This is a genomic window from Halosolutus amylolyticus, from assembly GCF_023566055.1.
In the GTDB taxonomy this organism is placed as follows: domain Archaea; phylum Halobacteriota; class Halobacteria; order Halobacteriales; family Natrialbaceae; genus Halosolutus; species Halosolutus amylolyticus.
The window spans coordinates 57,672-114,704 of the sequence record NZ_JALIQP010000008.1 but is presented as its reverse complement, the minus strand read 5'-3'; the positions used below and the strand labels follow the sequence as shown (position 1 = coordinate 114,704).

Sequence of the window (57,033 nt, the reverse complement as noted above, 5' to 3'; positions counted from 1 at the left end):
CAATCATCGTCGCTCACCTCCCGATCGGTCGCCTCGGCGGACCCCGACGGGGTGGACGATTCGGCGGGTCCGTTGCCGCGGCGTTCGGGCGTAAAGCCCGCGGCCATCGCGAAGAAGAGGGTGATGACGACCCCCGAGACGATCAGCGCGATGCCGCCGATCTCGATGGCCTCCATCCCCCACTTGCCCTTGATGCCGAGCGTCGGGTAGATCCGATCGTACTCGAGGAAGTTCCCGCCGAGCAGGATCGTCCCCAGTCCGACCCCGGCGAAGATGGCGACGCCGCCGGTCACGAGCCCGACGAGGAAGGAGTTCCGGAGCCACCGGCGGGTCGGTTCGATACCGAAGGCGAACCCGAGCATGAGGACGGTGACGCCGACGATGGCGCCGCCCTGGAAGCTCCCGCCGGGCGTGTCGGCCCCGTGAAGGACCATGAACAGGCCGTACGTGAGCGTAAACGGGGCGAGGATCTTTACGGCGGTCATGATGACCTGACTCTCGGTGTAGGTATCGTCGACTGATTCGGACATTCAGGCGAACACCTCGCGTTTCAACACGAGCAGCGTCGAGATTCCGGCGGCGAAGACGACGACCGCCTCACCGAAGGTGTCGAACCCCCGGTAGGCCGCGAGGACGGCGGTGACGGCGTTGTGGACCCCCGTCTCGTCGTACGCGTTCTCGATGTAGTGTTGCGTGACGTCCGGGTTGGACCAGACCGGGGCCGACGGGTCGCCGACCGGGTACATCTCGGGCAACACCGTCGCCGAGAGGAGGACGACGAACGCCCCCACGACGACGACCGCCGGGACGTCGATCCGCTCGACGAGCCGATCGGTCGAGGGCCTGGTCGTCCGTGCGATCGTCAGCAACAGCAGGATGGTCGTCACGCCGGCACCGATCGCGGCCTCGGTCATCGCCACGTCGGGCGCGAGCAGGAACGTGTAGAGGATCGCCATCCCCAGGCTGTAGGCACCGAAGACGATGATCGCGGACAACACGTCCCGGAACAGCGCCGTGGCGACCGCCGCCGCGAGGAGGAAGACGGCGAGCACGTACGCGAACGCGCTCATCGCGACTCACCTCCGGCGTCGACGGTCACGTCGGCCTCGTCGTCCGGGTCGTCGGCGAGCAGGGGTTCGACCCCCGACTCCGCCGCGGAGCGGGCGATCGCGTGTGCCGCCGTCGGGTTCGTGATAAACACGAAGAACAGCAGGAGGACGGTGTAGACCGCCGCTTGCTGCCAGCCGAACGCCAGCGCGACGCCCGCGAGGGCAAAGCCCGCACCGAGCGTGTCCGTCTGGGAGGCGGTGTGGGCCCGCGCGTAGATGTCCGGGAGGCGGATGACGCCCACCGTCGAGACGAGCGTGAAGAGCACGCCGAACCCGAGGAGGACGACGATCGACCAGAACCGGACGGTCTCGATCACAGCACACCACCCCGCTCGACAGTGAACTTCGAGATGGCGATCGACATCAGGAAGTTCAGCAGGGCATAGATCAGCGCGACGTCCAAGAACCACGGCTGGTCGAGCGCCGCCGCCAGCAGGGCGAGGATCACGACCGTGTTCGTCCCGAGCACGTTCACGGCGAGCAGGCGATCCTGCGTCGTCGGTCCCGCGACGGCGCGGTAGAACATCGCGATCGCGAGCACGACGAACAGCGTCGCGGTCGCGAGAAAGACCTCGGAGAGCGGAACGGGCGTCACAGCTCGTCACCTCCGACGATCTCGGCGTCGTCGCGTTCCCGCGGGGAGGGGATTCTGGACGACTCGCGACCGTAGAAGACGAACCGGATCGCCCGTTCCAGGCCGCCGTCGAAGAGATCCTCGCGGGCCGACGGGATCAGCGTGTGGACGAGCAACTGCTGGTCGTTGGCCCGGACCGTCAGCGTCCCCGGCGTGAGCGTGATGCTGTTCGCGAGCGCGAGCAGCGGCAGGCCGCTCCTGACGCGAGCGTTGACCCGCGTCAGCGTCGGCTCGATCGGCATCGACGGCCGGAGGATCACGATCGAGACCGCGATGTTGGCCTTGACGATCTCCCAGAGCAGGTACGGGATGTAGGCGACGAACCGGACGGTCCGGATCGGGGACTGAACCCGATCGAGCGGCACCGAAAAGGTCACCTGCGCGAGCGAGACGGCGACGATGCCGGCGACCGCCGCGCCGGTGACGAGATCGAACCAGTAGGTCGGATCCCCGAGGACGAGATAGAAGCCATAAGAGATCCAGAAGAGGGCGAACAGCCGGTCGAAGCGCTTCCCGGTTCCGACGAGTCGCCCGTGACGGGCCGGCCGTTCGACCGGTGCCTCGTCGTACGCCAATCCGAGACGATCGAGTTCGCGTTCGAGGGGCTGGAGCATCTGTGCGGTAACGCCGGGCTGGTACTCCGGATCGAGGACGATGCGGTCGATCCCGTGGTCGTCGGCGTACGCCTCGAAAATCTCGGCGTAATCACGGGGTCCGAAGAGGTACTCGTCGATGCCGACTATCGTCGTTTCGATCGTCACGTCGGCGTCTTCGGCGTCCTCCTCGACCCAGTTTCGCGCCCGCGAGAGCAACTGCTCGGCGTCCTCACGTTGCCGGTCGCTCTCCGGGACGTCGGCGTCGTAGGGCAAGGCGACGACGAGGTGACACTCGAGCGAATCGGCCGACTCGAGAGCGTCCCGGACCGCGTAGCCGACCGTTTGCCGGACGGTCACCGTGTCCGACAGCGGGACGAGCACGCGTTCAACCGCCATTGGCGCCCCCTCGTGGAGACCGTCGTTGGATACTCATGACTCCAGTCGTTAATCGGACCAAGCGGTACCCGCAGGAAAACGATTTCGTTATCCGCCGGTCAGCGCCGCGATTCCGGCGACACCTTCCGGATTGCTTCGGCGGCGTCGACCGGGACCGATTTCGACGGACGCCGCCTCTCCTCGGTCGACAGACGGCAGATGAGTGGCGACGCTCGCGATTCCGGCCGGGACCGGAAGTTTTACAAATTGAATTTCAGTATTGCAAGTTGAGTTTATGGCAGCGACGACCGACACCGTTCACGACCGAATCGACACCGCACGTGCAGACCTCACGCCGATCCAGTTGGCGGCAATCGTCCTCTTCGCCGCCGCGATCGGCTTTACGCTGCTGTTCCTGCAGGAACCGATCGCCCACGACGCGATGCACAACTTCCGGCACGGGGCCGGGATCACCTGCCACTGATGCTCGTCGATTACCTCCAGCGGGGCGTTCTCGCGGGAACGATCGGCGGGGTCTGCTACGGCGGCTACCTCGCCGCGGTGGCGAACCCGCTCGTCGAGTACATGGAAGAACTGGACCACGAGGCCGGTCACGGACACGAGCACGCACACGACGCAACTGAGTCCGCACACGCCGTCAGCGAGACGACGACGGCGGTCGTAAGCGTCGGGAGCGGAGTTCTCTGGGGGATCCTCCTCGGCGGTCTGTTCGCGCTCGCGTTCTACTTCCTCGAGCCGGCACTGCCCGGACGCGGTCGCGTCAAGGCCGTCGTGCTCGCCGGGGCCGGGTTCCTGACGGTCTCGGTCACTCCCTGGCTGGTGCTCCCGCCGGCGACGCCGGGAGCCGAACAGGCGCTCGGGCCGGACGCGCGTATCGTACTCTACGCCTGCCTGATGGTCCTCGGCGCGATCGTGGCGACAGGATCGATCCTCGGGTACAGGCTGACGACTGCGCGAACCGGTGACTGGCGCGTGGGCGTCGTGGCCGGGGTGGTTCCAGTCGTCGTGACCGTCGCCGTCCTGCCGCTCGTGACGCCGACGATCACCACGACCCCGCTGCCGGCCGCCCTGGTGACGGCGTTCCAGGGCCTGACCGTCCTCAGTCAGGCCGCGCTCTGGGCGATCGTGGCGGCCAGTTTCGCGTGGCTCCACGATCGCGCGCGGATGGTCGACGACGCGGCATCGACCAAGAAAGAGCCGATCGCGGCATGAACCGTCGTACCGCCCAGCAACGCGATCGGATCGGCGCGCAGGTACTCGTCTGTACGACCGATCGCGACTCGGAGTACGCCTGCTGTGCTGACGCCGGCGCGGACGCGGTCGTGGCGGCCGTCGAATCGTGGCTCCGCGATCGGAACGCCTTCTGGTCGCCGATCGCGGTGACGGAAACGGCGTGTCTCGGCCTCTGTAGCGCGGACGGGACAGCGATCGCGATCCAGCCGCGAGACGAGTGGTACTCGGACGTGACCGTCGCGGACGTTCCCGATCTGCTCGAACGGGAGTTCGGTCCGGACGCGGCGTCGATCGATCGACGGGCCGCGGACGCGTAAGTGACCGGTGACGATCGCCGACGGATTCGAGCGCACCGTTCCGAGACAGTAACGTTCTTTCACACCTGTCACGTCAGCTAACGGTATGCCGGACCACGAACCCGAGACGAACGTCGTGCTCGTCGACGGCGCACGAACGCCACACGGGACGCTCCTCGGCTCGCTCGCTGACGTCGAGGCCGTCGAACTGGGACGGATCGCGATCGACGGCCTGCTCGATCGCGTGTCCGTCGCGGGCGAGGCCGTCGACTGGGTGGGCCTCGGGAACGCCATCCAGGCTGGGATCGGGCAGGTGCCGGGGCGACAGGCCGTCGTCGAGTCGTCGCTTCCGAACGAGACCCAGGTCACGACGGTCAACGAGGCGTCTGGATCGGGACTGCGCGCGATCGCGCTCGCGGCCGATCGAATCGACGCCGGACGGGCCGACCTCGCGATCGCGGGCGGCTTCGAGTCGATGACCAACGCGCCGTGGATCCTGCCTGACTACCGGAAGGGGCGTCGCCACGGCGACGTCGAGATCAAGGACTCGATGATCCTCGATTCGCTATGGGATGTCAATCTCGACGTCCACATGGGCGAGATCACCGAGCGCCTGGTCGATCGAAAGGGGATCTCTCGCGAGGCCCAGGACGAGTACGCCCTCGAGAGCCACCGCCTGGCGGCCGAAGCGATCGACGGCGGCGCGTTCGACGACGAGATCGTTCCGGTCGAGACCGGCGGTGGGACCGTCACCGAGGACCAGGGCCAGCGCCGGGACTCGACGCTCGCGGACCTCGCGGAACTCCCGACGGCGTTCCGCGAAGACGGTACCATCACGCCCGGAAACGCCTCGAAGCTCAGCGACGGCGCGGGGACCGTCTTGCTCGCCGACGCGGACGCCGCGGCCGATCGGGGACTCGAACCGATGGCGCGACTCGTCGATTACGACCTCGTCTACCGCGACCCCGACGAGTTCAACGAGGCCGTCGGCGACGTCGTCGAGGGACTGCTCGATCGAAACGGGCTGGAAGCCGGAGACGTCGACAGCTACTGGATTAACGAGGCCTTCGCGGCCCAGTCGGTGTACGTCATGGACCGGCTCGACATCCCCCGCGAGGCGATGAATCCCTGCGGCGGTGCGGTCGCGTTCGGCCATCCGATCGGTGCCTCGGGCGGAATGCTCGCGACCAGTCTGGCCTACCAGCTGCGGGACGACCCGGACGTCGATCGCGGACTGGTGGGCATGAGCGTCGGCGGCGGCGGGGCGATCATGGCGCTGCTCGAAGCGGCCTGAGAAGTGTTCGGACGCGTCCTGACGCGTCGTTTCGAGGGGTTTACCTGACCGCCGTTCCGAGGTACTCCCGATGACGCTGTACTCGCGGGTGCGCCCCCTCGCGTTCACACTCCCCGCCGAGACCGCCCACGAGCTCGGCAAGCGGACGCTCCGGGGCGTCCAGTCGACGTGGCCGACGCGGACCGCGCTGTCGTACGCCTACCGGTACGAGCATCCGGCACTCGAGGTCGACCTGTTCGACGAAACGTTCCCGAACCCCGTCGGCGTGGCGGCGGGCTTCGACAAGAACGCCGAGGTGACCCACGCCCTCGCGGCGCTCGGGTTCGGCTTCGTCGAGATCGGCACCGTCACGCCGTACCCGCAACCGGGGAACGACCGGCCCCGACTGTTCCGCCTCCGGGAGGACGAGGCGATGGTCAACCGGATGGGCTTCAACGGCCAGGGCATGGAGCGCGTGAAAGACCGCCTCGAGCGGGACGGCACGCCCGACGTGCCGGTGGGCGTCAATATCGGCAAGATGAACTCCTCCTCCGAATCCGAGGCGATCGAGGACTACCGCCGGGTCTTCGATCGGCTCTCGCCGTTCGCCGACTACGTCGTGGTGAACGTCTCCTGTCCGAACACGCCCGAAGAGTTCGACGAGGGATCGCCCGCACACCTCCGGTCGATCTTCGAGACGCTCGAGGCCGAGAACGACGCGAACGTGCCGGTCCTCGTCAAGATCAGCCCCGACTCGCCCGAGGAGTCGATCTTCGACCTCGTCGACATCGTCCAGGCGTTCGACCTCGACAGCATCGTCGCGACGAACACGTCGACGAGCAGGGAGGAGCTCAAGTCGCCGAACCGCGAGGAGTGGGGCGGCCTCAGCGGGAAGCCGATCGAAGACCGCTCCACCGCCGTCGTCCGATCGATCGCCGAGTACACGGACGGCGACCTGCCGATCGTCGGCGTCGGCGGCGTCGACTCGGCCGCGAGCGCCTACGCGAAGATCCGGGCCGGCGCCTCGCTCGTCCAGCTGTACACCGGGTTCGTCTACGGCGGTCCCTCGACCGCGAAGCGGATCAATCGCGGACTGGTCGAGTTGCTCGAGCGGGACGGGTTCGCCTCGATCGAGGACGCGGTCGGGGCGGATCTGGAGTAGGCTAGCCGGGTTCGGGATCGTCGATCGCGTCGTCGAGCCCGCGGTGTTCGGCCGGCCCGACGGCCTCCGCGGGCCGATCGTCGCTGAGTTCGCGCGTGTTCGCTCCGACACCTGCGATTCGACCACCGACTCCGTATCGCCGCCGGTGACGGAGAGATACACCGACCTGAGGTGTGCCGTCTTGTTCGTCTCGGGTTCGGTCTCGGTCATCGTGCCACGTGGTTCGGTGACACGGCTAACGAGAACATATGAAGTGAGCACCACTGGCAGGATCTGGGAACGGATACGAGTACCGGTTCGGACGTCCACGCCGTGGCGGCACAGGCGGCGCTTCGAACGAGAAGCGACGGTCTTCGATTGATCGATGACTGTCTCCCGAAACGCGTTACACGCTGAATACTCCCGCGAATTGTTCCGGTTCCCGATACTTCACCGCGACGTATCTATTGTGAATGGTATCTCCGGCCTTCGAGACAGTAATCGGCCGCAGAAATCAGATACTGTCGACTAAACCGAATCACGTGTCTTTCGACGACTATCTATCTTGCTCATAACTAACCACACCTGACAGGAACGTCGATGTGATGGGGGGACCGATGCCTACGATTGGGGGAATAGCAACTGAACTGTTCAATACCGGTTCGGGAGTGGCGACAGCCACGAAGACCCGAGCCGAAACGGACCGCCGGTCAGGGTCATGAAGTCGGCGAGCGTTTCACACCTCGTCGGCGATTCCGCGGACGACGCGTCCACGCTGTCACAGGAGGTCGCGTTCGAGATGTTGAGCTGTCGCCGGCGGCGATACGTCATTCACTGTCTCAAACAACGAGGCGGCGCGGTCGAACTCCGGGACCTCGTCACGCAGGTCGCCGCCTGGGAGAACGAAGTGGCGCCAGAGGTGGTGACCTACGAACAGCGGATGCGCGTGTACACCGCGCTTCGGCAGTCACACCTGCCAAAACTGGACGACGGGGGGATCGTTACCTTCGAGGAGCACCGTGGGACGATCGCGCTCACCGACGCGGCCGCCGAACTGGAGGTCTACCTCGACGTCGTTCCGCACGAGGACATCCCGTGGAGCAAGTACTATGCCGGACTTGGAATCCTCAGTCTCGGGTTCGTGGGGACGCTGTGGATCGGACTGCCGCCGTTTTCGTTCGTCGCTCCGCTCGGCGGGGCGTTGCTCGTCACGCTGCTCTTTACGATCTCCGCCGCGTTTCACGTCAGGTACGATCGGCGGATGCGACTCGGCGGCGACTCCGAGCCGCCGGTCGCGGAGGTGGAGCCATGAACCGGACGACCGTCTGGTACGCCGCCGCGGGGACCGTTCTCGCGGCCCTGTTCGTGTTCGTCGGGCTCGTTACGTTCCCGGGCCTCGTCGGCGGCGACGACGTCTACATCGTCACCTCCGACAGCATGCAGCCGACGATCGAATCGGGCGACGTCATCATCACGCAGGAGGTCGACCCCGACGCGATCGAGTCCGGCGACGTGGTCACGTTCCAGGACGGGAGCGGTACCGACGGCGGGACCCTCACGCATCGTGTCGTCGAGGTCCGCGAGGAGAACGGCGAGCGATACTTCCGAACGAAAGGTGACGCGAACGAGGACCCTGACGAGGGCTACGTCCCGGCCGAGTACGCCCAGGGGACGCTCCACGTCCACGTTCCGTACCTCGGCTACCTCCTGCTGTTCGCCCGATCGAGTCTCGGGCTCTTCGCGCTCGTGATCGCGCCCGGACTGTTCCTCGTCGCGTCCGGAAGCTGGCAACTGCTCCGGGAGTTCGGCTATGCGCCGACCGTCGATCGCGTTCTGGAGGGGATCCTCGGTCCGGACGGCAGCGACGACGACCAGCCCGCGATCGAGGGTGAGTCGATCGAGACCCCCGCACTGGAGTCGGCCGACGACGCTCCGAGCGACGTCGCTCCTGAGCCCGGAAACGCGCGGAACGATGCCGCGACGACGGAGGGCGACCGATGACTCGATCGCGCGTCGTGTGGCTCGTCGCGGCGATTGCGATCCTGGGTGCGACGGCCGCCGCCGTTCCGATCGCGCCGACGGCAGGGTTCTTCTCGGACGCGAGTACGTTCGAGGACAACGGTATCGGCGCCGCCGAGTGGGGCCCGACCGCGTTCGAGGTGGACGCGCCCGACCGGGTCAACGCGAGCGAGAACGCCACGCTCGAGGTCACCCTCGCGAACGACGGCTCCAGGCCGACGGTCACCGAGTACGAAATCGTCGTCCACAACGAACCTGTCGAAGCGGACAGCGTCACACTCGACGGGAACCAGTCGTGGAACGCGAATTACGGATTCGATACGTCCGAAGCCGACGAACTCAACTGGTCCGTCACCGTCGAAAACGAGACAGCGTCGGGTACCCTGACGATCGCAGAAAACGACACCGAGACTGAGGGGGCTCTGAACGTATCCGAAACGGGTAACGAGACCGGAACGACCAACGAAACGACCGGCAGCGATAACGTCTCCGACGGAACTGACGAGGAGATTCCCGACGAGGAAAACGCAACCGAGTCGGAGAACGAAACCAGCGGGAACTAAAGTCAACCCGAAATCGAGGCAGAGAGTGAAGACGGAGAGGAATCGGATACCGACCCCGAGGACGGAGATTCCGAGGCGGTCTTTGCCGATCCCGAAGACTGAGACCCTCGCTTTTCGACGACGGAATGCTCTGCCCGTCCGTTGCGATCACGTGTCCCGTGGACTAGATCGATTGTGTGACGAACCAGTCACAACCTGCGGATCACCGAGGTCATTTGTCCGTTAGAGGTCCGTGTTCCAGACGGCGTTATTCGGGAAGACTGGCCGTGTAAATCTTGATCGAAAAAATAGTGTTCAGGGACTGCCGTCGATGAAATCGTACCGAGTCGCCGACAGCGGCTCCTTACGTCGGTTGATCAGACTTCTCCTCACGATCCATCCCTGAACCGTCGTTGTGACGGCACTGTTCGGTGTAGAAGCCGATGTCGAACGCGACGGAATCGCCCTGAATCTCGTTGGCGTGGTCGACCGGGAGCCACCATTCGAAGCCGATATACGCCGTCGTCGAATTCTCGAAGCACCGCCGCTTACCGTTATCGTGGCCGTTATCACCGTCGTCACCGTCGAGCAAACAGCACACGTCGACGTTACTGATTCCGTGATCACCAGGAGTCGTAAACTCCGCACCATCGAGGACGACTGGTTCGTCGAACACGTAGACCTGCTCGCCGTTGGGTCCACCCTTCACACTGACGATGATAACGGGCCCGTCCGACGAGAGGGTGATATTCCCATTTTCGTCATCGGGATCAACGGAATCGACAGTAATCGTGGTACAGCCACCGTATTCCATCCCGGGTTCGATCGGTGCATTGTCCGGGTTGAGTACCTCCGATCCGACGATGTTTCCGGGCTCGAACCGCTCGAGGCGCTCCTCGTAGTCGGCGCACTGGTAGTTTCTCGCACCACCGAACCGATCGTTGGTACCAGTGACGATGGTCTCGTCTATTCCGTCGGTATCTTCGTCGATCCATCCTGAAACCTTCCGGACAGTGTCTCCATCGTTGCCACCGTTTTTGTCCTCACCGTTCGAGACGGGCTTCGGATCGAGGAGGAACATTTCGTTTTCGAGTGCCCTGAGGACGCTTCGGAGCGACCCGCTAAGCGGAAGGAGTGACTCGCCGGTAGTCGCAAAAATGTTGCTTCCCTCCCCGAGGTCCTTGTCGTCCAGGTCAGCGCCGTACTCGCCATCGATCCCGGTGTCGTACCAGAACGACGCCCTGATCTCGTCCAGGAGTTCGACGTACTCGCCGTCGACGTCGGGGTCGTCGTCGGTAATTTCGTCGGGGTCTTTGCGCTCGGGTTCGGTATGCCCGTTCTCGTTCGCATCGACGAGATTTCCGGTCAGCCAGACGTAGCCTGGGTTTCCACAGAGGTGGAAGCTCAGCGTCAGCTCGCCGAAGTCACCCGGCTTCACGTCCGAGATGTTGATGAGCGGATCCCCGGGCTTGGTGGTCTGTGGGTTCGGATCACCGCCGAAGGTCCCACGCGTTCGATAGGGATGGCTCAGCACATAATCGAGATCTGCCTTCAGGTCACAGATTTCGTCGTCCAGATCCTGGCGCTGAGCGTCGTAGTGATCTTTCTCGATCGCTGTTTCAACGTTCGTCGTCTTTGTTTGATCCGGAAATGCCTCGATGGCGGTGTTTTTCATGAACTGTTGTTCGTTCTCGACGAACACGGACTGTTCCGCAGTCGGCGCAGTCGAAGGGAAGCCAAAGAGACCATCACCTGGCTCCATACTCCAGTCTCCGACGTCCTTCAGTTCGTCTTCGCTCCAGTCACTGTAGTGTTCTTCCCAGTCGAGTTTGAGATCGAGTTCGCCGGCAACGAGTTCGTTGCCCTCGAACGTCTCTTTATCACTGAAGAACGCACTCGTACCTGCACCTGCGAGAGCGCCACCGACGCCGATCGCGCCGAGTGCCCCCAGAACGTTTCGCCTCGAAACCGGATTCGAATTTGGTTGTTCCGTCATAGGTTTCCACCCCCTGATCAGGGGACAGTCAGCGCGAGGTGATCCCCCCACGACGCGGCCACACCGCGTCACGATCCTTCGGGCCAAGCGAAGGCTGAGTCCCCTGAAGTAGGGTACCAGAACGGGCGACACGGAGGGGCGTATATATACACAGGCAGGATACCGGCTAGAGAGTCCCTCTATCCCGTCAGAGAACGGCTTCGCAGTCGAGGGAGATCACAGGTCGACGTTGATCGGTCGATTCTCGATCGAAACGGACCTGTACCCGTATTGCTCGTCTCTCTCGTGCCGCGACCGTCGAAAACAGCTATTTCCGATAGTTAGCCGGAAGGGACTGCGTTCCTCGCCCTACGCCTCGTCTACTGCGACCCGAGTCCCGTACCCCGACTCGCCGACGACCGCACCGTCCTCGAAGACGATCTCGCCGCGGACGACGGTCGCGATCGCGTCCCCGACGAACGACTCGCCCTCGAACGGCGTCACGCAGTTCTTCGAATGGAGTTCCGACGCGTCCTCGAGGGTCCACTCGCGATCGGGATCGACGATCGTGAAGTCGGCGTCGGTGCCGATCTGGAGCGACCCCTTCTGCGGGTACATCCCCCAGATCTGTGCGGGGCGGGTCGAGTGGCGTCGCACCCACTCCTCGAGCGTGAATCGGCCCTGGTCGACGAAGGTGAGCATCACCGGCACCTCGGTCTCGAGGCCGACGAAGCCCGAGATGGCGTCCCACGTGTTGCCGAACGGATCGTCCACCAGCTTTTCCTCGGGGGTGTGCGGCGCGTGGTCGGTCGCGAAACAGTCGATCGCGCCGTCGTCGATGCCCACGTCCCACAGTTTCTCCCGTTCCGCGGCGTCGCGGATGGGGGGCTGGATGCGTGCCGGGTTCCCCTTCTCGCGCATCACGTCCTCGGTGAACCAGAGGTAGTGGGGCGTCGTCTCGGCGGTCACGTCCACGCCGCGGTCCTTCCCGCGGGCCACGGCCTCGGCGGCCGATCCCGACGAGACGTGGAACATGTGAACCTTCGCGCCCGTTTCCTCGGCGAAGGTAACCATTCGCTCGACGGCCTCCCGTTCGGCGATCACCGGCCGTGAGTGGGAGTGGTCGATCGGCTCGTTCTTCCCCGCCGTTTTGAACCGTTCGGTGTAGTGATCGATGATCTCCCCGTTCTCCTCGTGGAAGCCGAGTCGCTTGCCCGTCTCGCGGATCCGTTCCATCGCCTCGAGGATCTCGCCGTCGTTCGGCGGCGGGACGTCCCCCACCGTCGACCCGAGGAAAATCTTGTAGCCGAGGACGCCGGCCCGGTCGAGGTTCGGGATCAGATCGAGGTTCTCAGAGGTGACGACGGCGTAGCTCTGGAAGTCGACGTGGGCCGACTCCTCACCGCGCTCGTACTTCAACTCGAGGTGTTCGGGTCGATCGATCACCGGATCGGTGTTTGGCATCCCGACGACGGTCGTCACGCCGCCCGCCGCCGCGGCGCGGGTCGCGGACTCCCAGTCTTCCTTGTACTCGAGGCCGGGTTCGCGGTTGTGGATGTGGCAGTCGACGATGCCGGGGACGAGGATGGCGCCGTCGGCGTCGAGGACCCGATCGGCCTCGGGAAGCCGATCGGACCGGCCGACGGCCGCAATCCGGCCGTCCTCGACAGCGACGCCCGCATCGGGGGCCCGCCCCGCGGGCGTCACGACGGTACAGTTTCGCACGACGAGGTCAACGGTCATTGCCGGGGGTTGTGGAGGGGCGCGCATATAGGTTCTGTTGCCCGCTCGCCGGTCGAGACGGCCCCGCCGTCGACGGTCCTGTAGCGACGCGGTACTCGATCGTAGGTCGGGCGTAGCTACTGGTACCGAAGCGATACTAAACACCGCGAAGCCCGTGGTCGACGACGATGGGAACACACGCGCCCGAACGGCTCTGCAACAGGACGGTACTGGTGACCGGCGGTGCAGGGTTCGTCGGGAGCCACCTCGTCGAGGCCCTGGCTCCGGACAACGAGGTTCGCGTTCTCGACGACTTCTCGACCGGATCGCGCGAGCACCTGCCCGACGACGTGACGGTGATCGAGGGCGACGTTCGCGACCCGATCGCGCTCCAGGAGGCCGCCCGCGGCGTCGACGTAATCTTCCACCAGGCTGCGGTCGTCAGCGTCTCCCGGACCGTCGACGAACCGCGCCGGTCGAACCGAACCAACCTCGACGCGGGCCTGCTGGTGCTAGAACAGGCCAGACAGGAAGACGCCAGGGTCGTCTTCGCCTCGAGCGCGGCCGTCTACGGCCATCCGTCGGAGTTACCGGTCCCGGAAACGGCCCCGACCGAGCCGACGTCGCCGTACGGCGTCCAGAAGCTGGCGATCGACCAGTACGCCCGGCTCTATGAAGATCTATACGATCTTCCGACCGTCGCGTTGCGGTACTTCAACGTCTACGGCCCCCGCCAGCGCGGTCCCTACAGCGGGGTGATCTCGACGTTTCTCGAGCAGGCGCGCGCGGACGAACCGATCACGATCGAGGGCGACGGCGAACAGACGCGCGACTTCGTCCACGTCAGCGACGTCGTCATGGCGAACCTGCGCGCGGCGACGACCGACGAGGTCGGAGCCGCGTACAACGTCGGCACCGGCGATCGGGTCTCGATCGAGGATCTGGCGAAGACGATCCGTGACGTGACCAACTCGTCGTCCCCGATCGTCCACAAGGACCCCCGGGCCGGCGACATCAGGCACAGCGGTGCCGACCTCACCAGGGCGACGCGGGAACTGGGGTTCGAACCCCGCGTGAGCCTCGAATCGGGGCTTCGATCGCTCGCCGACGGGACGTCCATCGCGCCGATCGTGGACGGGACGGCCGACCAGAACGCCGAACACACCAGTTACAGCTGACCACGCGCCCAGTTTTCGAGAATCGAGTTCGGATCGACGACGTTCGTCGATACCGGACCGTCTCGAACCACCTCGCTGAGGGAACAAAACGGTCGATAATCGTTACGAAATCACTGCTTGATTTCGCCCACGGGGCCGAGAGCCTGAAACCGCGTCAGTGCCACCGCACGGGTCGGTAACCCCGCTTCTCATTGGCGTAGGTGAGAGATAACTATCGGTATCGACTGCCTCACTGATCCGTATGACGCTACTCGAAAGCGCGATCGTCTTCACCGTGAGCCTACTCATCGGTGCACTGGGAATCTACGTCGGTGCAAGCGTGGTCGTCGACGCGGCGGACTACACGTACGCCATCGTCACTGCACTCATCGGGGCGATCGTCTGGGGCCTCGTGGGATTCTTCTTCGGATGGATCCCGTTACTCGGCCCCTTGCTCGTCTTCATCGCGTACCTCGCGGTGATCAATGCGCGCTATCCCGGCGGGTGGGTCGACGCCGCCGCGATCACCATCGTCGCCTGGCTCTCGGTCCTGGTCGTCCTGTACGTCCTCGCGATCCTCGGCGTGATGGGGTTCGAGGCCGCCGGCGTGCCGGGAGTCTAGACGGCCGAGTCCGGAAGCGGGTCGACGAGGACCACTGCTTCGCCGGTGACGACGGGTTCGGACGCAGTTTCGACGATCGTCTCGAGGCGGTACCGGTCGCCACCGAGGTCCTCGAGGACTTCTACGGTCGCCGTCAACTCGTCACCGACGGCGACGGGGCCGCGGAACTCGAGGTCCTGGGAGAGATAGACGGTGACGCCCGGAATCCGGGCGAGTGCGGCGCTGATCAGGCCCGAGACGAGCGTGCCGTGTGCGATCCGGCCGCCGAACCGCGTCTGCCCGGCGAACGAATCGTCGAGGTGGAGCCGGTTCGTGTCGCCGCTGGCGAAGGCGAAGTCCGCGACGTCCGATTCGTCGATCGTCTTGGCGAACGTCACGGTGTCGCCGACGGCGATCGCCGAGGGGTCGTCGACCGTCCGACTGGTCTCCCACTCCTCGTGACCGATCGTCGACACTGACGACCCGTCGCCGATCGACTGGTCATCACTGGTGCCGGCGATCGCCGTTCCATTGCCTCCGTCGCGGTCGTTCGTGGGAGTCGCTGGAACACCCAGTGCGGCGAACGTCGCCCGGTTCGCTTCCCGCATACTCGCGACGACGTGATCGGATGCGCGGGACCAGGCCCGGATCGTCTGTGAGAGCGAAGTCATCTGTGTAGCCCGTACCCGAACGTGGTTCTTCGCGAGGATCGTTGCCACAGTGACGGGTACATGAGTGTACTGGCAGGTCTCGAACCTAATAAGTGTGCTGGACAAATACACGTCCAGGAGTGTGTAAGGCGTACGTACAGTCATCGAAATTATAACTTACACCGTAAACCCGGATATAATTCGATCTAATAGTTACGAACGTCCGATCGTGTTTATTCGCTGGCTCGGGCAACTGCGTATCAGCCTCACGAACGACGACCGTACCGACCGGGGAACCGACAGGCGGAACCGGTAGGCACCTGCTGAATACGACCGGTACCGAACTCCCCTGAGGGCTGGCTGATCGAACGTTCCACGCGGGATGAGATACAGACCGAATCGTAACACAACATGTCTTATAAGAAATACTTTGTAGGCCGGTCACGACGGTACAGGACGGGAGAACCGTGAGCGAGGACTTCCCATGCTAGCTGCCATGACCCTCCACATATCGATAACCGCCGTCGCGTTCGCATCGTCGACCGTCCTCACGGCGGTTCCGGACGCCGTCCAGCCGCTGGCACCCGTACAACTCCAGTGGGGGCCCCACCTGGCAGCGCTGGCGGGGATCGTTGCACTGGCAGTTCTCGGCGGTGTCCTCGCGCTCCGGAACCGACTCGAGGACGCGAACGCGATGACGTCGACGGCCGATTCCGAAACGGGGACCGACGAGTTCCTGACCGATCGAGAGAAAGTCCGCCAGCTGATCACCGAGAACGGGGGCCGAATGAAACAGTCGGAAATCGTCAACGCCGTCGACTGGTCGAAAGCGAAGGTGAGCCGACTCCTCGCGGACCTGGAGGAGGACGGGCAGGTGACGAAACTCCGTCTCGGGCGGGAAAACCTGGTGTGCCTGTCCGGCCACGAGCCGACCGCCTCGAAATCGCCGGAACGTCCGCAGAACGACTAGTGCTCTCGGCACGGATCGGTCGACGTCGAAGAGCGATCGGCTGTCGACGGTGATAGACTCGACGTCGAGGAGTATCAGCAATCGTGGTTTTCCAGCGTCGAAGGTGTCACTGAAACCGCCGCTGCCCGCGTAGTATCCAGTTTCTCGCCGTAATGGTAGTGTCGGTTTATACGCCCCAGCCATCGATTCGGGAATGCCTTCACGGCACAAGACATGAACGCACGCAATCAACTACTCGTAGTACTCACCGCGCTGATGCTGTTGTCCTCGAGCGGGGCGATGGTTGCAGGGGCTGCCCCTGCGGCATCCGTTCAGGAGGACGACAGCGCCAGCGACGGTGATATCGAGACAGACAACGAGACAGTCTCGGACGACGATACCGAGACGGTCTCGGAGGGCGACGATAACGAGACCGCGGACAACGAGACACCCGACGACGGACTCGAAGAAACTCCGGAAGAGGGAACCCAGTCCGCGATGGTGACGTTCGAGGACCAGACGACCGACGGTGAGACGGTCGTCGTCCAGAACGTCACGATGGCCAGCGGCGGTTTCGTCACGATCCACGACAGCAGCCTGCTCGTGGGTAACGTGATCGGGAGCGTCATCGGCACGTCGGAGTATCTCGAACCGGGAACGCACGAGAACGTCACGGTGACGCTCGACGAACCGCTCGAGGAGGACGAGACCCTCATCGCGATGCCCCATCGCGACACGAACGACAACCAGACGTACGACTTCGTCGAGACCGATGGTCAGCAGGACGGTCCGTACCTCACGCCTGACGACGAACCGGTGACCGACGACGCTGTGGTCACCGTCGAGGACGGCGCCGTCGACGAGGAACCGGTCGACGAAGCACCTGACGACTCCGAAGAAACCGAAGTCGGGGATTTCGACGTCAGTAACCTCGAGCCGATGGACGTGACCGTCACCCAGGGAGACGTCATCGACGTCTCCGCGACGATCACGAACACCGGCGAAGCGGAAGCCACGCAGACGGTCGAATTCCGCGTTGACGGCGAGGCGCTCGCGAGCGAAGAAGTCACCCTGGCCGGTGACGAGAACGAGACCGTCACGTTCGAAGGGATCGATACGGCAGCGCTCGAACCCGGTGACTACACGCACGGCGTGTACACCGAGGACGCCAACCAGACCGCGACGCTAACGGTCGAAGCTGCTGAGGAAGAGCCGGTCGACGAAGAACCAGTTGAGGAAGAACCAGTTGAGGAAGAACCAGTTGAGGAAGAACCGGTCGACGAAGAACCGGTTGAGGAAGAGCCGGTCGACGAAGAACCGGTTGAGGAAGAGCCGGTCGATGAGGAACCCGCCGAGGACGAGCGCGTCATCGAGATCACCATCGAAGAGGCGACCGTCTACGTGTTCGTCATCGGTGACGTCGAAGAAGACGACGTCGTCGAGGAACCGGACGATGTCGACGAGGAGGACGACCTCGACGAGAACGTCACTGACGACGAAGACGCCCTCGACGACGAGGACGACGTCGATGAGAACGTCACCGACGATGAGGACGACCTCGAAGAGAACGTCACCGACGACGAGGACGAACTCGACGACAACGTCACTGACGACGAGGACGCCCTCGACGACGAGGATGACCTCGATGAGAACGTCACTGATGACGAAGACGCCCTCGACGACGAGGACGACGTCGATGACAACGTCACCGACGACGAAGACGAGGTCGACGAGGAGGTATCCGACTCCTTCACCGTCGAGAACCTCGATGCGCCGGAGAGCGCGACCGCCGGTGACGAGATCACCGTCTCCGCGGAGATCTCGAACCCCACCGACGAGGAAGACACCCAGGAGATCCAGTTCCGACTGGAGGGTGACCTCGTCGACTCACAGAACGTGACGCTGGACGCTGGGGAGAACGAAACCGTCGAGTTCGACGTCGACACGACTGACATCGAACCCGGCGAGTACGTCCACATGGTCCTCAGCGACGAGTTCGGTGAGGTCGCCGAGATCGAACTGACCGAAGCAGAGGAGGACGAACTCGATGACGACGACGGTCTCGACGACAACGAAACCGACGAAGACGACGGCCTCGACGACGAGGACGACGACTTCGACGACAACGAGACCGACGACGACTTCGACGACAACGAATCCGAAGACGACGCGGACGCAGCGCTAATCGGCTACGCGAACAGCTAACTGTTCGTAGCCACCCAGCGGACAGGGAGTCTTTTTGTCGAGGGAACTGGCGAATCGGCCCGACAGTCACGTTCGCGTCCGAGCGCAGTTCGATACGCTCTCGGGCGCGGGACGGCCGATCGCGACCCGATCCCGGATCGAAAGTACCGGTAGCGGAGCGATCGGCGTCCGTCGAGGTGGCGGCCCCGACTTCACGGACTTCGTAGCCCGCTTACGACGACCGAGTGACGTCGTTCGGAAGACCGGCGGTCGTTCTGATACCGAGACGCCAGAGCCGTCTCGAACCACGAGCGAACAGCTGGTAGTTCACGAGAACAGACTGTAGAGGCTGCTCGCGGCGACGGCGAGCAGCACGAGAACGCTCGACAGGACGGGATCGATCGCGACGAAAAGCGGCAGTTCGAGTCCCGCGAGCGCGATCACCACGAGTCCGAGGACGCAGAGTCCGAGGTGCAACTGGAGCACCGACGATCGATCGGTGTCGTCGCCGTCGACGTACGTGAGGACGTCGTCGAAGTTCGGTCCGGGCTGGATCGTCTTCGCGTCGGAGTCGTACTCGATGACGGCGTCCTCCTGGAGCTGTGGCAGGTGCGTCTGCTGGAGCGAGACGTAGACGCTCTTGTAGAGGTTGTTCGGGACGGGTGACGTGTCGGATTCGCTGGCTGCGATTTCAGTGGCGACGTCCGAGACGTCGATCGTCTCCGACTCGGCAGCGAGCAGCTGGACGATAGCCCGCCGTCTATCGTTTCCGAGGATGTGGAAGACCTCGCTTTCCGCGAGCGACTCAGTTCGGTTCCTCTGAACGGACATTGATCGGGGAGAAAACGCGATCGACGGACAGTCCACCACCTCGTACCATGTACTACCCTGTTCGCTAACCACTAACTTTAACGTGCGGTATTCGTTGCGATGCATCTTGTGGGAGAATAAAAACGACAGGATCGGTCGGGCCCGGTACGGATACGGACGGTCGGAGCGCGACGCCGGCGGATCAGTCGCCAGGGAGATGCCCACCGGACTGCATCTCTCGATAGGTCGTACAGGCAGGACAGCCGTGGACGACGTCGCCGTTATCACCGAACACGCGCGCGAACTGCTGGGTGACGTGGGTTCCGCAGTTGCGACAGCGGGCACCTGCCGTCGACGATTCCATCGGCTTCCAGTTGTGCTGTGTGGGAGTCATGTTGGGGGTTTTGGACACGAACGAGTGAGGTTGCGGGTGTGCGTTCGCCGAGAGTCGGACACGGACCGCAGTCGTCCCCGTGGCCGGGGGTCTGAACTCGGTGACCGATGGCCCGGTGGGACGCACTCGTCCGGCATCACCCGTCACAGGGAAGCAGACGTGAATAAAGGACGTTGACCGTTCACCTCCGAAGCGGTTCGGCGGAGCGCGAAACACGTAGTTTCCGACCGATATCCGGAGATACCAGCCGTGAGACCCCCACACACCGGCTGTTCGGGGAACTGGACCTCAACGTGAATTCACTCGGGTTGGCCTGCATTCGACGGCAAAACAGCCGATTGCATCCCGCGTCGATTCGTGGAAACCGATAATTTCTCTATCGTAACGTATTGTTTCGCGTTCGAACGAGGGTCCTTCGGAAAATAAAGTACATCGTTATAAAATACCACTATCCCTTACCGATTGTATCGCTGGAAGAAATGGAGGACCTCGCGCGAGTGGTGGACTGCGAGCCCGAACAGCGAGCATCGACGCCTCTCGATACCGAGAGCGAGCGAATCAACCCGGCGACAACGGGTGATCACGAAAATGTCAACGCAAGCGAGTAACACGCGATCAGAACCGTCGGACGATCCGGCAGCCCAACTCGACGTCCTCGGAGACGAGTGTGCCCGGACGATTCTCGTCGCGACGAGCGGCGGTCCGAAGACGGCGAAAGAACTGACCGAACGGACGGACAGTTCCTCGGCGACGGTGTATCGACGAATCAACAACCTCCTCGAAAGCGACCTGCTGGCCGAGTGTGTGCGGTTCGACGAGGACGGGTCACACACAACCGCCTACGAAGCGCGCGCCGAGACCCTCTCCGTTCGGATCGGGGCGGACGGGATCGAGGTGACGGTGGCGCGCAACGAGAGCTAACCATACCGATCAATCCCGGAGAACGTTCGAAACGTGTAACGGTCGCCGGAACGGACAGTTTCGTCCGTAGAGCGAATTCTGAAAGAAGGACTAATACGGCTGTATGATACGGATAACAAATATCTACTCAGTGGAACGGTCACTGTGATTGAGCAATGCACGATCTGACCGGCTTCCAGCGAGACCTCCTGTACGTGATCGCGGGTGCCGACCGACCGTCGGGCCAGACGGTCAAAGACGAAGTCGAGACGTACTACAGCTCCGAAATCAATCACGGCCGTCTGTATCCCAATCTCGACACCCTGGTCAACAAAGAACTGGTCGAGAAAGGTCAACTGGACCGACGGACGAACTACTACGCGATCACCGACGCCGGTCGGCAGCAGATCGAGGAGCGACGAGAGTGGGAAGAACAGTACGTCGACTTCTAGCGTCAGGCCGTGCCGATCGATCCCAGTGAACAGCGGTGCCACTGACTTCTCGAGCCACCGTCGTCCTGGCTCAGCCCGACTTCACCCGGTTTCTCCCGGTCGAATCACGACGGCGAACCGGTATCGACGTATCGGCGTAGCTTTCTCTGGGGCGAATCGTCATCGTCGGCACGTACGAGTGACATAACAAAGCGATCGGAAACGAACTACGAGTCGGATATGGACGACGTATCGTCTGCAGCCGACGACACCCGGTGCGGCGTGGTGACGCATCGATGAGTCATCGAACGAACACCTGGACGCGGTTCGAACGCGTCCGACAGTACCCGATCGATCTCGCGATCGTGTCCGTCGCGGCGCTCCTGGCTTTCGTCGTGATATCGAATCTCCCGGACGGGAGTACACTGCGGCTGGCAGTGGCGATCCCGGTCGTGGTGTTTCTTCCGGGATACGCTCTCGTCTCGCTGTTGTTCCCGGCCGCCGCACGTGACGGAGGGGCCGCGACGACGAGGACACGCGAGCAACGACCCCGCGGTATCGACGCGATCGAACGGGTCGGGCTGGCGATCCCGCTCTCGCTGGGTATCGTGGCGCTACTGGCGCTCGCGCTCCCGTGGACTGACTGGGGATTCGATACGGCGTCGTCGACGGCTGGCCTCGTCGTCGCGACGGTCGGACTGGCCCAGCTGGGCGTCGTTCGCCGGCTTCGGACGCCACAGTCGAAGCGCTTCACCGTGTCACCGCTGGCCGCGCTCGGCCGGCTTCGGGGGACGGGAAGCGGCAGGTTCAGGCTGTCCTCGGTGGTGCTAGTCGTGGCGATCGGCGTCGCCACCGGGGCACTGGTGCTGGCGCTGCTCTCGCCCGCCTCGGCTGGCGGCTTCACGGAGCTGGGACTGTACACGGAGAACGAGGAGGGGGACCTCGTCGCCGGCGAACTGCCCGACGAGGTCGCCCCCGGTGAGTCGATCCCGGTCACGATCTCGATCGAGAACCAGGAGGGAGACCACGAGGACTACACGGTCGTCGTCCAGCAACAGACCGTCGAAGACGGCGAGGTCGTCGAGCGAGAACAGTTACGCGAGATCGATGCCACCGTGGCGGACGGGAGCACCGGAACCGGCGAACAGGGGATCACGCCGACCGCAGCACCCGGCGAGACGGTTCGGATCAGCGTCCTCCTGTACGACGAGGCACCGCCGGCCGAACCGACCAACGAGAACGCGCTGGAAGATACCTACTTCTGGGTGACGGTCACGACGGAATAGGGTCGCCGATCGCACTCCCGAGCGGACGCAACTGACGGCAGGTCGTCGACAGGTTCGGCGGCACGTGACGCAGTATCGACGCCGGACGGCGAGGATCGACGATCGATCGCGAACGGCAGAACAGCGACTCGACGGCCGGTCGATCGAGCCGTCGACGGACCCGAACGGTGACTGGGGACGGGTTCGTTACCGGCCAGCGCTCCCGAGAGAGCGGCCGACGTCGGGCCGGCGGGCGACGTGCTGTGCGAGCGCGACGAGGAGAACCGTTGCACACACCACCAGGGCGACGGCAGGCGCGATCGCGGTCGACAGCGGGCCGATCGAGAGCCACGAGACCGCGAGTCCGACGACGCCGAGGGACGTCACCGACGCGTAGATCCGGTGCCACGATCGCTGGTCCTCGAGGCGTCGATCGAGGTAGGGTTCGAACAGGTCCTCGCTGGGCAGGAGCTCGATGATGTGGTCGTCGGGGTTCCAGTCGACGATGCCGTGGTCTTCGAGCATGGGAAGGTGTGTCTGGTAGAGCGAGATGTAGACCCGGCGCCGTTGCGTCCGGGTCACGTCCTCGGGGGACGTCTCGTTCTCCCAGGCGGCGACCTGCTCGACGAGGGGCGCGAGATCACAGGTGCCACCGTTTCGTTTCAGGTACTGGACCGTCCGTCGTCTCCGGGCGTTGCTGAACACGTCGAACAGTTCAGCTTGCGTGAGTTCACTGTCAGTCATGGGATGCGCTCGCGGTCCCGGCCTCGGGTGTGTTCGGATACCGCACACGCCAGTGTGACACGCTGAGTCCCTTTACTATCGCTCAGCTACCCTCGAGAAAGGGAATTGTACCAGTTGGGCCTCGTGACTGACGGCTAAGCCAACGTTTCCAGCATCGTGAACGACCACAGGTGCAGAATTCGGGTCCGACCGGTCCCAGGTCGTCGGTCTCTCGATTCCGGTTTCGTCCCCCGTGTAGTTCGCGACTACGAACCCCTCAAGACGGGGATAACAAAGCCTCGTTACCGGCTGTGTCAGGACGATTGCCCACGCGGGTATCGATACTGCATGTACTACACCAACGCCGAGGATTTCATCGACGAACGGACGACGAACGGGTCGGTACGGCCGACCGTAACCGGGGTGTATCGCCGTGGCTGAGTTCGTCAGCGGAACGGACTGTACCGTCGACGACGGCGCCACCGTCGGCTACGGTGCGTTCGACGACCCGACGCGGGTCGGCGACGGGGCGACGATCAGGGCCGGATCGATCGTCTACGGCGACGTGACGATCGGCGACGACTTCACGACCGGTCACGACGTGCTGGTCCGCGAGGGGACGACCGTGGGCGACGACGTGCTCGTCGGGACGAAGTCCGTCATCGACGGCCAGACGACGATCGGCTCCCACGTGAGCCTGCAGACGAACGTCTACGTCCCGACCCAGACCTCGATCGCGGACAACGTCTTCGTCGGCCCGGGTGCGGTCATGACCAACGACGAGTACCCGATCCGGACGGACGACGGCCTCGAAGGGCCGACGATCGAGGAGGGCGCGTCGATCGGCGCGAACGCGACCGTGCTCCCCGGCGTCACGGTCGGGGCGAACGCGTTCGTCGCGGCGGGTGCGGTGGTCACCGAGGACGTACCGCCCGACACGCTCGCCGTCGGAGCACCGGCCACCGAACGATCGCTTCCCGAGCCCCTGGAGGGACCGAACCAGCTCGCATGACGGACACTGACACCGATACCGACGTCGAGACGGGAATCGACGCCGGAACGGAACCCAGCGACGCCGGCAGTGACGCTGGCTCGCTCGGGGCGGCCGACGGTGAACGCAGGGTGTCGATCGCCGATCCCGCTCTCAGCGGGGACGCCGTCGATCGGGTCCAGTCGCTCCTCGAAGACGGCACGCTCGCCGACGGGCCGGAAGTGAGGGCCTTCGAAAAGGAATTCGCCGCCTTCTGTGGGGCCGACCGTGGCGTCGCGACCTCGAACGGGACGACGGCCCTGCACGCCGCACTCGAGGCCCTCGGCCTCGAGGAGGGCGACGCGGTCGTCACCTCTCCGTTCTCGTTCGTGGCGAGCGCCAACGCCATCAGGCTCGCGGGTGGAACGCCGGTCTTCGCCGACATCGACCCTGAGACCTACACGATCGATCCCGACGACGTCGATCGGATCGTCGGGGAGCGAGACGACGTCGTCGGCCTGTTACCCGTCCATCTCTACGGGCTGGCCGCCGACATGCCGGCGCTGCTCGATATCGCCGACGAGCACGACCTGTTCGTCGTCGAGGACGCCTGCCAGGCCCACGGCGCGACCATCCGGGGCAAGCGAGTCGGCCAGTTCGGCGACGCCGCCTGCTTCTCGTTCTACCCGACGAAGAACATGACGACCGGCGAGGGCGGCATGGTCACCACGACTCGGGCGGACGTCGCCGACGGGGTCGCCCGCTACGTCAACCACGGTCGCGGCGAGACCGGGACCGGCGGCTACGACCACGTTGAACTCGGGCACAACCACCGCCTGACGAGCGTCGCGGCGGCCATCGGACGCGCCCAGCTCGAACGCCTGCCGTCGTCCAACGACGCCCGCAGAGAGAACGCGGCGGTCTACGACGAGGAACTGGCCGACCTGCCGATCGAGACGCCGACGGAGCCGCAGGGGCATCGACACGTCTACCACCAGTACACGGTCCGGACGGACGACCGGGAAGCGCTGGCGGCCACGCTTGATGCCCACGGCGTCGACAGCGCCGTCTACTACGAGACGCCGATCCACCGCCAGCCGGCCTACGAGTCGGTGAGCACAGCCGCGACGCGGCTGCCCCGAGCGGAGCGGGCGGCCGACGCCGTGCTCTCCCTGCCCGTCCACCCCGGTCTCTCCGAGCGTGACCGCCGGACCGTGGTCGAAGCAGTGCGGAATCACTACACCAGTTCATGACCGACGATAATCGATTCAGGGCCGGCGTCATCGGCGTCGGCTCGATGGGCGAGAACCACGCGCGCGTGTACAGCGAACTCCCGAACGTCGACCTCGTCGGCGTCAGCGATCGGGACCGATCCGTCGCACGCCGAGTCGCGAGCGAGTTCGGAGCCACGGCCGTCACCATCGAGGCGCTGCTCGATCACTGTGACCTCGTGACCGTCGCCGTGCCGACACACGCCCACGCCGACGTTGTCTCGACCTGTCTCGAATCCGGGACCCACGTCCTCGTGGAGAAACCGATCACCGGGTCTGTCGCCGACGGACGCGCGCTCGCGGCGAAGGCCCGCGACGAGGGCCTGGTGCTGCAGGTGGGCCACATCGAGCGGTTCAACCCCGCCGTCCAGACGCTGACCGAGTTGATCGACGACCTCGACGTCATCGCTGTCGAAGCCGAACGGCTCGGACCGCCGGTCGATCGAACGGCTCGCGGGAACGTCGTCTTCGACCTGATGGTCCACGACGTCGACGTGGTCGGGTCGATCCTCGACGAACGGCCGGACGCGCTGACCGCGACGGGAACCGAGGACGGCCAGTACGCGACGGCGAACATGCAGTACGACGACGTGATCGCGTCGCTGACGGCGAGTCGCCTGACACAGAAGAAAGTCCGGAAACTGACGGTGACCGCCCGCGAGTGCCTCGTGGAGGTCGACTACCTGGAACAGTCCGTCCTGATCCACCGGGACTCGTATCCCGAGTACCTCACGGACGACGGGCAGAACCGGTATCGACACGAGAGCGTCGTCGAACGGCCGCGGGTCTCGAACGGCGAACCGCTGCGGCACGAACTCGAGGCGTTCGTCGAGGCCGTCCAAACCGGTTCGGAACCCGAAGTCACCCCCGAAGACGGCATCGCCGCGCTCGAGACGATCCAGCGGATCGACTCGCTCGTCGCGGACGACGCCGTCCCGCCGGAACGGGAGGTGGAAGCGTGACGAACCGGGAACGGACGAACGATCGCGACGCGATCGGACTCTACGATTCCGACCGGACCGAATCCCGACTGCGGGCGGCCCTGACCGAGGGCGAGATTCCGGTCGCCGTCTACGGACTCGGCAAGATGGGGCTGCCGCTCGCCGCGGTCTACGCCGAGACGACGGGGAACGTGACCGGCGTCGACGTCGACCCGGACGTCGTCGAGACCGTCACCGCGGGCGAGAGTCACGTCGTCGGCGAACCCGGCCTCGACGACCTCGTCGCGGACCAGGTCAGTGCGGATCGCCTCGACGCGACGACCGACGGGCCGGCGGCCGCCGCGGACGCACGGGTACACGTCGTCATCGTCCCGACGCTACTGGACGAGGACGATCGGCCGAACCTCACCACGGTCGAATCCGTCGCGGACGACGTCGCGGCCGGACTGGAACCGGGAGACCTGGTCGTCGCCGAATCGACCCTCCCGCCGGGAACCTGCCGGGACGTCCTCCTGCCGCATCTCGCGGCGGAGAGCGGACTCGAACCGGGCGAGTTCGGCCTCGCGTTCTGCCCGGAACGGACCTCCTCGGGGACCGCACTGCGGGACATCCGCGGCCAGTACCCCAAGGTCGTCGGCGGCGTCGACGACGAGAGCACCCGCGCGGCCGCGATCGTCTACGACGAACTCTCGAGCAACGAGGTGCACCCGGTCTCGGACGCGACCACCGCGGAGGCTGTGAAGGTGTTCGAGGGCGTCTACCGCGACGTCAACATCGCCCTCGCGAACGAACTGGGTCTGCTGGCCGACGAACTCGACGTCTCGGTCCGGGAGGCGATCGACACCGCGAACGACCTGCCGATGTGCCAGCTTCACGATCCCGGCCCCGGCGTCGGCGGTCACTGCATCCCCTACTACCCGCACTTCCTGCTTTCCGAACTGGACGAACCGATGGCGCTGACGCGAACCGCTCGCGACGTCAACGACGGCATGCCGTCCGTCGTGGTCGATCGACTCGAGCGGGAACTCGCCGCCGTCGGGACCGACCTCGCGGACGCCACGGTGGCCGTGCTCGGGCTGACCTACCGGCCCGGCGTCGAGGAGACCCGCGCCTCACCGGCACTCGACGTCGTGGACGAACTGAACGAGCGCGGCGCGGCCGTCGCCGGCGTCGATCCGCTCGTCGATCCGGCGGCCTACGGCGCACGTCCGATCGCGATCGACGACCTCGCCGACGCAGACCTCGACGCCGCCGTCGTCGTGACCCCCCACGAGGCGTTCGATCGGATTCCGTGGGCCGAACTCGACCCGATGGTGGTCGTCGACGGACGCGACGCGATCGATCTCGCCGGCACCGACCACCGGACGTACACGCTCGCCGGGTCTCGAGACGGCCACCCGCCGCGCGAGTTCGGTCGGGACGACCCCGCTTCCGGGCCGACGTCGGATAGCCCCTCCACCGCACCCGGTCGCACCGAGACTGACGGGGGCGAAGATGTATAAGAGCAGCTCGATCGGCGTCGTCGTGACCGCCTACGAGGAGGAGGCGTTCGTCGGCCGGGTGATCGAGACCGTCCCCAGGTTCGTCGATCGGATCTACGTGGTCGACGACGCGTCGCCGGACGACACCTGGGACGTGATTCAGCGCGTCGCATCCCGGATCAACGAGACGACCGAACCGGCGAAGACGGTCGCCGACGGCGGCGACGGTCGCCGCGTCGTCCCGATCCGCCACGAGGAGAACCGGGGTCCCGGCGGTGCCGTGAAGACCGGTTACGAACGCGCAGTCGCGGACGGGATCGACGTGGTCGCCGTGATGGACGGCGACGGCCAGATGGATCCCGAGATTTTAGACCGGATCGTCGACCCCGTCGCGACCGGCGACGCCGACTACGCGAAGGGGAACCGGCTGCTTTCACCCGACGATCGGGACGGGATGTCGACGTTCCGGTTCGTCGGCAACGCCATGCTGACCGGCCTCTCGAAGTTCGCCTCCGGCTACTGGTCGATCGGCGACCCCCAGAACGGCTACACCGCCATCTCCGCCGAGACCATCGAAGACCTCGACCTCGACGCGATCACCGATCGGTACGGCTTCCTCAACCACCTGCTGACGCACCTCAACGTCCACGGCTGTCGCGTCGCGGACGTGCCGATGACGGCCATCTACGGCGACGAGGAGAGCAGCATTCGATACCTGCCGTTCGTCAGGTTCGTCTCCCTGCTGTTGCTCCGCAGTTTCTGCTGGCGGCTGAAGACGCGGTACGTCGTCCAGGAGTTCCACCCCGCGGTCGTCTTCTACGGTGCCGGAACGACCGGACTGGCCGGTGGCGTGGCTGGACTCGCCGGTTCGGCCCGGCGGGCGGCCGGCGACGACGACGGGTTCACCGCCGTTCTGGCGTCGTTCGTCGCCATCCTGCTCGGCGTGGTCTCGCTCGGGATCGCGATCTGGCTCGACGCCGAGGAGAACGACCCGCTCGAGGTGACGCCGGACGACAGCCGAACTGGCAGTCACGCTCGGCGAGCGCCTCAGTCGATCGAGTAGGACACGATGTCCTCGCCGTCACAGGCCGGACAGCGAACCGTGTCGGCCGACACGTTCGTGCCGCAAGACCGACACTCGTGGACGACGTCCGTGGAGGTCGCATCCTCGGCCGTGGTTGCCGTCGCCGGCGTTTCCGGCTCCGGATCCGAGTCCGACGCGGGGAGCAGCGTGGACAGCAGGTTAGCGAGGCCCATCAGACAGTAATACCGGACAGTATTCCAGAACTGAAAATAAGTCTTTCGTAAACGTGTATTCGGAACGCAGGGCCGATCGATTCTACGGAGCGGACCGAGCCCAGTATGGCCGAGTAGTCGGCGTAAAAGCTTCGTAATGTGATTATTTACTAAATCACTACCTGTTTCATCTGACTGACGAGTTCGACCGATCATGGTTACTGCGCACCAGATCAGCAGGCGGTTCACGCCCCCACCGGATCGAGCGGTGGGGAACGTCCCGACAGGGGCGGTGATTCGATGAGCGACGAGACCCGTGGGACGGCGCACTCGGCGACGCCGGAGTGGGTCGCCGACGCACCACGGGACGACGATCCGGTCCCCGGCGACGCGTCGTTCGCCCTCTGTCTGACCCACGACGTCGACCGGCCGTACAAGGGGTTCCGATCGTTCTACCGGGCCGCCCAGGGTCGACCGGGCTATCACCTCCGAACGGCCCTCTCCTCCTCGAACCCGTACTGGCAGTTCGAGGAGCTCATGGCCCTGGAGGAGGATCTCGGCGTCCGATCGGCCTGCTACTTCCTGAACGAACAGCACCTCCTCGCCGATCGGCCGGCGCGCGACTGGTTCTCGGCGCCGAACTGGATCGAACACCTCGGTCGATACGACGTGACCGCGCCCGAGATGGCCGACGTGATCCGGGACCTCGCGAACGGCGGCTGGGAGGTCGGCCTCCACGGCTCCTACCACACCGCCGACGATCGGGACCGGTTACGCGAGGAGAAGGCGATCCTGGAGTCGGTACTCGACGGTCCAGTCGCGGGCGGCCGACAGCATCATCTCAGGCTGTCCGTCCCGGAGACGTGGCACCACTACCGATCGATCGGCCTCCGGTACGATTCGAGCCTCGGGTCGGGGACGGAATGTGGGTTCACGACGGGGTACCGGCCGATCCGACCGTTCGGCGACGAGTTCCGGGTGTTTCCGCTGACGATCATGGAACAGGCCCTCCCTGATCCGGGCACCGACTTCGACGCCGCCCGCAACAGGTGCGAGGAGTTGCTCGACGAAGCCGCGGCCAACGACGCCGTGATGACGGCGCTCTGGCATCCGCGCTATTTCGACGAACGGGAGTTCCCCGGCTACCGGACGCTCTACCGGTGGCTCGTCGAGCAGGCGCTCGATCGCGGCGCATGGGTCGGGACGCCGCGACGGCTCTGTACGATCCTCGCCAGTGAACCGGATTCCAGAACACGACAGGCGGCACTCGACAACCGGAACCAATGAACGAACGATACCATCAGCCCCCTCTATGAACGCTCGTCTCATACTCACACTGATCATCGTGTGCAGTCTGCTCAGCAGCGCAAGCACCGTCGCGTTCTCCCAGTCGGCGTCCGCCCAAGACGCCGATTCGTACGTCCTCGAACAGGGAGACCGATGCCAGCCGATCGAGCCGATCGAATCCGGGGAGACGGTGGAGTCGTTCTACGACTACCGGAATCACGAAACGCATCCGCCGGAGGTCGAGCGACTCTACAGTTCCTACGGGACCACACACCTCCAGGAAGACGATACGAGTATCCTCTTCCTCCACGAGGGCCCGGACGGTCTCAGTCTCGTAATGGTCAATGATCATCTCGGTGGGGATACGCGGGGCGGGCTCGCGAGTCTCAACGTCACCGGAGTCCCATCTGCCACGGAGTGGGTCGTCCAGGACGATCTGTATACGGGCGAATCGAACATGGCCGAGTGGCATCGTGGCGACGGCTGGATCGCCGCCGACTGGATCTGGTCGGACGGACGAACCGACGGCGGTGCGATCCGGGGTGGCCTGGACGATGAGTTCGCGATAACGGTTCATCCGGGATTCAACGAGAACGCGACGTTCGCCGATCCCGACGAGGATTTTTACGATCCGAACTTCCACGACGGCGGCGGAATCTCGGACTGGGAGTATCTCTCGGGCGACTCCGACTCACCCGACCGGACGGACCTCGATCTCGAGGAACCGGTGACGCTACGCACCGGTACGTGTGACGATCCATTCGTGACGACCAGTCCGACGGAAACCGGGAGTGAAGCGAGGATCCTGAACGCCGATCCAGACAACGCGGTTTCGATCCGTCCTCAGACCGAATCTAACGGCGTCCGGTTCGAACGATTGGACGTGACGGGTATCGACGGTGACGCGACGCTCGTCTTCGATACTCAGCGCCCCGACGGCATCGAATCGTCACCTGATGGCGGCGACGCCCTCTCCCACCTGTCCGTAACGAGTGAGTCGCGAGCTACGGACGTCTCAGGAACGGCGACGTTTACCGTCGACGCGGCGACACTCAACGATTACGGTCTCGAACCGGATGCGGTCGCGCTTTACGAGCGATCGGATGACGGCTGGACCGAAGCGCCGACGACCCTCCAAGACGAGTCAGACGAGACGTACCGATTCACCGCGGACGTGACGTCGCTGTCGGCGGTCAGCGTCGCTGAGCGATCGGAATCCGGATACTCGGCGGCCGTTTTCGGCATCGGTGCCATGGTCGCCCTCGCTAGCGTGCTCGGGATCGGGTGGCTGTGGTCGTCGGTCCGTGGGCGGGGTCACCGATAACTCGCCGACTCGGCCGCTTTCCCTGCCAGATGGTAACGGCTGGTCAAACGGTCGTCCAGCCTATCACGACGGATCAAGAACAGAAAGTGCGGGCGATCGATTCGTGTTCTCACAGCGTCGAAACGAGATTACGAGCGGAGACGCACCACCAGCACGACCGAAGCTGCGATCAGCGTTACAACGATCCCGAATCCAGATAGTGAATCGGTCTCGACGTTCGTGTCACTACTCTCGGCAGCTTCGACTCCCACTGTCGTGGTCTCGTTATTCGCTTCGACGGTGTACGTTCCCGGCTCGTCGAACACAGCAGTTGACGAAACGGTCGTCGTGTTTCCGGGTTCAAGAGTCACCTCGTGCTCGTCGACCGCCTCGCCGTCAACGGTGATCGTGACGTTCTGGGACGCTGGAAGCGCACCGTCGTTCTCCACGGTCGTCTCGATCGTGGTCGACTCACCGGCGGTCACCGTTTCTGTCGTGGAGAGGTCCGTAACTCCGATCGAGACGCAGTCGCCGGACTGAATCGTCACTGGTTCGTCGAGATCGAGCGACGTTCGCTCGTAGCCAGTCTCGGTCGCCGATAGAACGTCCCAGTCGGTGATCGAACCGGGATTCTCCCGGAAATCAGCCTCGTCGTTGAACGCGGGGTCGATCGCAATCGAGAACTCCTCGTCCAGGCCGCCCTGGAAAACAGCGCCATCTGTACGGTTGTCCGCCCAGGCCCACGTGATGCGACTCGACGTGTCGTTGTGCTCGAACACGTCGTCAGGCCCGCCCTGGATGTCGTCGCTGTAATTGTCGTCTTCGACCACCCACTCGCCCTCCTCTGGCAGTTCGTCGAACTGCATCGTCGCTGCTCCGCCAGGGGAATCCCCGTCGTACTGGTCGTGAACGAGTACGAGACTGAGGCCCTCCGTCCCCTCGTACAGGAACAGATTGCTCGTATCGTCTGCTTGCAACTGTGTGGTACCGTGAGAGCTGTAGGTGTAGTTACTTGGGGACGTCTCCGGCGTTCGGTAGTCGTAGAACGCTTCGACGGACTGCGTGCCGTTTCCGAGCGGTTCGACAGCGACACACTCTTCGCCCTGTGTCACGGCGTATCCGTTCGGTTCGTCCGGTTGGACGGCCCCTGCGGCGATTCCTGTCGCACCGATTGATGTTCCGATAACGATACTCACCGCGATCGCGATCACGATCGCGGACGCTCTAAATTCCGTCTCGTCGACTCGTTCCAGTAGATGTCTTATCATACTAGTGGTCGTTCTTCCGGACAAGACTATCAGGAGATTACACATCGTTATGCCCACAATTAGCTGGATAGGAAAACCATAGACGGACGAAATTGCATCTTGTACACCGTTCTATCGAGCGGGAGAGTGCCGTGAGAAGACGGATACGGTGCCGGAAGGCGACCGCAGTGTAAACGTCGATACGACCGGTCTACCACAGTTGGATCCGCTGGCGGGCGACGCATCTGCGCGAACCGATCCCGCTACCGATGGCGATCAATCTCCGTCGATACTCACAGTAGCTGTCGGTTTGGCAGACGACGACCGTTCGAACTGTGAGAGCGAATCGAGTTCGTCGACGTGACCGCACGAAAGCGCGACGTCCACGATCACGTCGGTGAGATTCGCCTTGTCCGAGAGATACTCGTTCCGTCGTCGCTGCCACGTTTCCTGGATCCCGTCTTCACGAAGTAACGAACTCGATCGTTCGAGAACCTCCTCGAAGTGTGAGAGATTGTGAATCAATCCCTGGTTCTCCAGTTCGACGAAGTTGCCCATGTCGGTCTCGCCCACGAACGAATTGGACCGGATCGCCGGCGTGCCGAGGAGCGCCGCCTCGGTAACCATCGTCTGGGTATCGGCGACCAGCAGTTCGGCCTCCGAAAGCGCGTCGTGTATCAGTGCAGGGTGAAGGTCGAACGGCCGAGCAGGAACCGTCTCGAGCGAAAGATCATTACCTTCGTCGGAGATGAGTACCGTCGCGTCTTCACTGAGACGGTCGATGAGACGCCGGCGTTGATCGCCAGTAATCCCCTTCTTGCCGACGTCGTGTTGAGAGCCGAACGCGTTGAACCGGAGGATTACGTACGGTTCGTCCGCGTCGATACCGAGCCGGTCACGAATGGAGCGATCAGTCGTGTAAACCGCCGGGTGGAGGTACGCACACTCTTTGAAGCCGGGGAACACGTAATGGTTCTCTCCGAGATCTTTTCGGAACGTGTTGGGCGTGAGTACGGCCCGGGCGAACGGCGTCGAGACTGTATGATCGAACGACGCCGGTTCGGAGTCGATCAGCAGAACCGTCGGCGTTCGGCTTACAGCCCCCGTGTGTGCCGCATAGCTGCCCATTCCGAAAACGAGATCCGGGTCGAACCGTCTCGCCGCCCTGATCGCTCGGACGTAGTGTATCGGCAGTCGACTCAGCAGTGAACTCTTCGAGGTATCACAGTAGCCGTAGATCTCGTACGACAGGTCGTACCACTCGAGCAGGTCGATCGTGCAGGTATAATCCCGCGCGAGTACGAGCGTGTCGTGGCCACGCGCCTCGAGTTCTCGAATCGCGTGCTTGTACAGATGGACGTGCGCCGGCGTATTGGTGAAGAACAGGTATCTCATGCTGACAGCCACCGTATCTTGAGTGAATACTGGTCGAATCAACGAATTTGTTATCTGGTTCATACCGAACCAAACGGAACACGTACCGATCCATCTAAAATCCGCGTTGACATGGGAGTCGATCCCGCTACCGTCGGTTCTGACCAGCAACACCACGAACCGTTCGACCGGACGTACCGATCGATGTGAAACGAATTAGGATCTACCGTATCCCGCTTATTCGATCAATATCTGGTTCGACGCGATCGATCGATCAGGCTGCGCATCTGTTCGCAGACAACCGCGATGGCCCTGTGCCCGTTCGATAGGTCGATTCCCCACTGAGACAGGTCTACCAGTCAGCCCAGCACTACTTCGAGATCTTCATGTCGTCGATTGTCTCAACGATGGTTTGAATGCGCCGTGCATGGGCTTCCGTTCGAGTTGTACACGTGCTCACAGAGTTGTACTGCCAATCGACAGTCAGTTGATGAAGATACGCGGACGGAAGATATAGTTCGAACGTCCGATACGGAAGTCCGACTGCTTCGCAGTAGCTACGGACGCACGCTCGAGCGCGTTCGGCATATTCGTTTCGACCGCACAGAACAGTACGAACATTTTCGGCGAAGTCGCCGTCGATCCAAGCAGCTGTATTGAATAAAAGATGACCCGCATCGACGACTGGTGACTCGCCAAACGCACCGTACTCCCAGTCGATAACTGCGGTAATCGTCCCATCCTCGTAGTAAATATTACTAGACATGAAGTCTCCGTGGACGGGCGTTGTAAACGTTTTTACCGGGCTGTCAACCGCGGGAGGGTCGACGTTCAACGGCTGAAACTGCAAACTGTTACGTACCTCTGCAGGAGTTTTGATCGTCGGTTCACTCCCGAACGTCCGCTGGAAATCGATCAACCAGTCGAACCCGATCTCAAGAACGCGTTCGAATGACTCGGGGTCACGTCCAATCTCTTCGTCGAGCGGTTGACCCGTGGCTGGGGTAACCTTTCTGGCCTGTCCAAGGCGGGAATCGATCGCTTCTCCGCCAGGAATCGTGGCAACGATCTCTTCATCGGTTTCGCATAGCGAAGATGTGATGTGATTTTCCCGAGCGGTAAACGGTTCGTGCACACTACTATTCGGAATCTTATATATTTCGTTCACTCCGCTCGAATCAAGTTCAAGAACGACCGAGCGGGTACGACCCGAAATAACGAGCGGATTCGTGAACTGGAACGATGGCTCGTCGGACTCGTTCGAACAAACAACGAGGAGAGACGGATAGCACCGCTTCAGGATCCCACTACTATTGAGAACATTCATCGCTTCCTTTATACAGTCACCGACGAATCCGTTTTCGTTGGCGTAGGATTCGAAAATTTTCGGAATAGCTTGCTCACACTCGACGTCGAAAGCGTATAGCGGTCGGGAAGCAGTTGGAAACAGCGCGTAGACGGATACGTCGTCAAATCCGGCCGTTTGTGCTATTGATCGGTAGCCCGCGGCCGTTCCCGGCAGTAAGTCAGCAGTCTCAGTTGAATCGCTCCCGTCTAAACCGAAGAGAGACGTGAGTCCAGCACTACGAGGCCAACCGTCAGCCATAAAGATCAACGAACCATCGTCAGTAAGATACCTCTTCAGACGATCCAGTGTCGGTTCGATAGCAGTATTTCCAGTGAGATCGGCAACGATCGTATCGAACCAGTCGTTCCGGAATGGCAATCGTTCGTCGGTGGTATGAATCGGGACGATTCGATCGGAACTGGCGTAATCATCGCGTTTGGCAGCCACTCGGAGTTTCGCCAGGGATGGATCGACGGCAAATATTGAATCTGCGAGTTCGGAGAGTACCACGGACCTGCGACCGTAGCCTGTGTGTAGATCCAGACAACGACCACCGATGTGGTTCGCAACGAGCGGCTGCCAGAGTTCCTGTTGTACGTCGAATAGCTCCGTGAGAATCTCCGTCCGGTGTTCGTTTTCAGCCAAAATAGCGCCGGCAGCGTTCCGGGTTGACTGATTCGCTACAGCCTCTACGAGCTCGTCTAGTTCGTGATCTGATAGACGCTGAGATGTTCGGTTCTCTTTTGGCTGGAACGAGACGATCCCATCTCGTTCGACGGCCATGACATCACAGTTCCGACAGTGCAGGCGGTCAGGTGGGAACGGTCGTGCACAGTCAGGACAGACCAGCGTGATGCTGTCGCTCAGTGCCGAAAGTTGTCGTTCGTGGTTGGCTGGATATTTCATACTGACATCCTCAATTGATTCAGGTCGATCAGTCCGGTCACGACCGAGAGGGCAGTCCAGACGATAACGCCCAACGAGACGACGGCAGCGAGTGATAGCCATCCATCGACGTGACCATTGGCCGGGACGAGGAGGATCGTCATCGTCAGTGTCACACCGACGATAGTCGCGATTCGACGCACCAACAGCCCGATTCGTAGCCCGAACTCTTGGTGAATGATGACGAGATTCGAACCGGTGTACAGCGAGTACGATACGACTGTCGCGATCGCCGCACCGACGACACCGATACGCGGAATCAACAGTACGTTGAGACAGACGTTCAACGCTGCCGTCATTCCCTTCACGATCGCCCGCGCTCTCGCACGCCCGAGGAAGTCCAGCGCGTTGCTGGTGAGTTTCGTGATCGACTGGAGAACGACGTACATGGAGAGCACCTGCAAGACGGGAGTCGCTCCCCCATAGTCGTCACCGAATACCAGTTCGATCGTCGGTTCGGCGACCAGAACGATTCCCGCTGCTGCCGGCACGTATAACAACAGCGAGTGTGTAAGTGCCGCCTCGTAAATCCGGGCCGCTTGATTCACGTTGCCGTCCGCCTTCTGAGCGCCGAACGACGGTGAGAGGGTAAACCCGAGTGCCGAAACGGGCGTCTCGAGGAACTCGACGATCTGCTTGCTAACCACGTAATACGAGACGGCGACGGGGGTGAGGAAGAATCCGACGAGGACGGTGTCTATCCGCTTGTCGATCACGTTCGCCGTGCTGGTCGCCGTCAGCGGTACCGTGTACTCACCGATTCGGCGACGGAGTCCGGCCTCGATCGCCGGTGCGACCTCGAGCACCCGATACAGTCGGCGATAAACGAACCACAGACCGAGTAGCGACGAGACGACGACGCTGAGTATGTAGCCGACGAGCGCGCCGAGTGCGCCGAACCCGATAACGACGAATCCCACGGCGAACACGAGCCGAGTGACCCGTCCGATCGCGTGAACCGCCGCTGCCAGTTCGATCTCTTCGTATCCCTGCAGGACCCCGCGAGCGAGTGCCGAAAGCGACTCAAAGGCGAGGTAGAGCACTCCCACCAGCAGAAACGGCACCAGGGCCGGTTCGTCGAGGACGCCCGCCAGTTTGTGATGTCCGAGTAGCACAGCCAAACAGACCACGACGATAGTCACCAGATTGAATGCCAGTGCGACGCGCAGAATGTGCGGAATCTGCGTCGAGTCCTGCTCCTTGTATTCGGCGACGTATCGGGCACACGAGTTGGAAATTCCGAGTTTACTGAAGACACCGAGAACGCCAAAAATCGCGACCGCGAGAAACAGCAGTCCGTACTCGTCCGGTCCGAGGAGTCTCGCGAGCACGACCATCAACAGTCCACTCGAGACGATCGCAGCGACTCGCCCGACGAACTCGAACTTGAACCGCGAAATCAACTGACCGGTACGACTCATCGTGTGGTTCGACTGTCGACTGTGGCTCTCCGTTCGATACCCGAGGTCCGCACCCACCAGTCTCCGCTCGCCTGCTCATCGGGGTCCGTTACACACGACAGCGTATCACCCTGGGTTCTCAGGGAGGCAGACGGATGCAGAGTGAACGGACCGGGACTCGGAACCGGGCATATCCTAACAGCATCTCCGTCATCAACCATCATCTGGGACTCACAATTCAGGAACGTCCCCGTACAATTAGTTATCACCAGATTTCCACACCGGTAGCAAAGTGCTATTTCGGCCTCGCTACCGAAGGGAAGTCGTCACGTCCGGTGCCCCGGTGGTGATAGATTCTCGCGTTCGGGGACCGGGATGCATCGGTCGAAGAACGGAGACCGGAAGTTCGTTCGGCGGGCGCATCGGGCCTCCCCGACTAGATTGAGCGACCATGGCAAAAATCGCGACAATATCCGTTTATGATAGTTGTAACCTGATTTTCATTATTTACTGATTTTCACACTGCCTATTATAACACGCACAGATGAACCCCCATCTCCATTACCTGTTTTTCGTACTCTAGGAGCGATGGCAGACGATAGAAGTGTCAGGGAAGACGATACCGGATTGCTAAATAGACGAACATATCTGGCAGGAGCAGGTACAGCCCTGGGTTCATTGGCACTCCTGGAGGGTGCGAGTGGATCTGTGCGGGCTGAAGAGTACGAGACGATTACCGTCGGAGCGGGAGAGAAATGGACGTATTCGCTCAGCGACGGCGAAACGTTCGAAAACTACCTCATCGATATCACGGCTGATGGTGCCAACGCCCATATCGACGCGACGGCAACGAACTGGACTATCCGGAACGTCGGGTTCAAGGGAGCTGGAACGAGGAATTCGTCGTCCAGAAACTACCACATCGGCTGCGTCGACAGCGGCAACGGAACGTCGGTCATTGAGAACGTCTATCTCGGGGACGGCGATGATGGAACCAGTCACAAGGACGGGTTCGCCAGCATCTTCGTCTACCCGTCACACTCCGGAACAATCGAGATGCGCAACGTCTACATCGAGGGCTACACCGATAACGGCCTCTATGCCTCCGAACCGGGCCACGATACGGCCGTGAACGGCCAGGGAGGCGAAATCCACGTTTACGACTCGTACTCGGGCAACAACACAGCTGCGAACTTTCGACTGGGATCCGACGGGTCGAAACTCGTCAACTGTTGTTCGTGGGGCGGTCCACACCGTGGATTCTGGATGTACTTCGAGCACGGGCAGATCATAGACTCGCACATCGGAGGGATGGACAATCCAGAGCGAGCGATCACGGTAGGCGGGTCCGGGTCAACGTACGACAAGATGCGGTACGCCGAAGTTACCGTCGAGAACACCTGCTTCGAGGGCGTCGAACTTCGTTCGAGCACGACCGAAATCCACGGCACCTCGGCAGGAAAACCGGAGCGATTCGTTCCCGAGGGCTGTCCGACGAGCGCCGAACAGGCCGCATCCGGGGCCGGGACGGACGGAACCACCGGTTCGACGGGGGACAGTTCTGAGGACTCGGACGGTTCGCACCTCCTCGCATTCGTCACCTCGTCCGACGCCTACAACGACACCTACTCGTTCGCCGTCGACGGCGACGTCGAACGGACCGCTGCACCCTACGAGAGTCCGTCCGGCTACCCGATCGAGGGCGGCGCAAACGACACGATCGACGTCGAGGACGGGACGAGCTACGTCGAAGGCCTCACTGGCAACGGGTTCGGCGACGCGTTCCGTATCGACGGTGCGGTCACCTCGATCACCATCGACAATCCCGACGTCATGTGGGTCGAACTCGACGGGGAAGCACTGTCACCGGACGAGGTGATCGAGGCGACGGGCGGGGACACCGGCCTCGAACGCACACTCCTGATCGACGGTGTCGGGACGACCGGCGAAAGTCGGTACGAGTTCGACGTTACCGGTGACGTCGAGGCGACGACCTACCGCGCCGCGTCGATCGACGACGACATCCAGGTCGACGACGACCATGTCAGCGGTGCGGTGACCGGTTGGCGCGACGCATTCGCGTTCGACGGGGAACTCGAGAACGTCACCGTCGAAGGTGATGCGCGCGTCCTCGTCGACGGTGAGGAGATCGACACCGACGACTTCGGCGACGCACTACCGCGAGTGCTGACGCTGGTCGGCAATGGCTCACCCGCGACGTACGAAGTTACCGTCGACGGAATCATCGAACCGGCCGTCTGGGACGATATCGACGACGTCGTCACGGTAGACTCCGGAACGGTCGAGGGATCGATCGAGCGCGACGTCCAGCGGTTCCGCTTCTCCGGATCGGTGACCGACCTCAGATTCGACGCGGGATCCGCGCACGTCTACGCCGACCAGGACCGCATCGTTCCCGACGATTTCAACTGATAACCCTATCACGGACGACCGGGTTCGAGACGCATAATTCCGGGGGACGATCGGCCAAGAACGAGGAGAATGGACAGGGGTGGATTCGAACCACCGGCTTCTCCCGAGCGAGGAACCCGCATCCAGGAGCGTCCTTCCGCTGGACCACCTGCCCCGTTGTCGACTGTAATTTCCCGTTCCTGTGGATCGTACTTCGTAATGCATCGCCTTCGTCGCCGAAGGCGAAAGATAGTCGATTGGTGATCGACGATCGATCGCAGAGAACGATCGGAAACTGGCGAGGAGGGGCATTCAGGACTCGATGTACGGCGATCGAGCGGGATCGGCCACGGCCCTGATCCAAGTACGACGGGCGCCGCTCTCGTGACTGTGGGGAAACGGATCGACCGACGCAAATCGGGAAAGTAACTCCTGACGCGGCCCGCCGACCGGAACATAGCCCATAACAATCACTCGACGTAACTGATCCACGGCTGTGAATGTACTATAACGTTCGCAGATTCATCGGATCCCCCAATTTCGTCGTCGCGAGCGCGACGGCCGCAGGGGTCGTCGGCGTCGTCGTCTCGCTTTTCGTTTCGAACCCGTTCACGCGCGTGATGCCGCCGCTGATGTTGCTTGGAACCGCTGTCGGGTACCTGCTGCGAAACGAGGAACTACCCCGGTACAGTCGCGTTCGCGACCCAAGACCGATTCTGATCTGTTACTGTGTCGTCATGTCGGGTGCCATCGCCGCCTTCGCCGCCAACGGCTTCGAGCGAACGCTGGGGGTTCATGGGCTGCTTTTGGCGCTGTACCTACTCGTCGCCCTGTCGATCGTCGTTCTGGACTCGACCAGGACGAACCTCGGACTCGTTGTCCTGACCGGCGTGATTCACCGGGGACTGATCTACTACGCGAGTGCCGTCCAGATCGGCATGGACGCCCTGTTTCACAACAGGGCGGCGGACGCGATCGCTACCAGCGGTTCCATGGCCCCGCTCGCAACGTCGAAATACTGGTACGCACCAGTGTACCACCTGCTGACCGCGAGCGGCGTCACCGTGCTCGGAGTGGACGTCCGCCAGGCGGCGTTCCTACTCGTGACAGTGACGACAACGTTGTTGCTCGTTGCCGTCGTGTACCTGTTTCTCGAACCCGTATGGGGAGAAACGGTCGCGCTCGTCGGAGGCTTGCTCGTCGTTATTGCTGACCGGACGATCTTCAACGCGATCCACACGACGCCGACCTCTATCGGCGTCGTCCTGTTCGGGTTTCTGCTGTTGTACGCCGAACGGTACCTCGATACTGGCCGGACGCGATTTCTCGGACTCTTCGGTCTCTTTCTCGCTGGCCTCGTCGCCACGCACCAGTTGAGCCTGTTCGTCGCACTCGTCGTCGTCGGCACATATGTCTGTGCGAACGTCTTCTGGGATGCCAACGTCACCCGTCGCGGACTCACAGTGCTGTCGGTCCTCGTCGCGTCGTTCGTCCTCCAGACGGCCGTCACGGATTACAGCGGCCCGGAGGGCGACTCCTCGAGTTTCCTCGTCGTCGTGGGCAGTGTCATGATCGAACATCTCGGAACCGTCCTCGAGGGAACGAGCGGTCGACCCGCATCGAAGCTCCCTCCCGGAGAGTACGTAGCGATTGCGGGCGCCGACGCGATGTCCGTCTTCCACGTCGCCGGATCGGCGCTATTGCTCGCACTCGCACTAGCCGGGAGTATCTACTGGATGGATCGGAACGAGGGCGAGACGAACCGGGTCGTCCTCGGACTCGGAGCCGGGACGACGGTTGCGTGTGTTTTCGTCTACCTGCTCCCTCTCCTGGGCGTAAGTACGTTCCTGCCCGATCGGTGGCAGATCTTCCTCTACGTGATTCTAGCACTGCTTGCGGCTCCCGCCCTCGTCACCATTCTAACGGCAACTCAACGCCGAACGCGATCGATAACGGTCGCGCTCGTCGTCTTCACACTCGTGATCGCTCCGTACACGGCCCTGATGATCGGCAACGGCGCAGGTGCGGTCGATGGACCGGTATTCGACGACTCGCCCGGGGCCGATCGACTGGCGACGACGCCAGAGGAGGAACGGACGTACGAATTCACCGTCGCTCATGCCGGTGACGAGGCCACGATCGTTGCAGACCACGTCGCCTACCAGATGCTCAACCGCCATTACGAGCAGCCGGCGACGTCCTACTCGACGAGCTACGCCGAACGCGGGACGACCGTTTCTGGCGAGGAACTGGTAGTGTACCGCGGCTACGCTCAAACGGAACACGGTTCGTACTACGTCACCCACGAAGACAGGCAATATCACGTCTACGGGCCGTTACCCGGTCCCAACGAGGAAGATACGATCGTCTATACTGACGGTCAGGATCGGATTGTCTGGCGAAGCGGCTCTTAATGGCACACCGGCCCCAAACCGGGCCGACAGTCGCCCGTTCTTCGGCTCACTCCAGCGACGAAAGTACGCCCATTACCGCTCCAGAATGCGAAAAGAGACGAAGCCGAGTCAGTTGATAACCCGTCTACCACCAGAGGCCAGCGTCGGTTCCGGACGTGTCAGTTCGAGAACTCGGGAGTGATCGGATCGTGCCTGAATCGATCGAAGCCGTAGTGACCGTAATCGTAATTCCCGGTTCGACATACGACGGTAATCCTTCTGCAACTCGACTGATCATCAGTCACGAAGTCGACAGAGTACACAAAAGTGACTTCGGAGACTCACGATGCGATCGAATCGATAGGACTCCACCGGATCGACGCGTCGGCGTCGTAGTCCCCAACCGGCGAGACCCACGCTGGTGAGTCGTTCGAGAACGATGAATGGCTCAGAAACTAACGGTGCCGTCGTCGCTGTCGTTTTCCCCACTGCTGACCTCGTCATCGCCGCCATCACCGTCTACACTGCCGTCCCCACCCTCAGTATCTTCGTCGTCACTGCTGTCTCCGTCTTCACCGTCACTGTCGTCGGTACTCTCGTCACCGTCGTCCTCATCGCTGTCACCTCCACCGACGCTATCGCCATCGTCGTCCTCCTCATCGTCGCCGTCACTGTCGCCGTCCTCATCACCAACACCCATGTCGTCATCACCGTCTTCGGCGATCGTCGTCCCAAACTGTGTATACCGGTAGGCGTTGTCGGTCGTGGCCGTTTCCGGAGTCCCATCGTCGTAGAGGAGGACCACGATTCGAACGGATTCACCTGGCTCCCCGGTCGGCGTCACGGATCGATCGGCGACGGCAGTAGAGCCGGCGGAGACACTCGTCTCGAACGTATCGAGTCGGGTTCGGTCGACGATCTCGCCATCCTCGAGTCGCTGTTGCTGAACGACGACGGTGTACTCCACGTTCGTCCCCTCCTCGTTTCCGATCCCGATCGCGATCGGGATCGACTCGTCGGGGTCGACCACCTCGGGATACCCCGAAGCGACGTACTCGCCCGACTCGTTTTCAGTCAATAGATACAGTTCGGTGTGGTCCGTCCCCTGTTGCCCGGCGTCGATGGCGTAGGCGCCGCTCCCGAGGACAAGAAGCACGGCCACGGCGAGGCCAACCGTCAGCGCGGCATCGGTAGTCGTGGTTATCGTGACGCCGTCGACGACACCTCGGACCCACTCGCGAGGGGACGCGTGGTAGCGCGTTTCTGGCGGCAGTCCGCTACGCCGAATGGATGCGATCGCGAGTGCTGCCCCCGAGACGAACCCGATCAGACCGCCAAGTGACGCTGTGCCGTACTCGACGGGTGCCACGATGAGAGCCGCAACGATACCCGGAACAACGAGCAGGCTGATCGCGATCGAAATCGCCCACCACTCCAGACCGGAAAGTCGCCGTCTTAGTCGACTGTTCACGCCATCCGGTCGAGCGTTCGTATCGACTCTCGGGCCAGCGGACGGAACACACGCAGCTAGAATCGCGTATCCTGGCACCAAAACGAGAAAGGGAACGCCAATCACGATACGGAGCACGGAATCGTCAGCAACGCCCGTAGTTAAGAGCAACGTCGCCAGGAGTGTTACGGCGGCGAGAAGTCGTAAATCAGCAGTCGTATCAGCCATCACTCATCACCAGATGACAGCGACCACGGGTCACGGTGTGAATCTCTGTCCGGACTCGACGAGCGATCACTGAGACGACAACGTGAAAGGTGTCGGGAATCCCCGTCTCGAGATGGCGGGCAGGCCCACCACAGAGAACGGGGACGGACCGGAGGACCGAATGTGCAGTAGTCATCGTTCACCCCTTGGTCAATGATCCAGAAACGGTCCGATACGCTGATTTCGCCAGTTGCATTTCGAGTCCCGCAGACTCGACGACGTAGTACTGGCGCAACTCACCGTTGAACTTCCCCTTGTAATCACAGAGCCGTTCGGTGTTCGCGCCGACGAGATCGTAGCCAGTTATCGTGTCGAGCGCCGGATCCGAAAGGAGATCCTCGAGAATGGCCCGGTGAAGGAGATTGTTGACGCTCACACTCTCGTACGACGCGGCGACACCGCCCTGCCAGTAGTACGCGATGTCGTCCGAGAACAGCGTGATGATGCCGCTCGCGTACTCGCCGTCCGGCGTCCGGGCGACGTAAACCCGCCACCGATCGTCGGGCAGTTCGGTCAGGAACTCGCGGAGGAACGATCGGGTCATCGGAGCAGACTCGTCGAATTCGGCGTACTGGTCGACGACGTCCTCGTACACCCGGAGAGCAGCGTCGATCCCCTCACACTCGATTGACAAGTCCAGTTCCTCCCAGCGCCGCATTTCGTTGCGGAGACTCTTGCTGAACGATCCCATCACGTCCTCGAGATCTCCCGTCGAAACGTCGACGACGTAGGTGAACTCCGGGGTCACGTTCAGCCCGTTCCACCGGTACGGTCGCGGATCGGAATCGTCGAGAGGGGTCACCATCCGGAACAGCGTCGTTCGCCGATCAACGTCGAGCGAGTCCAGCACACTGGTCGCAAACTCCCCGTTGATCCGCTCTCGCTTTCGTCGCTTCGGGCTCATCGGATCGATGACGGGACCGAGTCGAGGGATTCCGAGACCGAGCGGCGGCGAGAAGACCGTCTTGCCCACCGTTCGAGCACCGAGCGATCGCTCACTGACGAAGACCGGAAGCAACGCGACGGGTTGCTGGCCCTTGTAGCCAGCAAACAGGCGTAGGTCTCCGTCGGTGTGGTTCTCGACGACGGAAAGCGCCGCGGGTACGTGGAATACCTCGGTTCCCGACGCCGGGAGGGCACGTTCCCACTCGTCGAGCGTTATTTCTTCGGTTTCCATAACTACCGGATTGACCCGCAGTACGGGCTTTGTTATTGATCAGTTTACGAGCAAGAGTCACGGCGCGAGTCAGCCATCGAGACCGGTCAGACCAGCGACTCGGGCCGGTTCGATCAGGAGACAGGAAACTCGCCCCTTCGCAGATTCGTCGGCCATTCGGCCTATAGGCGGACCGTTCCCGATCGTAACGCGACCCTATCCCGCATCTTCCGGTCGACGAGGATCGGCGGCATCTGCGCCCACCGCACGAGACGGTGGAAACAGATCGCTTACAAAGTACGTCTGACCCGATCGAATTCGTATGGAATACCGAGTACCGACCGATCTATCCACTGCTGTGGAGGGATCGGCCGCATGAGCATCGACGTCCGCCTCGCCACGGACGAGGACCGCGATCGGTGGAACGGCTACGTCGAGCGATCGCCCCAGGGGACGCTGTGTCACGAGTACGAGGCACTCGAGGTACAGGCCGAGCACGCCGGCGCGACGTTGCACCCGTTGATCGGGTTCAAAGGGCAGGAACCGGTCGGCCTCTTTCCCGTGTTCGAAATCAAGAAGGGATTCGTCACGACGGTATTCTCGCCGCCGCCGCATCTTCGGGTGCCGTACCTCGGGCCCGCGTTCCTGAACATGGGGAAGCTGAAACAGCGCAAGCGGGACAAGCGCCAGGAACGGTTCGTCGAGGGCTGTTTCGACTGGATCGAGTCGGAACTCGCGCCGCGGTACGCGCACCTGCGGACCAGCACGGCGTTCGCGGATTCGCGGCCGTTCAAGTGGAACGGGTACGACGTGTCGCCGGAGTACACGTACGTCGTCGACCTCTCACCGGACGAGGACGACCTCCTGATGACGTTCAGCAGCGACGCCCGGAACAACGTCACGAACGCCGACGACGACGCCCACGAGATCGAGGTCGGCGGCGACGAGGAGATCCGGCTCATCGTCGACCAGGTCCGGCGGCGGTACGAATCCCAGGGGATCGACTTCGGCGTCGCCGAATCGTTCGTCCTGGACCTCGCCGATCGAACCGCGAACGGCGCGGTCCGGCCGTACACGCTCCGGGTCGACGGCGAGTTCGTCGGCGGCATCCTGGCCCTGGAGTACGGTGACACGACCGGCCGGTGGCTCGGCGGCGTCCGCACCGACGCGGACGTGGACCTTCCGACCAACGACCTGCTCGACTGGGCGGTCATGTCCGACGGACTCGATCGCGGCATCAAGGCCTACGACCTGATCGGCGCGGACACCCCCCGGATCAACCGGTACAAGGCGAAGTTTAACCCGGAACTCCGGACCTACTACAGCATCGAGTACGGCTCGTGGGGGATGCAGACGATCGCGTCGCTGTACAACTCCGTCAAGTGACGGGGCCGTGGCGTTCGTGCGGACGCGACAGCCGACGGGCAGATCGATCGCGCGCGCGTAATCCGCACCATAACGAAGGGTCGACGTGGAGGACCTGTCAGCGATGAGTGATTCCTCCCTCCGGACGTTGCTGGTCGGGATCGACGCCGCCTGCGAGCGGGTGATCGCGCCGCGCTTCGAGGCCGGCGAGCTCCCGACACTCGAATCGATCTACGAGGACGGCACTGGCGGCCCGCTCGAGTCCCAGATCCCCCCGTGGACGGCCTCGGCGTGGCCCTCGCTGTACACGGGGATGAATCCGGGGAAACACGGCGTCTTCAGCTTTCTCACGTTCGAGGGGTACGACTGGGACGTGGTCAACGCGACCGACGTGCGCGAGCGAACGCTGTGGGAACTGCTCGATCGCCACGGGCTCACGAGCGTCGTCGTCAACGTCCCGGTGACGCACCCGCCGCGATCGTTCGACGGCGCGCTGATTCCGGGATACACCGCCCCCGAGGATCCCGAGTGCCATCCCGCCGGCCTGCTCGAGGACGTCCGGGACGCGATCGGAGAGTACCGCGTCTACCCCGACGAGGACGAGGATCTCGGGACGGCGTACATCGATTGCGTGCGGACGCGCGGCGAGGCGTTTCGCTACCTCGCCGATCGGTTCGATCCCGAGTTCGGGTTCGTCGAGTTCCAGGCGACCGACTCGATCTTCCACGAGGACCCAGGCAACGACGCGGCGATCGATTCGATCTACCGCGAGGTCGACCGCCAGCTCGCCGAGACGCTCGAGACGTGTGATCCGGACACGGTGATCGTCGCCAGCGACCACGGGATGGGACCGTACGACGGCTACGAGTTCCGCGCGAACCAGTTCCTCCGGGAGCGCGGGGACGTCGAGACCGTCGACGGCGGCGAGGGAATGCCCACCTGGGCGACGATCCGCGACGGCAACCTGAAACGCGGGGAGGACGCCACCGATCGGGATCCCGGGATCGCCGAACGCGCGATGGCGACTGCCGCCCGCGTCGGGCTGACGAGCCAGCGGGTCGGGGCCGTCCTCGAACGGCTCGGAATCGACGACGTCGTCGCGAGACACGTCCCGGCGGGACTGGTCAACGCGGGCGCGACGCAGGTCGACTTTCCCGCCTCGCGGGCGTACGTGCGATCGCGGATCGAGCTCGGAGTCCGCATCAACCTCGCAGGGCGCGACCCCGAGGGCGTCGTCCCGCCCGAGGAGTACGAGGCCGTCCGCGACCGGCTGATCGATGACTTGCGGCGCGTCAGGACACCCGACGGCGATCCCGTCTTCGAGACGGTCACCCGTCGCGAGGAGTACTTCGACGGCCCGGAGAGCGATCGAGCCGTCGACGTCGTCACGGTTCCCGCCGACTTCGATCACTTCCTCTCGGCGACCCTTCGCGACGAGCAGTTCGGGCCGCCGACGGAGCCCTGGAACCACAAGCGCGACGGGACGATCGCGCTCCAGGGCGAGGCGATCGACGCCGACAGCGGCATCGGGAACGCCCACCTCTTCGACGTCGCACCGACCGTGCTGTCGACGCTCGACGTCCCGGTCGACGAGCGGATGGACGGCACGCCGCTCCCTGCCGTCGACTCGCCCGGTTCGAGAGAGTACCCCCGGTTCGACGGCCGCGAGGCGATCGAGACGGCGGACGAAGACGTGGAGAAACGGCTCGCCGATCTCGGCTACCTCGAGTAATTGGGCGACGGACAGCACGTCGAGCGATCGGGCAAGGACAGTTCGTCGAGCGATCGATCGTCGTGCCGGGCTCGGGCGATCAGTCCTCGATCGCGTTCGCCACTTTTCCTCGCGCGTTCTCGAGTTCGATCCGGACGGTATCCACCGCCCCGGGACAGGTGTACAGCGGCCCGAGGTCGTCGGGGGTCCTCGCCTCGAACGTCGGCTCCGTGAGCCGCGTACACGCGGTCGCCAGCATGTCGGTCGAGTGCTCGAACAACGTTCGTTCGACCGCCTGCCACGTTCGACAGTCCGCCACGTCGATCGTCTTCTCGACGACGATCTCGCCGCCGTCGAGCGTCGGCGTCAGGCGCTGGAGCGTGATCCCGGCCGTGGATTCGTCGTTCGCGAACTCCCAGACACCGGGCGGACGGCCCCGGTACTCCCGGACGTTCCCGTGGTGATAACTGAGCACCCCGTGAGTCGGCGCGGCCAGGACGTCGCCCTGGAGGATGCCGAAGCCGCGACGGAACAGGAGATCGATCCCCGCCGACTCGATCCGATCGATCGTCGAGGCGGGGAGCCGCTGGCCGATCCCGTCGGCGGGTTCGGTCCGGGTCCGAATTCGCTCGGCGCCGTCGAGCCACGAGAGGTCGTCGATCGGGACTTTCTCGAGGTACGGTGGCGTGTTCACGAGCCGGTGCCAGGCGAGGACTGGCGTCCACGCGCCGTACTCCAGGACGGACGTCGCGTACCGCTCCCAGCGGTTAGACGAGGCCGACTCCGACTCGACGGGCAGAATCACCTGTTCGACCGAAATATCGGCGGTCCGGACCGCCTCTTCGACGGCGGCGGCGGCCCACCGTTCCATCGCTGGCTCGGCGAGCAAGACGCCGAGCTGGAGGTCGTCAGTGCTCATCGTCCGGACTCGATCGGATCGCTGAGCGTCGCCGGATCGGGCTGGCGAGGCTGCTCTGCGTGTGGCGTCGGCCGGGAGTGCTCGTCAGTCCAGTCCCCGCGTCCCGAGGCGGACCGGCGGCGAGACATGGCATCCTCGTGCAGTTCACGCATCGTCAGGGTCCGAATCGCACCCGCGTCGCGTCGCTCGGCGAGGTGTCGAACGAACGACTCGATCTGTGGCCACTGTTGCTCGTTCGCGAAGTCGTACAGGTGACACCAGTAGTGGACGAACGAATCGTCGTCGGCCGCGGCCGCGAGACCGCGTCGGAGTTTCCGCTCGTGTAATCGCCGCCGCACCCGCACCGGTAGCGATCGGTAGACCGGATGTGGCGAATACGTCCCGGTCTGGAGGAATGGGACGGCGAGCGTGGTGTACTCCGGACTGTACGTTTCGAGCACGCCGTCGTTGCGTTCCGGTTCGATCGCAGGGTACGATTCGAGGAGAATTTCGTGCAGTTTCTGGACACGCGTCGACGGGCGATGCTGACCCTCAGCGTCGTAGTGCGGGACCCGTTTTACACGAATACCGGCGTCGGTGAGCGCGTCTGTGGGCGGCGTGCTGTGGCGAGGCGGAACGATCGACGTGCTCTCGGGAAGGCCGTGGGCGTCGTGGACGCGCTGTGCGCGATCGAGTTCCCACCGGACGGTTCGTGGCTCGACCCGGTTACACTCCACGTGCGAGTAGGTGTGGGTACAGATTTCGTGATCGACGTCCCGGGAGCGGATGTCGTCGATCAGGTCCGGGGCGTAAAATTCGGGATCGGCAGAGACCGACGTTCCAGGGTCGGCGTCCCACCAGTCGTCGTCGTGTGGGCCGCCGTGCTCGCCGTCGCAGTCCTGGTGAAACAGGTGGCCGACCACGTCGAAGGTGATCGGCACGTCGTACTCGTCACATCGATCGAGCAGGCGCGACAGGTAGCGTGTCTCCGCGGTCCGATCGTCGCTGAGTTTGTCCATCTTGTCGAACCGAACGAGTCCCCACCCGAGTTCGAGTTCGATGCTGATCGTTGCAGTTCCGACCATGGAACGTGGTCCGTGAATCGATCCGATAAGTATGGACGACATATACGATATCCCGAAATTCAGTAAATACGGTGCTATCGACGACGATGACAGTCAGTCAGAAATTACCGAGTGCGAGGACGCGACGCGACAGAAGCACCGACCAGACGGTCGCGATCGGGGAGGGCGGCGGGTTCGAGATCCGAACATCGTTCCCTGAAAAGTGACAGCAGTGACCGTAGGAACCGGTTAGCGTACGGGTCGGCGATCGACGACTGAGCGGTTCGACGGCATTCGGCGGCGATCGTCAGGTCATCGCCGATCGCGCCCGCAACGATCGCCGCGTCGAGGATTCGAGTCGATCGATCGCGCCGCGGGATTCGGCGACGTCGACGAGCACGTCGGTCAGGTTCACGAGGTCGCCGACGTAGTCCCGCCGTCGCTTTCGCCAGCGTCGTTCGGCGTCGGCGTCGGCGAGGATCGCGAGCGATCGGTCGCGGATCCGGTCGTAGGCGTCGAATTGTTCGGCGAGGCCGGCGCGTTCGAGTTCCCGGAACTCGCCGTACTCGTGGTCGTCGGTCCCGCGGTAGCGGAACGCGGGGGTGCCGAGCAGGGCGGCCTCGGTGACCATCGTCCCGGTGTCGGAGACCACGAGGGCGGCCTCGGCCATCGCGTCGTGGATCAGCGCCGGGTGGAGATCGTAGGGACGCGCCGGGAGGTCGTCGAACGCCATCTCGTCGCCCTCGTCGGAGACGAAGACGGTCGCCCGATCGGCGAGTCGATCGATCAGGTCCCGGCGCTGGTCGGGGGAGAACCCCTCCAGGTCGGTGTCGTGCAGGGCGTCGAGCGCGTTGAACCGGACGAGGGCGTACTGCTCGTCCGGACCGACGCCGAGCGCCTCGCGGACGGTGCCGTCCGGTTCGAAGACCTCGGGGTGGAGATACGCACACTCCTTGAAGCCGTCGAACGTGTAGTGGGCGTCGCCGAGGTCCCGGCGGGTGACCGCAGGGGAGAGGATACAGTCGGCGAAGGGACGGGAGACGGTGTGGTTGAAATCCGCCGGTTCGTCGTCGAGAACGAGCACAATCGGGGTGCGCGAGAGGGTTCCGGCGGCCGCCGCGTACGGGCCGCGCCCGAAGACGACGTCCGGTCCGAATCGGAGCGTCTCGGTCGCGATCGATCCCAGCTGACCCCCCAGTTCCCGCGCGAAGCCGAGCGTCGAGTAGCCGGCCGTCTCGTGGGTCCCGTACACCCGGTAGGGGAGTCCGAAGTACTCGAGTAAGTCCGTCGTACAGGCGTACTCCCGGGTCAGGACGAGCACGTCGTGGCCGGCGTCCTGGAGTCGATCGACAGCGTTGCGATACAGATGAACGTGAGCGGGCGTGTTGGCGAAAACGAGAATCCGCATCGAGCGGGAATACGCACCGTCGTTCCATTGTAATACTACACGTACAGTGATACGGAAACCCGATATTTTGAGGGTAGAGATGCACTCGACAGAAATTTCAGAAAAAGAGACGGATAACAAACCGCCCGAAGTCGGTTTGACGGTATATGAGCGGAGTCTCGAAACTCGCCTCGGCCGTGGATCTCGATGCTCTTCTATCGAACGCCAGCGGGACGCTCGGAACCAAGCTCTCGCGCGTCTTTCACCCCCAGACGTACGCGCGGTACTTCCACCCGGCGAGCTACGCGTTCGTCGACTACTGCGCTCCGCTCATCCTCGATCGGGACGACCTGGAACGTCGGTTCCGCGAGAACGGCTCGATCGAGTACTACGACCGGGACCGAATCGTCGAGATCGAACCGCCGGAGGGAGACCAGCACGGGACGGAAGTAGAAGCCCGGATCGGAACTGCGACGCTCCCGCAGCCGTTCGTCGGGACGCTCCGGGACGTCCGACTCGTCGGGGAGTATCCCGTCCCGCTCGATCGACGCTACCGGCTGGTGCTCGAGGCAGTCGTCAGCCCCGAGGTGCTGTCGTTGAACATGGCGAATTCCGCCCGAAGCGCCCTCTCCCCGTCCCGGCCACGGACGGGTGGTTCCGGGAGGGCCGACGCGGATACCGGATCGATCGATCGTGCGGTGCTCCTCTACAACCAGTGGAACCGCGGCTACTACCACTGGACGGTCGAGACGCTCACCCGACTCGAAGGGGTCGAAGCCTATCGCGAGCGCACCGGCGAGACGCCGAAACTGATCGTGGGGCCGAACCCGACGCCGTTCCAGCGCGAGTCCCTCGAGTTGCTCGGGTACGAGGACGCGGACCTGATCGAGTGGGATCGCCACCACGGACGCGTCGACGAACTGGTCGTCCCGTCGGTCAGACGCGAACTGAATCGGGCCGACATCTCCCCGGTCGCACACCAGTGGCTCCACGATCGGATGTGCGAGGCGGCCGCGGCTGAGGGATTCGAGACGGACGACGACGACCCGGAACTCGTCTACATCTCCCGGGAGGACGCCGACTATCGACGGGTCGTCAACGAAGACGAAGTCCTCGACGTCCTCGAGCCCTACGGGTTCGAAAAGTACGTGCTGAGCGATCGATCGATGGCGGAGGACGTCGCCCTGTTCTCCCGGGCGGACGTGATCGTCGCGCCACACGGGGCCGGGCTGACGAACGTCCTCTACGCCAGCGACGCGAGCGTCATCGAACTCTTCCGGTCGGACTACGTCCAGCCCGTGTACTTCGTGCTCGCGAAACAGCGCGGGCTCCGGTATCGATATCAGCTGTGCGAGTACCAGGGGACGGACATCGTCGCCGACGTTGACGCGCTCGAGGCGGCCGTCAGGGCGGAACTCGAAGCCACCGACGTGATCGCCGGCTGAGCCGGCGGAAGGACGGATGTCCGGTATCGATCGACGATCGATCGCGTCTCGCCGACGACCCGGCACCCGATACCGACGCCCTGGCGTGCGTGGCGATTACTTCTCGCGGGCGTCGTACTCGACGTCGACCGAGGCGTTCCCGGCGAGTCGGAACTCGTCGATGTCGCCGTCGAACCAGTAGGCGTCGAGGTAGTCGGCGACGACCCCGCGGACGGTCGTTCCATCGATCTCGTCCCCGTCGTCGATCGAGGCGTCCCGATAGTTCGATTTCACGACGTCGCCGTCGATCGTGAACGAGTAGCTCGTCGCCCCGTCGGTGTCGGAGCCGTCGATCACGATCGCGTGCGGCGGCAGTTCTCGATCCGCGTCGTAGTCGTCGGGGTCGATCCGCTCCTGGTCGAGGTACACCTGCGTCCCGCCTTCCGTGAACGTAACGTCGACGAGGTCACCCGAGAAGCGAAGTCGGTGGACGCCGCGCTCGATCGTACCCGTGGCGGCCGCGTCGGACGTCAGTTCGATCTCGTCGCTCGATTCCTCGTCGAGCGTATCGATGGTGCCGTCGACCGTCACCTCGTAGGCCGATTCGGTGCCGTTGCCCACGATCGTGAGGACGTGGGGCAGGTCGTCGCCGTACTCGGACGGATCGACCCGCTCGCCGTTCACGAGGACCCGCGCCGATCCGTCGACCGTCAACTCCTCGACCTCGCCGCTGAAGCGGAACGCATCGCGCCAACCGGCGACCGCGCCGGAGACCCGGCCGCTCTCGATGACGTCCTCGCCGTCGATCGACGCGCCGCTGTGCGTGGACTTCTCGACGTCGCCGGTGACGCTGAACTCGTACGTCGTCGACCCCACCGTGCCGACGCCGTCGATCAGGACGGTATTGTCGAGGTCGTCCTCGTCGGCGTCGTCGGAGTCCGGGGATGAGATACCCGCTCGGCCGCCCGACCCGCTGGTGCCGCTCGCGGCCTCCGCCGCCGATAGCGGAACGCCTTCGACCTCTTCGGGGGAATCTCGGGGGTTCGAACTGGGTCGCTCGCCGGACAACTGTCCGGGATGCTCGCCGCCGACCGTCTGCCCGACGTTCGCGCTACACCCCTCGAGTTTGACGTCGCCGTTCTCGGTGTACTGCGACCACGACGTGCTGCCGTTCCCCCAGCCGATGTGATCGCCGTACCCCTGGGCATCGCAGTCGATGTACTCGATTCCCCGCGAGAAGTAGTCGTAGAACAATCGCGGGCCGCCCGTATTGTACGAGTCAGTGATCACGGAGACGCAGTTCTTGCAGTACGACCCCTCCGTCGAGATACGGAAGTTGAACCCGCCGTTACGGGCGAAACAGTCCTCGATCCGGACGGTCCCGTACTCGGAGTAGTCGAAGTACGGGTGGCCGGGATCGGAACCGTAGAACGCGTTGTCCCGGAACTCGTTGACGTGAACGTTCTTGATCAGGAGATCACCCGCGTGGTCCGCGTGAACGTAGATCCCGGTGACCTGGTGAGTGTTCCACTGGAACGAATCGTTGGCCCCGTCGCCGAGGTAAACGTTCTCGATCACCGACTCGCCGTTCGGATCCGTGTCACGGACGTGAAACGGCGTGTCATCGCCGTTGTCGAACTCGCCTTTGACGCCGACGTTACGGATCGTCCAGTCGGTTCCGTAGGCCCGGATCTGGTAGCCGGAGTTGGGAGCCGTGATGTCGATCAGGACGTTCTCGAGGACGTCGCCGTCGCCCACCTGGATCGTGTGGACCTGTCCGGATGGGACGGTGATCGTCTCGTACTCTGCGGCCGTTCCTGTCCCGGCAAAGCCAGCAAACGCTCCGATCGATCCGAGTGCCGCCCCCGTTCCCGTCAGATATGTTCGGCGGTCGATCGAACGTTCCCGAAGCCTATCGGATAACCGGTCAGTATCTTCCATCGGCTATTCCAGAGAAACGGAGTACCGTTATGGATTGACCTTCACGGGTTCCTTTTTTAATACCCAGTCGGGATACTCGACCGCTATATCGGCAGTAGAAGCCTTCATACATCCCTAAACGATCGTTCTCGAATCGAATACGATCGAGAAATCGAGACTGTCTCGAAGGCCGTCAGTTACTCGATGCGATCGACACCGCTAGCCGCCGCCTCGGCCGACAGCGGAACACCGTCGACGTCTTCAGGCGAGTCGCGCGGGTCCGAACCGGGTTTCTCACCGGTCCACTGCTCGGGGTGTTCGCCGCCGACAAGTTGCCCGACGTTGGCGTTACACCCCTCGAGGGCGACCTCACTGTCTTCGGTGTACTCGGGCCAGGACGTACTCCCGTTACCCCAGCCGATGTAGTCGCTGGAGCCGGCGGCGTCGCAATCTCGGAACTCGACGCCGCGCGAGAAGTAGTCGTAGAACAGTCGCGGCTCACCGGTGTTGTACGGCTCCGTAATTACGGAGACGCAGTTGTCACAGTAGGACCCCTCCGTCGAGATGCGGAAGTTGAACCCGCCGTTGCGGGCGAACGAGTTCTCGATCCGGACGGTCCCGTACTCGGAATAGTCGAAGTGCGGGTGACCGGGATCGGAGCCGTAAATCGCGTTATCCCGGAATTCGTTGACGTGGACGTTGTCGATCAGGAGGTCGCCAGCGTGGTCCGCGTGGGCGTAGATACCCGTCACCTGATGGACGTTTCGCTGGTGGTCGTCGGTAGCGCCGTCGCCGAGGTAGACGTTCTCGATCACCGACTCGCCGTCCGGGCTGGTGTCCCGGACGTGGAACGGCGTGTGTTCACCGTTGTCGAACTCGCCACGGATACCGAGGTTGCGGATCGCCCAGCCGGTTCCGTTGGCGCTGATATTGTAGCCCGTATTCGGGGCCGACAGGTCGATGAGAACGTTTTCGAGGACGTCGCCGTCACCGAGACTGATCTGATGAACCTCTCCCGAGGGGACGGTAATCGTCTCGTACTCGTCGGCCGATCCGGTTCCGCTAAAGACGTTGAGCAGACCCAGTGAACCGACTGCTGCTGCCGATCCGGAAACGAACGTCCGCCGCGTGAGTCGGTTATCGTCTCGCGTCTCGGACTGCGACTGAGTATCTTTCATCGACCGACCAGAGAAACGGGCTACCGTTAGCGACTGGCCTTCACGAGTTCTTTTTTCAAAACCACTCAGGAAACGTACAGTATGTCTGCAGTTACTGGCCGAACGGTCGGTGATTCTCGGCTATAAGTTGTTTCGTGGAGACTGTATTTCGAAACGCACAGAACGGATTCAGCGGGACCGGCCGGGAGAACTGGCCCGAACTGACGCCCCAGGGTCGTCGTCCGCCCCTCGATCGGTCCACTCACCGGCCGGAATCACCTGCTTAACAAAGACGCGTTCGATAGCAGGCGGGAGTAGACTGTGACGCTCCATCGCCAGCCGACCTGCCGTCGATTCGTTCTTCCGGTGCGGGTGGGTACTTCGTTCACGAACCGATCGAGTCTACATGTAGCCCACGGATGACGGATTCCGACCAACTGGTCCGGGGGATCAAAGCCACGTTCGTGTCTCGGACGGTCAATCTGGTCGCGAACGGACTCCTGATCGTTCTGCTCAGTCGATTCCTTCTCGGGCCGAGTGGGTACGGTATCCTGTTTCTCACGCTCTCGATCCTCGCCGTCTCACAGCTCCTCGCCGATCTGGGCATCGCTCGCTCGGCTGCACGG

The 57,033-nt window shown here is 63.3% G+C and carries 52 protein-coding genes, 1 tRNA gene and 1 pseudogene (3 of these 54 only partly in view); 28 read left to right on the top strand and 26 right to left on the bottom strand.

What is annotated here, in order from left to right; all coding sequences use genetic code 11:
• A protein-coding gene (locus MUN73_RS21970; protein ID WP_250142655.1) for a cation:proton antiporter subunit C crosses the window boundary here: on the bottom strand, nt 1–7 show its start. It extends 353 nt beyond the left edge of the window; 7 of the gene's 360 nt are visible here — the first part of the coding sequence; its start codon is at nt 5–7; its stop codon lies off the left edge, out of view.
• A protein-coding gene (locus MUN73_RS21965) for an MnhB domain-containing protein (protein ID WP_250142654.1) crosses the window boundary here: on the bottom strand, nt 1–530 show its 5' portion. It extends 1 nt beyond the left edge of the window; the window shows 530 of its 531 coding nt (coding positions 1–530); its start codon is at nt 528–530; only part of the stop codon is in view: it crosses the left edge, with 2 bases visible at nt 1–2. Before MUN73_RS21965 ends, MUN73_RS21970 begins: the two co-directional genes overlap by 8 nt.
• Complete coding sequence (locus MUN73_RS21960; RefSeq protein WP_250142653.1) at nt 531–1,070, bottom strand: DUF4040 domain-containing protein; 540 nt, start codon at nt 1,068–1,070, stop codon at nt 531–533. It lies immediately after the preceding gene.
• Entirely contained in the window at nt 1,067–1,426 is a 360-nt protein-coding gene (gene mnhG / locus MUN73_RS21955) for a monovalent cation/H(+) antiporter subunit G (RefSeq protein ID WP_250142652.1), read from the bottom strand. Before mnhG ends, MUN73_RS21960 begins: the two co-directional genes overlap by 4 nt.
• Entirely contained in the window at nt 1,423–1,704 is a 282-nt protein-coding gene (locus MUN73_RS21950) for a cation:proton antiporter (RefSeq protein WP_250142651.1), read from the bottom strand. The genes mnhG and MUN73_RS21950 overlap by 4 nt, the downstream gene beginning before the upstream one ends.
• Nucleotides 1,701–2,735: a monovalent cation/H+ antiporter subunit E gene (locus MUN73_RS21945; protein ID WP_250142650.1), complete on the bottom strand. Its 1,035-nt coding sequence runs from the start codon at nt 2,733–2,735 to the stop codon at nt 1,701–1,703. The genes MUN73_RS21950 and MUN73_RS21945 overlap by 4 nt, the downstream gene beginning before the upstream one ends.
• Before the next feature lie 274 nt (nt 2,736–3,009).
• Here MUN73_RS21945 and MUN73_RS21940 point away from each other — a divergent pair, with 274 nt between their 5' ends.
• From MUN73_RS21940 to MUN73_RS21920, 5 genes are all read left to right on the top strand, one after another.
• Nucleotides 3,010–3,198, top strand: coding sequence for a CbtB domain-containing protein (locus MUN73_RS21940; protein ID WP_250142649.1), 189 nt, complete (start codon nt 3,010–3,012; stop codon nt 3,196–3,198).
• A complete protein-coding gene (locus MUN73_RS21935; RefSeq protein WP_250142648.1) occupies nt 3,198–3,947 on the top strand; it encodes a CbtA family protein in 750 nt (249 codons plus the stop codon). The genes MUN73_RS21940 and MUN73_RS21935 overlap by 1 nt, the downstream gene beginning before the upstream one ends.
• Complete coding sequence (locus tag MUN73_RS21930; protein ID WP_250142647.1) at nt 3,944–4,285, top strand: (2Fe-2S) ferredoxin domain-containing protein; 342 nt, start codon at nt 3,944–3,946, stop codon at nt 4,283–4,285. Before MUN73_RS21935 ends, MUN73_RS21930 begins: the two co-directional genes overlap by 4 nt.
• An 85-nt stretch (nt 4,286–4,370) precedes the next feature.
• Nucleotides 4,371–5,558, top strand: coding sequence for a thiolase family protein (locus MUN73_RS21925; RefSeq protein WP_250142646.1), 1,188 nt, complete (start codon nt 4,371–4,373; stop codon nt 5,556–5,558).
• Nucleotides 5,559–5,628: 70 nt separating this feature from the next.
• Complete coding sequence (locus tag MUN73_RS21920) at nt 5,629–6,699, top strand: quinone-dependent dihydroorotate dehydrogenase (RefSeq protein ID WP_250142645.1); 1,071 nt, start codon at nt 5,629–5,631, stop codon at nt 6,697–6,699.
• 1 nt (nt 6,700) lies between these two features.
• On the opposite strand, the pseudogene MUN73_RS21915 reads toward MUN73_RS21920, so the two are convergent.
• Nucleotides 6,701–6,909: pseudogene (locus tag MUN73_RS21915) on the bottom strand (hypothetical protein).
• Between the two features lie 487 nt (nt 6,910–7,396).
• Between MUN73_RS21915 and MUN73_RS21910 the strand changes: the two are divergent.
• The 3 genes from MUN73_RS21910 to MUN73_RS21900 are packed head-to-tail and all read left to right on the top strand — an operon-like array spanning nt 7,397 to nt 9,260.
• Complete coding sequence (locus MUN73_RS21910; protein ID WP_250142644.1) at nt 7,397–7,990, top strand: DUF7344 domain-containing protein; 594 nt, start codon at nt 7,397–7,399, stop codon at nt 7,988–7,990.
• Nucleotides 7,987–8,679 (top strand): signal peptidase I, encoded by a 693-nt coding sequence (locus MUN73_RS21905; RefSeq protein WP_250142643.1) that lies wholly within the window; start codon nt 7,987–7,989, stop codon nt 8,677–8,679. The genes MUN73_RS21910 and MUN73_RS21905 overlap by 4 nt, the downstream gene beginning before the upstream one ends.
• Nucleotides 8,676–9,260, top strand: coding sequence for a hypothetical protein (locus tag MUN73_RS21900; protein WP_250142642.1), 585 nt, complete (start codon nt 8,676–8,678; stop codon nt 9,258–9,260). Before MUN73_RS21905 ends, MUN73_RS21900 begins: the two co-directional genes overlap by 4 nt.
• A 343-nt stretch (nt 9,261–9,603) precedes the next feature.
• On the opposite strand, the gene MUN73_RS21895 is transcribed toward MUN73_RS21900, so the two are convergent.
• Together MUN73_RS21895 and allB are read right to left on the bottom strand one after the other, a co-directional pair.
• On the bottom strand, nt 9,604–11,367 hold the full coding sequence (locus MUN73_RS21895) for a SipW-dependent-type signal peptide-containing protein (protein WP_250142641.1): 1,764 nt from the start codon (nt 11,365–11,367) through the stop codon (nt 9,604–9,606).
• Between the two features lie 216 nt (nt 11,368–11,583).
• Nucleotides 11,584–12,957 carry an allantoinase AllB gene (allB, locus tag MUN73_RS21890; protein WP_250142640.1) on the bottom strand — a complete coding sequence of 458 codons (1,374 nt, stop codon included), beginning with the start codon at nt 12,955–12,957 and terminating at the stop codon, nt 11,584–11,586.
• A gap of 167 nt (nt 12,958–13,124) precedes the next feature.
• Here allB and MUN73_RS21885 point away from each other — a divergent pair, with 167 nt between their 5' ends.
• Nucleotides 13,125–14,114, top strand: a complete 990-nt coding sequence (locus MUN73_RS21885) for an NAD-dependent epimerase/dehydratase family protein (protein WP_250142639.1) — start codon at nt 13,125–13,127, stop codon at nt 14,112–14,114.
• A gap of 241 nt (nt 14,115–14,355) precedes the next feature.
• Nucleotides 14,356–14,715, top strand: coding sequence for a hypothetical protein (locus tag MUN73_RS21880; protein ID WP_250142638.1), 360 nt, complete (start codon nt 14,356–14,358; stop codon nt 14,713–14,715).
• Here MUN73_RS21880 and MUN73_RS21875 read toward each other — a convergent pair.
• Nucleotides 14,712–15,365 carry a MaoC family dehydratase gene (locus tag MUN73_RS21875; protein WP_250142637.1) on the bottom strand — a complete coding sequence of 218 codons (654 nt, stop codon included), beginning with the start codon at nt 15,363–15,365 and terminating at the stop codon, nt 14,712–14,714. The two genes, MUN73_RS21880 and MUN73_RS21875, sit on opposite strands and share 4 nt — an antisense overlap.
• A 475-nt stretch (nt 15,366–15,840) precedes the next feature.
• Here MUN73_RS21875 and MUN73_RS21870 point away from each other — a divergent pair, with 475 nt between their 5' ends.
• Together MUN73_RS21870 and MUN73_RS21865 are read left to right on the top strand one after the other, a co-directional pair.
• On the top strand, nt 15,841–16,314 hold the full coding sequence (locus MUN73_RS21870) for a DUF7343 domain-containing protein (protein ID WP_250142636.1): 474 nt from the start codon (nt 15,841–15,843) through the stop codon (nt 16,312–16,314).
• A 213-nt stretch (nt 16,315–16,527) separates the two neighbouring features.
• On the top strand, nt 16,528–18,498 hold the full coding sequence (locus MUN73_RS21865; RefSeq protein WP_250142635.1) for a DUF7282 domain-containing protein: 1,971 nt from the start codon (nt 16,528–16,530) through the stop codon (nt 18,496–18,498).
• 306 nt (nt 18,499–18,804) lie between these two features.
• Here MUN73_RS21865 and MUN73_RS21860 read toward each other — a convergent pair whose 3' ends face one another.
• Together MUN73_RS21860 and MUN73_RS21855 are read right to left on the bottom strand one after the other, a co-directional pair.
• Complete coding sequence (locus tag MUN73_RS21860) at nt 18,805–19,308, bottom strand: DUF7344 domain-containing protein (protein ID WP_250142634.1); 504 nt, start codon at nt 19,306–19,308, stop codon at nt 18,805–18,807.
• 181 nt (nt 19,309–19,489) lie between these two features.
• The gene (locus MUN73_RS21855; protein ID WP_246969724.1) at nt 19,490–19,651 is read right to left on the bottom strand and encodes a DUF7563 family protein; all 162 of its coding nucleotides are present in this window, start codon (nt 19,649–19,651) and stop codon (nt 19,490–19,492) included.
• Between the two features lie 618 nt (nt 19,652–20,269).
• Between MUN73_RS21855 and MUN73_RS21850 the strand changes: the two genes are divergently transcribed.
• From MUN73_RS21850 to MUN73_RS21840, 3 genes are all read left to right on the top strand, one after another.
• Nucleotides 20,270–20,602, top strand: coding sequence for a winged helix-turn-helix domain-containing protein (locus MUN73_RS21850; RefSeq protein ID WP_250142632.1), 333 nt, complete (start codon nt 20,270–20,272; stop codon nt 20,600–20,602).
• 155 nt (nt 20,603–20,757) lie between these two features.
• Nucleotides 20,758–21,033, top strand: coding sequence for a PadR family transcriptional regulator (locus MUN73_RS21845; protein WP_250142631.1), 276 nt, complete (start codon nt 20,758–20,760; stop codon nt 21,031–21,033).
• A gap of 275 nt (nt 21,034–21,308) precedes the next feature.
• Nucleotides 21,309–22,298: a DUF1616 domain-containing protein gene (locus tag MUN73_RS21840; RefSeq protein WP_250142630.1), complete on the top strand. Its 990-nt coding sequence runs from the start codon at nt 21,309–21,311 to the stop codon at nt 22,296–22,298.
• A 186-nt stretch (nt 22,299–22,484) separates the two neighbouring features.
• Here the strand turns inward: MUN73_RS21840 and MUN73_RS21835 are convergent, their stop codons facing one another.
• Nucleotides 22,485–23,021, bottom strand: a complete 537-nt coding sequence (locus MUN73_RS21835; RefSeq protein WP_250142629.1) for a DUF7344 domain-containing protein — start codon at nt 23,019–23,021, stop codon at nt 22,485–22,487.
• A 412-nt stretch (nt 23,022–23,433) separates the two neighbouring features.
• Between MUN73_RS21835 and MUN73_RS21830 the strand changes: the two genes are divergently transcribed.
• The 5 genes from MUN73_RS21830 to MUN73_RS21810 are packed head-to-tail and all read left to right on the top strand — an operon-like array spanning nt 23,434 to nt 28,726.
• Entirely contained in the window at nt 23,434–24,012 is a 579-nt protein-coding gene (locus MUN73_RS21830) for an acyltransferase (protein ID WP_250142628.1), read from the top strand.
• On the top strand, nt 24,009–25,223 hold the full coding sequence (locus MUN73_RS21825; RefSeq protein WP_250142627.1) for a DegT/DnrJ/EryC1/StrS family aminotransferase: 1,215 nt from the start codon (nt 24,009–24,011) through the stop codon (nt 25,221–25,223). The genes MUN73_RS21830 and MUN73_RS21825 overlap by 4 nt, the downstream gene beginning before the upstream one ends.
• A complete protein-coding gene (locus MUN73_RS21820; RefSeq protein ID WP_250142626.1) occupies nt 25,220–26,203 on the top strand; it encodes a Gfo/Idh/MocA family protein in 984 nt (327 codons plus the stop codon). The genes MUN73_RS21825 and MUN73_RS21820 overlap by 4 nt, the downstream gene beginning before the upstream one ends.
• A gap of 32 nt (nt 26,204–26,235) precedes the next feature.
• Nucleotides 26,236–27,684: a nucleotide sugar dehydrogenase gene (locus MUN73_RS21815; protein ID WP_250142761.1), complete on the top strand. Its 1,449-nt coding sequence runs from the start codon at nt 26,236–26,238 to the stop codon at nt 27,682–27,684.
• Nucleotides 27,677–28,726 (top strand): glycosyltransferase family 2 protein, encoded by a 1,050-nt coding sequence (locus MUN73_RS21810; protein ID WP_250142625.1) that lies wholly within the window; start codon nt 27,677–27,679, stop codon nt 28,724–28,726. The genes MUN73_RS21815 and MUN73_RS21810 overlap by 8 nt, the downstream gene beginning before the upstream one ends.
• Here the strand turns inward: MUN73_RS21810 and MUN73_RS21805 are convergent.
• Entirely contained in the window at nt 28,711–28,920 is a 210-nt protein-coding gene (locus tag MUN73_RS21805) for a hypothetical protein (protein WP_250142624.1), read from the bottom strand. The two genes, MUN73_RS21810 and MUN73_RS21805, sit on opposite strands and share 16 nt — an antisense overlap.
• 279 nt (nt 28,921–29,199) lie before the next feature.
• Here MUN73_RS21805 and MUN73_RS21800 point away from each other — a divergent pair, with 279 nt between their 5' ends.
• On the top strand, nt 29,200–30,186 hold the full coding sequence (locus MUN73_RS21800; RefSeq protein ID WP_250142623.1) for a polysaccharide deacetylase family protein: 987 nt from the start codon (nt 29,200–29,202) through the stop codon (nt 30,184–30,186).
• A gap of 25 nt (nt 30,187–30,211) precedes the next feature.
• Nucleotides 30,212–31,510, top strand: a complete 1,299-nt coding sequence (locus tag MUN73_RS21795; RefSeq protein WP_250142622.1) for a hypothetical protein — start codon at nt 30,212–30,214, stop codon at nt 31,508–31,510.
• Between the two features lie 128 nt (nt 31,511–31,638).
• Here the strand turns inward: MUN73_RS21795 and MUN73_RS21790 are convergent, their stop codons facing one another.
• The 4 genes from MUN73_RS21790 to MUN73_RS21775 all read right to left on the bottom strand — a co-directional run bounded on the left by MUN73_RS21790 (nt 31,639) and on the right by MUN73_RS21775 (nt 37,824).
• Nucleotides 31,639–32,601: a CARDB domain-containing protein gene (locus MUN73_RS21790; protein ID WP_250142621.1), complete on the bottom strand. Its 963-nt coding sequence runs from the start codon at nt 32,599–32,601 to the stop codon at nt 31,639–31,641.
• Nucleotides 32,602–33,012: 411 nt separating this feature from the next.
• A complete protein-coding gene (locus tag MUN73_RS21785) occupies nt 33,013–34,131 on the bottom strand; it encodes a DUF354 domain-containing protein (RefSeq protein WP_250142620.1) in 1,119 nt (372 codons plus the stop codon).
• Between the two features lie 349 nt (nt 34,132–34,480).
• Nucleotides 34,481–36,241, bottom strand: coding sequence for a class I SAM-dependent methyltransferase (locus MUN73_RS21780; protein ID WP_250142619.1), 1,761 nt, complete (start codon nt 36,239–36,241; stop codon nt 34,481–34,483).
• 119 nt (nt 36,242–36,360) lie between these two features.
• Nucleotides 36,361–37,824: a flippase gene (locus tag MUN73_RS21775; RefSeq protein WP_250142618.1), complete on the bottom strand. Its 1,464-nt coding sequence runs from the start codon at nt 37,822–37,824 to the stop codon at nt 36,361–36,363.
• Nucleotides 37,825–38,511: 687 nt separating this feature from the next.
• Here MUN73_RS21775 and MUN73_RS21770 point away from each other — a divergent pair.
• Nucleotides 38,512–40,236 carry a hypothetical protein gene (locus MUN73_RS21770; protein ID WP_250142617.1) on the top strand — a complete coding sequence of 575 codons (1,725 nt, stop codon included), beginning with the start codon at nt 38,512–38,514 and terminating at the stop codon, nt 40,234–40,236.
• 70 nt (nt 40,237–40,306) lie between these two features.
• Here the strand turns inward: MUN73_RS21770 and MUN73_RS21765 are convergent.
• Nucleotides 40,307–40,390: transfer RNA gene (locus tag MUN73_RS21765), tRNA-OTHER, on the bottom strand.
• 325 nt (nt 40,391–40,715) lie between these two features.
• Between MUN73_RS21765 and MUN73_RS21760 the strand changes: the two genes are divergently transcribed.
• On the top strand, nt 40,716–42,629 hold the full coding sequence (locus MUN73_RS21760) for a hypothetical protein (protein WP_250142616.1): 1,914 nt from the start codon (nt 40,716–40,718) through the stop codon (nt 42,627–42,629).
• 427 nt (nt 42,630–43,056) lie between these two features.
• On the opposite strand, the gene MUN73_RS21755 is transcribed toward MUN73_RS21760, so the two are convergent.
• Together MUN73_RS21755 and MUN73_RS21750 are read right to left on the bottom strand one after the other, a co-directional pair.
• On the bottom strand, nt 43,057–44,286 hold the full coding sequence (locus MUN73_RS21755) for a DUF1616 domain-containing protein (RefSeq protein WP_250142615.1): 1,230 nt from the start codon (nt 44,284–44,286) through the stop codon (nt 43,057–43,059).
• A 178-nt stretch (nt 44,287–44,464) separates the two neighbouring features.
• A complete protein-coding gene (locus MUN73_RS21750) occupies nt 44,465–45,502 on the bottom strand; it encodes a GNAT family N-acetyltransferase (RefSeq protein WP_250142614.1) in 1,038 nt (345 codons plus the stop codon).
• 354 nt (nt 45,503–45,856) lie between these two features.
• Between MUN73_RS21750 and MUN73_RS21745 the strand changes: the two genes are divergently transcribed.
• On the top strand, nt 45,857–46,867 hold the full coding sequence (locus tag MUN73_RS21745) for a lipid II:glycine glycyltransferase FemX (protein ID WP_250142613.1): 1,011 nt from the start codon (nt 45,857–45,859) through the stop codon (nt 46,865–46,867).
• A gap of 103 nt (nt 46,868–46,970) precedes the next feature.
• Complete coding sequence (locus MUN73_RS21740) at nt 46,971–48,578, top strand: alkaline phosphatase family protein (protein ID WP_250142612.1); 1,608 nt, start codon at nt 46,971–46,973, stop codon at nt 48,576–48,578.
• A gap of 79 nt (nt 48,579–48,657) precedes the next feature.
• Here MUN73_RS21740 and MUN73_RS21735 read toward each other — a convergent pair whose 3' ends face one another.
• The 3 genes from MUN73_RS21735 to MUN73_RS21725 form a co-directional block, all read right to left on the bottom strand.
• Nucleotides 48,658–49,476, bottom strand: a complete 819-nt coding sequence (locus MUN73_RS21735; RefSeq protein WP_250142611.1) for a formyltransferase family protein — start codon at nt 49,474–49,476, stop codon at nt 48,658–48,660.
• Complete coding sequence (locus MUN73_RS21730; RefSeq protein WP_250142610.1) at nt 49,473–50,540, bottom strand: polysaccharide deacetylase family protein; 1,068 nt, start codon at nt 50,538–50,540, stop codon at nt 49,473–49,475. The genes MUN73_RS21735 and MUN73_RS21730 overlap by 4 nt, the downstream gene beginning before the upstream one ends.
• A gap of 286 nt (nt 50,541–50,826) precedes the next feature.
• The gene (locus tag MUN73_RS21725; protein WP_250142609.1) at nt 50,827–51,927 is read right to left on the bottom strand and encodes a DUF354 domain-containing protein; all 1,101 of its coding nucleotides are present in this window, start codon (nt 51,925–51,927) and stop codon (nt 50,827–50,829) included.
• 146 nt (nt 51,928–52,073) lie between these two features.
• Here MUN73_RS21725 and MUN73_RS21720 point away from each other — a divergent pair, with 146 nt between their 5' ends.
• Entirely contained in the window at nt 52,074–53,351 is a 1,278-nt protein-coding gene (locus tag MUN73_RS21720) for a glycosyltransferase family 61 protein (RefSeq protein WP_250142608.1), read from the top strand.
• Nucleotides 53,352–53,447: 96 nt separating this feature from the next.
• On the opposite strand, the gene MUN73_RS21715 is transcribed toward MUN73_RS21720, so the two are convergent.
• Together MUN73_RS21715 and MUN73_RS21710 are read right to left on the bottom strand one after the other, a co-directional pair.
• Nucleotides 53,448–55,271 carry a hypothetical protein gene (locus tag MUN73_RS21715; protein WP_250142607.1) on the bottom strand — a complete coding sequence of 608 codons (1,824 nt, stop codon included), beginning with the start codon at nt 55,269–55,271 and terminating at the stop codon, nt 53,448–53,450.
• A 176-nt stretch (nt 55,272–55,447) separates the two neighbouring features.
• Nucleotides 55,448–56,428 carry a hypothetical protein gene (locus tag MUN73_RS21710; RefSeq protein ID WP_250142606.1) on the bottom strand — a complete coding sequence of 327 codons (981 nt, stop codon included), beginning with the start codon at nt 56,426–56,428 and terminating at the stop codon, nt 55,448–55,450.
• 398 nt (nt 56,429–56,826) lie between these two features.
• Here MUN73_RS21710 and MUN73_RS21705 point away from each other — a divergent pair, with 398 nt between their 5' ends.
• Nucleotides 56,827–57,033, top strand: the 5' end (the start) of a protein-coding gene (locus MUN73_RS21705) for a flippase (RefSeq protein WP_250142605.1). The gene runs 1,263 nt beyond the window's last position; 207 of the gene's 1,470 nt are visible here — the first part of the coding sequence; the start codon lies at nt 56,827–56,829; its stop codon lies beyond the right edge, outside the window.

What these genes read in the sequence shown, in the direction of transcription:
- MUN73_RS21960 (WP_250142653.1), bottom strand. Translation starts at nt 1,070, where the DNA reads ATGAGCGCGTTCGCGTACGTGCTCGCCGTCTTCCTCCTCGCGGCGGCG.
- MUN73_RS21945 (WP_250142650.1), bottom strand. Translation starts at nt 2,735, where the DNA reads ATGGCGGTTGAACGCGTGCTCGTCCCGCTGTCGGACACGGTGACCGTC.
- MUN73_RS21940 (WP_250142649.1), top strand. Translation starts at nt 3,010, where the DNA reads ATGGCAGCGACGACCGACACCGTTCACGACCGAATCGACACCGCACGT.
- MUN73_RS21935 (WP_250142648.1), top strand. Translation starts at nt 3,198, where the DNA reads ATGCTCGTCGATTACCTCCAGCGGGGCGTTCTCGCGGGAACGATCGGC.
- MUN73_RS21930 (WP_250142647.1), top strand. Translation starts at nt 3,944, where the DNA reads ATGAACCGTCGTACCGCCCAGCAACGCGATCGGATCGGCGCGCAGGTA.
- MUN73_RS21925 (WP_250142646.1), top strand. Translation starts at nt 4,371, where the DNA reads ATGCCGGACCACGAACCCGAGACGAACGTCGTGCTCGTCGACGGCGCA.
- MUN73_RS21920 (WP_250142645.1), top strand. Translation starts at nt 5,629, where the DNA reads ATGACGCTGTACTCGCGGGTGCGCCCCCTCGCGTTCACACTCCCCGCC.
- MUN73_RS21910 (WP_250142644.1), top strand. Translation starts at nt 7,397, where the DNA reads ATGAAGTCGGCGAGCGTTTCACACCTCGTCGGCGATTCCGCGGACGAC.
- MUN73_RS21905 (WP_250142643.1), top strand. Translation starts at nt 7,987, where the DNA reads ATGAACCGGACGACCGTCTGGTACGCCGCCGCGGGGACCGTTCTCGCG.
- MUN73_RS21900 (WP_250142642.1), top strand. Translation starts at nt 8,676, where the DNA reads ATGACTCGATCGCGCGTCGTGTGGCTCGTCGCGGCGATTGCGATCCTG.
- allB (WP_250142640.1), bottom strand. Translation starts at nt 12,957, where the DNA reads ATGACCGTTGACCTCGTCGTGCGAAACTGTACCGTCGTGACGCCCGCG.
- MUN73_RS21885 (WP_250142639.1), top strand. Translation starts at nt 13,125, where the DNA reads ATGGGAACACACGCGCCCGAACGGCTCTGCAACAGGACGGTACTGGTG.
- MUN73_RS21880 (WP_250142638.1), top strand. Translation starts at nt 14,356, where the DNA reads ATGACGCTACTCGAAAGCGCGATCGTCTTCACCGTGAGCCTACTCATC.
- MUN73_RS21875 (WP_250142637.1), bottom strand. Translation starts at nt 15,365, where the DNA reads ATGACTTCGCTCTCACAGACGATCCGGGCCTGGTCCCGCGCATCCGAT.
- MUN73_RS21870 (WP_250142636.1), top strand. Translation starts at nt 15,841, where the DNA reads ATGACCCTCCACATATCGATAACCGCCGTCGCGTTCGCATCGTCGACC.
- MUN73_RS21865 (WP_250142635.1), top strand. Translation starts at nt 16,528, where the DNA reads ATGAACGCACGCAATCAACTACTCGTAGTACTCACCGCGCTGATGCTG.
- MUN73_RS21860 (WP_250142634.1), bottom strand. Translation starts at nt 19,308, where the DNA reads ATGTCCGTTCAGAGGAACCGAACTGAGTCGCTCGCGGAAAGCGAGGTC.
- MUN73_RS21855 (WP_246969724.1), bottom strand. Translation starts at nt 19,651, where the DNA reads ATGGAATCGTCGACGGCAGGTGCCCGCTGTCGCAACTGCGGAACCCAC.
- MUN73_RS21850 (WP_250142632.1), top strand. Translation starts at nt 20,270, where the DNA reads ATGTCAACGCAAGCGAGTAACACGCGATCAGAACCGTCGGACGATCCG.
- MUN73_RS21845 (WP_250142631.1), top strand. Translation starts at nt 20,758, where the DNA reads ATGCACGATCTGACCGGCTTCCAGCGAGACCTCCTGTACGTGATCGCG.
- MUN73_RS21840 (WP_250142630.1), top strand. Translation starts at nt 21,309, where the DNA reads ATGAGTCATCGAACGAACACCTGGACGCGGTTCGAACGCGTCCGACAG.
- MUN73_RS21835 (WP_250142629.1), bottom strand. Translation starts at nt 23,021, where the DNA reads ATGACTGACAGTGAACTCACGCAAGCTGAACTGTTCGACGTGTTCAGC.
- MUN73_RS21825 (WP_250142627.1), top strand. Translation starts at nt 24,009, where the DNA reads ATGACGGACACTGACACCGATACCGACGTCGAGACGGGAATCGACGCC.
- MUN73_RS21820 (WP_250142626.1), top strand. Translation starts at nt 25,220, where the DNA reads ATGACCGACGATAATCGATTCAGGGCCGGCGTCATCGGCGTCGGCTCG.
- MUN73_RS21810 (WP_250142625.1), top strand. Translation starts at nt 27,677, where the DNA reads ATGTATAAGAGCAGCTCGATCGGCGTCGTCGTGACCGCCTACGAGGAG.
- MUN73_RS21805 (WP_250142624.1), bottom strand. Translation starts at nt 28,920, where the DNA reads ATGGGCCTCGCTAACCTGCTGTCCACGCTGCTCCCCGCGTCGGACTCG.
- MUN73_RS21800 (WP_250142623.1), top strand. Translation starts at nt 29,200, where the DNA reads ATGAGCGACGAGACCCGTGGGACGGCGCACTCGGCGACGCCGGAGTGG.
- MUN73_RS21795 (WP_250142622.1), top strand. Translation starts at nt 30,212, where the DNA reads ATGAACGCTCGTCTCATACTCACACTGATCATCGTGTGCAGTCTGCTC.
- MUN73_RS21785 (WP_250142620.1), bottom strand. Translation starts at nt 34,131, where the DNA reads ATGAGATACCTGTTCTTCACCAATACGCCGGCGCACGTCCATCTGTAC.
- MUN73_RS21780 (WP_250142619.1), bottom strand. Translation starts at nt 36,241, where the DNA reads ATGGCCGTCGAACGAGATGGGATCGTCTCGTTCCAGCCAAAAGAGAAC.
- MUN73_RS21775 (WP_250142618.1), bottom strand. Translation starts at nt 37,824, where the DNA reads ATGAGTCGTACCGGTCAGTTGATTTCGCGGTTCAAGTTCGAGTTCGTC.
- MUN73_RS21760 (WP_250142616.1), top strand. Translation starts at nt 40,716, where the DNA reads ATGTACTATAACGTTCGCAGATTCATCGGATCCCCCAATTTCGTCGTC.
- MUN73_RS21755 (WP_250142615.1), bottom strand. Translation starts at nt 44,286, where the DNA reads ATGGCTGATACGACTGCTGATTTACGACTTCTCGCCGCCGTAACACTC.
- MUN73_RS21750 (WP_250142614.1), bottom strand. Translation starts at nt 45,502, where the DNA reads ATGGAAACCGAAGAAATAACGCTCGACGAGTGGGAACGTGCCCTCCCG.
- MUN73_RS21745 (WP_250142613.1), top strand. Translation starts at nt 45,857, where the DNA reads ATGAGCATCGACGTCCGCCTCGCCACGGACGAGGACCGCGATCGGTGG.
- MUN73_RS21740 (WP_250142612.1), top strand. Translation starts at nt 46,971, where the DNA reads ATGAGTGATTCCTCCCTCCGGACGTTGCTGGTCGGGATCGACGCCGCC.
- MUN73_RS21735 (WP_250142611.1), bottom strand. Translation starts at nt 49,476, where the DNA reads ATGAGCACTGACGACCTCCAGCTCGGCGTCTTGCTCGCCGAGCCAGCG.
- MUN73_RS21730 (WP_250142610.1), bottom strand. Translation starts at nt 50,540, where the DNA reads ATGGTCGGAACTGCAACGATCAGCATCGAACTCGAACTCGGGTGGGGA.
- MUN73_RS21725 (WP_250142609.1), bottom strand. Translation starts at nt 51,927, where the DNA reads ATGCGGATTCTCGTTTTCGCCAACACGCCCGCTCACGTTCATCTGTAT.
- MUN73_RS21720 (WP_250142608.1), top strand. Translation starts at nt 52,074, where the DNA reads ATGAGCGGAGTCTCGAAACTCGCCTCGGCCGTGGATCTCGATGCTCTT.
- MUN73_RS21715 (WP_250142607.1), bottom strand. Translation starts at nt 55,271, where the DNA reads ATGGAAGATACTGACCGGTTATCCGATAGGCTTCGGGAACGTTCGATC.
- MUN73_RS21710 (WP_250142606.1), bottom strand. Translation starts at nt 56,428, where the DNA reads ATGAAAGATACTCAGTCGCAGTCCGAGACGCGAGACGATAACCGACTC.